This window comes from Bradyrhizobium sp. GW821-FHT12B03, assembly GCF_058807535.1.
In genome coordinates, this window is the sequence record NZ_JBXAQU010000011.1 from 111888 (window position 1) to 166388 (window position 54501).

The 54501-nt window shown below is 65.2% G+C and carries 56 protein-coding genes (1 of these 56 cut by a window edge); 16 read left to right on the plus strand and 40 right to left on the minus strand.

From position 1 onward, the window contains the following. The 4 genes from AC1RUR_RS21565 to AC1RUR_RS21580 form a co-directional block, all read right to left on the minus strand. On the minus strand, nt 1-48 hold the beginning of the coding sequence (locus tag AC1RUR_RS21565; RefSeq protein WP_492847598.1) for a beta-ketoacyl-ACP synthase III. It extends 933 nt beyond the left edge of the window; the window shows 48 of its 981 coding nt (coding positions 1-48); it begins with the start codon at nt 46-48; its stop codon lies off the left edge, out of view. Further along, nucleotides 45-1106, minus strand: a complete 1062-nt coding sequence (gene plsX, locus AC1RUR_RS21570; protein WP_492847600.1) for a phosphate acyltransferase PlsX — start codon at nt 1104-1106, stop codon at nt 45-47. The genes AC1RUR_RS21565 and plsX overlap by 4 nt, the downstream gene beginning before the upstream one ends. A gap of 297 nt (nt 1107-1403) precedes the next feature. Next, a complete protein-coding gene (locus tag AC1RUR_RS21575; RefSeq protein WP_492847601.1) occupies nt 1404-1973 on the minus strand; it encodes a YceD family protein in 570 nt (189 codons plus the stop codon). Beyond that, nucleotides 1970-2521 carry a ubiquinol-cytochrome C chaperone family protein gene (locus AC1RUR_RS21580; RefSeq protein ID WP_492847603.1) on the minus strand — a complete coding sequence of 184 codons (552 nt, stop codon included), beginning with the start codon at nt 2519-2521 and terminating at the stop codon, nt 1970-1972. The genes AC1RUR_RS21575 and AC1RUR_RS21580 overlap by 4 nt, the downstream gene beginning before the upstream one ends. Nucleotides 2522-2619: 98 nt before the next feature. Between AC1RUR_RS21580 and AC1RUR_RS21585 the strand changes: the two genes are divergently transcribed. Further along, nucleotides 2620-3105 carry an outer membrane protein assembly factor BamE gene (locus AC1RUR_RS21585; RefSeq protein ID WP_492847605.1) on the plus strand — a complete coding sequence of 162 codons (486 nt, stop codon included), beginning with the start codon at nt 2620-2622 and terminating at the stop codon, nt 3103-3105. 219 nt (nt 3106-3324) lie between these two features. After that, entirely contained in the window at nt 3325-4326 is a 1002-nt protein-coding gene (locus tag AC1RUR_RS21590) for a Bug family tripartite tricarboxylate transporter substrate binding protein (protein ID WP_492847607.1), read from the plus strand. A gap of 276 nt (nt 4327-4602) precedes the next feature. Here the strand turns inward: AC1RUR_RS21590 and AC1RUR_RS21595 are convergent, their stop codons facing one another. From AC1RUR_RS21595 to AC1RUR_RS21650, 12 genes are all read right to left on the minus strand, one after another. Beyond that, nucleotides 4603-6723 (minus strand): sodium-translocating pyrophosphatase, encoded by a 2121-nt coding sequence (locus AC1RUR_RS21595; protein WP_492847609.1) that lies wholly within the window; start codon nt 6721-6723, stop codon nt 4603-4605. A gap of 236 nt (nt 6724-6959) precedes the next feature. Next, complete coding sequence (thiL, locus tag AC1RUR_RS21600) at nt 6960-7952, minus strand: thiamine-phosphate kinase (RefSeq protein ID WP_492847611.1); 993 nt, start codon at nt 7950-7952, stop codon at nt 6960-6962. Between the two features lie 175 nt (nt 7953-8127). Further along, nucleotides 8128-8622: a transcription antitermination factor NusB gene (nusB, locus tag AC1RUR_RS21605; protein WP_492847613.1), complete on the minus strand. Its 495-nt coding sequence runs from the start codon at nt 8620-8622 to the stop codon at nt 8128-8130. Between the two features lie 3 nt (nt 8623-8625). Next, the gene (gene ribH, locus AC1RUR_RS21610; RefSeq protein ID WP_492847615.1) at nt 8626-9117 is read right to left on the minus strand and encodes a 6,7-dimethyl-8-ribityllumazine synthase; all 492 of its coding nucleotides are present in this window, start codon (nt 9115-9117) and stop codon (nt 8626-8628) included. A gap of 101 nt (nt 9118-9218) precedes the next feature. Beyond that, nucleotides 9219-9830 (minus strand): riboflavin synthase, encoded by a 612-nt coding sequence (locus tag AC1RUR_RS21615; RefSeq protein WP_492847617.1) that lies wholly within the window; start codon nt 9828-9830, stop codon nt 9219-9221. A gap of 1 nt (nt 9831) precedes the next feature. Beyond that, a complete protein-coding gene (ribD, locus tag AC1RUR_RS21620) occupies nt 9832-10980 on the minus strand; it encodes a bifunctional diaminohydroxyphosphoribosylaminopyrimidine deaminase/5-amino-6-(5-phosphoribosylamino)uracil reductase RibD (RefSeq protein WP_492847619.1) in 1149 nt (382 codons plus the stop codon). After that, the gene (gene nrdR, locus AC1RUR_RS21625; protein WP_007603426.1) at nt 10977-11459 is read right to left on the minus strand and encodes a transcriptional regulator NrdR; all 483 of its coding nucleotides are present in this window, start codon (nt 11457-11459) and stop codon (nt 10977-10979) included. Before nrdR ends, ribD begins: the two co-directional genes overlap by 4 nt. 15 nt (nt 11460-11474) lie before the next feature. Next, nucleotides 11475-12773, minus strand: coding sequence for a serine hydroxymethyltransferase (glyA, locus tag AC1RUR_RS21630; protein WP_492847621.1), 1299 nt, complete (start codon nt 12771-12773; stop codon nt 11475-11477). 282 nt (nt 12774-13055) lie between these two features. After that, entirely contained in the window at nt 13056-13277 is a 222-nt protein-coding gene (locus tag AC1RUR_RS21635) for a hypothetical protein (protein WP_091893260.1), read from the minus strand. Between the two features lie 37 nt (nt 13278-13314). Beyond that, nucleotides 13315-13551 (minus strand): hypothetical protein, encoded by a 237-nt coding sequence (locus tag AC1RUR_RS21640; protein WP_492847623.1) that lies wholly within the window; start codon nt 13549-13551, stop codon nt 13315-13317. Between the two features lie 199 nt (nt 13552-13750). Then, a complete protein-coding gene (gene ldtR, locus AC1RUR_RS21645; RefSeq protein ID WP_011087797.1) occupies nt 13751-14269 on the minus strand; it encodes a transcriptional regulator LdtR in 519 nt (172 codons plus the stop codon). Between the two features lie 502 nt (nt 14270-14771). Further along, nucleotides 14772-15275 (minus strand): DUF6163 family protein, encoded by a 504-nt coding sequence (locus AC1RUR_RS21650; RefSeq protein ID WP_492847625.1) that lies wholly within the window; start codon nt 15273-15275, stop codon nt 14772-14774. A gap of 122 nt (nt 15276-15397) precedes the next feature. Here AC1RUR_RS21650 and hemB point away from each other — a divergent pair, with 122 nt between their 5' ends. From hemB to AC1RUR_RS21670, 4 genes are all read left to right on the plus strand, one after another. Then, nucleotides 15398-16459, plus strand: a complete 1062-nt coding sequence (gene hemB / locus AC1RUR_RS21655; RefSeq protein WP_492847627.1) for a porphobilinogen synthase — start codon at nt 15398-15400, stop codon at nt 16457-16459. Nucleotides 16460-16693: 234 nt separating this feature from the next. Next, the gene (locus AC1RUR_RS21660) at nt 16694-17248 is read left to right on the plus strand and encodes an RDD family protein (protein ID WP_492847629.1); all 555 of its coding nucleotides are present in this window, start codon (nt 16694-16696) and stop codon (nt 17246-17248) included. Between the two features lie 119 nt (nt 17249-17367). Beyond that, complete coding sequence (locus AC1RUR_RS21665) at nt 17368-18144, plus strand: arginyltransferase (protein WP_492847631.1); 777 nt, start codon at nt 17368-17370, stop codon at nt 18142-18144. Nucleotides 18145-18150: 6 nt separating this feature from the next. Continuing rightward, nucleotides 18151-18666 carry a hypothetical protein gene (locus AC1RUR_RS21670; protein WP_492847633.1) on the plus strand — a complete coding sequence of 172 codons (516 nt, stop codon included), beginning with the start codon at nt 18151-18153 and terminating at the stop codon, nt 18664-18666. A gap of 21 nt (nt 18667-18687) precedes the next feature. Here AC1RUR_RS21670 and AC1RUR_RS21675 read toward each other — a convergent pair whose 3' ends face one another. Further along, nucleotides 18688-20040, minus strand: coding sequence for an Nramp family divalent metal transporter (locus AC1RUR_RS21675; protein WP_492847635.1), 1353 nt, complete (start codon nt 20038-20040; stop codon nt 18688-18690). Nucleotides 20041-20197: 157 nt separating this feature from the next. On the opposite strand from AC1RUR_RS21675, the gene AC1RUR_RS21680 reads away from it, so the two are divergent. Continuing rightward, nucleotides 20198-21442 (plus strand): MFS transporter, encoded by a 1245-nt coding sequence (locus tag AC1RUR_RS21680; protein WP_492847637.1) that lies wholly within the window; start codon nt 20198-20200, stop codon nt 21440-21442. A gap of 36 nt (nt 21443-21478) precedes the next feature. Here AC1RUR_RS21680 and AC1RUR_RS21685 read toward each other — a convergent pair whose 3' ends face one another. Beyond that, entirely contained in the window at nt 21479-22738 is a 1260-nt protein-coding gene (locus AC1RUR_RS21685; protein WP_492847639.1) for an adenylate/guanylate cyclase domain-containing protein, read from the minus strand. 178 nt (nt 22739-22916) lie between these two features. Between AC1RUR_RS21685 and AC1RUR_RS21690 the strand changes: the two genes are divergently transcribed. Beyond that, entirely contained in the window at nt 22917-24074 is a 1158-nt protein-coding gene (locus AC1RUR_RS21690) for an MFS transporter (RefSeq protein ID WP_492847641.1), read from the plus strand. 31 nt (nt 24075-24105) lie between these two features. After that, the gene (locus AC1RUR_RS21695; protein ID WP_492847643.1) at nt 24106-24297 is read left to right on the plus strand and encodes a hypothetical protein; all 192 of its coding nucleotides are present in this window, start codon (nt 24106-24108) and stop codon (nt 24295-24297) included. 7 nt (nt 24298-24304) lie between these two features. Here the strand turns inward: AC1RUR_RS21695 and AC1RUR_RS21700 are convergent, their stop codons facing one another. Next, nucleotides 24305-25135 carry an N-acyl homoserine lactonase family protein gene (locus AC1RUR_RS21700; RefSeq protein ID WP_492847645.1) on the minus strand — a complete coding sequence of 277 codons (831 nt, stop codon included), beginning with the start codon at nt 25133-25135 and terminating at the stop codon, nt 24305-24307. Nucleotides 25136-25223: 88 nt separating this feature from the next. Continuing rightward, nucleotides 25224-26180 (minus strand): CDF family Co(II)/Ni(II) efflux transporter DmeF, encoded by a 957-nt coding sequence (dmeF, locus tag AC1RUR_RS21705; protein ID WP_492847647.1) that lies wholly within the window; start codon nt 26178-26180, stop codon nt 25224-25226. Between the two features lie 205 nt (nt 26181-26385). Here dmeF and AC1RUR_RS21710 point away from each other — a divergent pair, with 205 nt between their 5' ends. Both AC1RUR_RS21710 and chrA read left to right on the plus strand, forming a co-directional pair. Next, entirely contained in the window at nt 26386-27204 is an 819-nt protein-coding gene (locus AC1RUR_RS21710; RefSeq protein WP_492847649.1) for a chromate resistance protein ChrB domain-containing protein, read from the plus strand. Further along, the gene (chrA, locus tag AC1RUR_RS21715) at nt 27204-28589 is read left to right on the plus strand and encodes a chromate efflux transporter (RefSeq protein ID WP_492847651.1); all 1386 of its coding nucleotides are present in this window, start codon (nt 27204-27206) and stop codon (nt 28587-28589) included. Before AC1RUR_RS21710 ends, chrA begins: the two co-directional genes overlap by 1 nt. Here the strand turns inward: chrA and AC1RUR_RS21720 are convergent. Then, on the minus strand, nt 28586-29275 hold the full coding sequence (locus AC1RUR_RS21720) for an L-2-amino-thiazoline-4-carboxylic acid hydrolase (protein WP_492847653.1): 690 nt from the start codon (nt 29273-29275) through the stop codon (nt 28586-28588). The two genes, chrA and AC1RUR_RS21720, sit on opposite strands and share 4 nt — an antisense overlap. 48 nt (nt 29276-29323) lie before the next feature. Continuing rightward, nucleotides 29324-29716, minus strand: coding sequence for a RidA family protein (locus AC1RUR_RS21725; protein ID WP_492847655.1), 393 nt, complete (start codon nt 29714-29716; stop codon nt 29324-29326). Nucleotides 29717-29844: 128 nt separating this feature from the next. On the opposite strand from AC1RUR_RS21725, the gene AC1RUR_RS21730 reads away from it, so the two are divergent. Next, nucleotides 29845-30471, plus strand: coding sequence for a LysR family transcriptional regulator (locus tag AC1RUR_RS21730; RefSeq protein WP_492847657.1), 627 nt, complete (start codon nt 29845-29847; stop codon nt 30469-30471). 19 nt (nt 30472-30490) lie between these two features. Here AC1RUR_RS21730 and AC1RUR_RS21735 read toward each other — a convergent pair whose 3' ends face one another. The 5 genes from AC1RUR_RS21735 to recO form a co-directional block, all read right to left on the minus strand. Further along, nucleotides 30491-32035 carry a GMC family oxidoreductase gene (locus AC1RUR_RS21735; protein ID WP_492847659.1) on the minus strand — a complete coding sequence of 515 codons (1545 nt, stop codon included), beginning with the start codon at nt 32033-32035 and terminating at the stop codon, nt 30491-30493. Nucleotides 32036-32039: 4 nt separating this feature from the next. Further along, nucleotides 32040-33590, minus strand: a complete 1551-nt coding sequence (locus tag AC1RUR_RS21740) for an ABC transporter substrate-binding protein (protein ID WP_492847661.1) — start codon at nt 33588-33590, stop codon at nt 32040-32042. Nucleotides 33591-33844: 254 nt separating this feature from the next. Continuing rightward, nucleotides 33845-36103, minus strand: a complete 2259-nt coding sequence (gene parC, locus AC1RUR_RS21745) for a DNA topoisomerase IV subunit A (protein ID WP_492847663.1) — start codon at nt 36101-36103, stop codon at nt 33845-33847. A 61-nt stretch (nt 36104-36164) separates the two neighbouring features. Then, entirely contained in the window at nt 36165-36449 is a 285-nt protein-coding gene (locus AC1RUR_RS21750; protein ID WP_492847664.1) for a hypothetical protein, read from the minus strand. Nucleotides 36450-36549: 100 nt separating this feature from the next. Beyond that, nucleotides 36550-37302, minus strand: a complete 753-nt coding sequence (recO, locus tag AC1RUR_RS21755) for a DNA repair protein RecO (RefSeq protein ID WP_492847666.1) — start codon at nt 37300-37302, stop codon at nt 36550-36552. A gap of 70 nt (nt 37303-37372) precedes the next feature. On the opposite strand from recO, the gene AC1RUR_RS21760 reads away from it, so the two are divergent. Then, the gene (locus AC1RUR_RS21760) at nt 37373-37687 is read left to right on the plus strand and encodes a hypothetical protein (RefSeq protein ID WP_492847668.1); all 315 of its coding nucleotides are present in this window, start codon (nt 37373-37375) and stop codon (nt 37685-37687) included. Between the two features lie 42 nt (nt 37688-37729). On the opposite strand, the gene AC1RUR_RS21765 is transcribed toward AC1RUR_RS21760, so the two are convergent. The 8 genes from AC1RUR_RS21765 to rpoZ all read right to left on the minus strand — a co-directional run bounded on the left by AC1RUR_RS21765 (nt 37730) and on the right by rpoZ (nt 44994). Continuing rightward, complete coding sequence (locus AC1RUR_RS21765) at nt 37730-38110, minus strand: hypothetical protein (RefSeq protein ID WP_492847670.1); 381 nt, start codon at nt 38108-38110, stop codon at nt 37730-37732. Between the two features lie 21 nt (nt 38111-38131). Continuing rightward, nucleotides 38132-39058: a GTPase Era gene (gene era, locus AC1RUR_RS21770; RefSeq protein WP_492847672.1), complete on the minus strand. Its 927-nt coding sequence runs from the start codon at nt 39056-39058 to the stop codon at nt 38132-38134. Further along, entirely contained in the window at nt 39048-39869 is an 822-nt protein-coding gene (gene rnc / locus AC1RUR_RS21775; RefSeq protein ID WP_492847674.1) for a ribonuclease III, read from the minus strand. Before rnc ends, era begins: the two co-directional genes overlap by 11 nt. Further along, nucleotides 39866-40630: a signal peptidase I gene (gene lepB, locus AC1RUR_RS21780; RefSeq protein ID WP_492847676.1), complete on the minus strand. Its 765-nt coding sequence runs from the start codon at nt 40628-40630 to the stop codon at nt 39866-39868. Before lepB ends, rnc begins: the two co-directional genes overlap by 4 nt. A gap of 261 nt (nt 40631-40891) precedes the next feature. After that, complete coding sequence (acpS, locus tag AC1RUR_RS21785; protein ID WP_492847678.1) at nt 40892-41311, minus strand: holo-ACP synthase; 420 nt, start codon at nt 41309-41311, stop codon at nt 40892-40894. Continuing rightward, nucleotides 41308-42060 carry a pyridoxine 5'-phosphate synthase gene (locus AC1RUR_RS21790; RefSeq protein WP_492847680.1) on the minus strand — a complete coding sequence of 251 codons (753 nt, stop codon included), beginning with the start codon at nt 42058-42060 and terminating at the stop codon, nt 41308-41310. The genes acpS and AC1RUR_RS21790 overlap by 4 nt, the downstream gene beginning before the upstream one ends. 44 nt (nt 42061-42104) lie before the next feature. Beyond that, nucleotides 42105-44393 carry a RelA/SpoT family protein gene (locus AC1RUR_RS21795; RefSeq protein WP_492847682.1) on the minus strand — a complete coding sequence of 763 codons (2289 nt, stop codon included), beginning with the start codon at nt 44391-44393 and terminating at the stop codon, nt 42105-42107. 208 nt (nt 44394-44601) lie between these two features. Continuing rightward, nucleotides 44602-44994 carry a DNA-directed RNA polymerase subunit omega gene (gene rpoZ / locus AC1RUR_RS21800; protein WP_008133017.1) on the minus strand — a complete coding sequence of 131 codons (393 nt, stop codon included), beginning with the start codon at nt 44992-44994 and terminating at the stop codon, nt 44602-44604. Between the two features lie 326 nt (nt 44995-45320). On the opposite strand from rpoZ, the gene AC1RUR_RS21805 reads away from it, so the two are divergent. Both AC1RUR_RS21805 and AC1RUR_RS21810 read left to right on the plus strand, forming a co-directional pair. Beyond that, the gene (locus tag AC1RUR_RS21805) at nt 45321-45965 is read left to right on the plus strand and encodes a LabA-like NYN domain-containing protein (protein ID WP_092193220.1); all 645 of its coding nucleotides are present in this window, start codon (nt 45321-45323) and stop codon (nt 45963-45965) included. Continuing rightward, nucleotides 45946-46614, plus strand: coding sequence for a uracil-DNA glycosylase (locus AC1RUR_RS21810; protein WP_492847685.1), 669 nt, complete (start codon nt 45946-45948; stop codon nt 46612-46614). The genes AC1RUR_RS21805 and AC1RUR_RS21810 overlap by 20 nt, the downstream gene beginning before the upstream one ends. Here the strand turns inward: AC1RUR_RS21810 and AC1RUR_RS21815 are convergent. The 4 genes from AC1RUR_RS21815 to dapA are packed head-to-tail and all read right to left on the minus strand — an operon-like array spanning nt 46611 to nt 49080. Further along, a complete protein-coding gene (locus tag AC1RUR_RS21815; protein WP_492847687.1) occupies nt 46611-47189 on the minus strand; it encodes a peroxiredoxin in 579 nt (192 codons plus the stop codon). The genes AC1RUR_RS21810 and AC1RUR_RS21815 overlap by 4 nt on opposite strands. A 3-nt stretch (nt 47190-47192) precedes the next feature. Further along, nucleotides 47193-47666, minus strand: a complete 474-nt coding sequence (smpB, locus tag AC1RUR_RS21820; protein WP_492847689.1) for an SsrA-binding protein SmpB — start codon at nt 47664-47666, stop codon at nt 47193-47195. 60 nt (nt 47667-47726) lie between these two features. After that, nucleotides 47727-48140 carry a large conductance mechanosensitive channel protein MscL gene (gene mscL / locus AC1RUR_RS21825; RefSeq protein WP_492847871.1) on the minus strand — a complete coding sequence of 138 codons (414 nt, stop codon included), beginning with the start codon at nt 48138-48140 and terminating at the stop codon, nt 47727-47729. Between the two features lie 49 nt (nt 48141-48189). Continuing rightward, entirely contained in the window at nt 48190-49080 is an 891-nt protein-coding gene (gene dapA / locus AC1RUR_RS21830) for a 4-hydroxy-tetrahydrodipicolinate synthase (RefSeq protein ID WP_492847691.1), read from the minus strand. Between the two features lie 280 nt (nt 49081-49360). Between dapA and AC1RUR_RS21835 the strand changes: the two genes are divergently transcribed. Further along, complete coding sequence (locus tag AC1RUR_RS21835) at nt 49361-51775, plus strand: lytic transglycosylase domain-containing protein (protein WP_492847873.1); 2415 nt, start codon at nt 49361-49363, stop codon at nt 51773-51775. A gap of 566 nt (nt 51776-52341) precedes the next feature. Here AC1RUR_RS21835 and AC1RUR_RS21840 read toward each other — a convergent pair. After that, on the minus strand, nt 52342-53913 hold the full coding sequence (locus AC1RUR_RS21840; RefSeq protein WP_492847693.1) for a porin: 1572 nt from the start codon (nt 53911-53913) through the stop codon (nt 52342-52344). Nucleotides 53914-54501: the final 588 nt, after the last annotated feature.

Here is a 54501-nt window from a genome sequence, read left to right on the forward strand (position 1 = left end):
CGGCAAGTAAGAGCCGCAGCCCAGCACGACCGAACGAATCTTGGTCACGAAACAGCCTCCTGCGCGGTCTGCACGGAATTGAGTGCACCACCCTCGCGGTTGAGTATCTGATTGATCTTGTTCAGGAGATCGTAGTGAGCCATCTCATAGCCAACATCGATCGCATAGGCAAAGCCTTCGGCGCTGGTTCCGCCGTGGCTTTTAACCACCAGTCCGTTGAGTCCCAGGAACACGCCGCCATTGGACTTGTTCGGGTCCATCTTGTCCCGCAGGGCCTGGAAGGCGCTGCGCGCGAAGAGATAGCCGAGCTTGGACAGCCAGCTCCGTTGCATCTCGTTACGGAGTAATTCCGCCATCTGCCGCGCGGTTCCCTCGGCAGCCTTGAGCGCGATGTTGCCGCTGAAACCTTCGGCGACGATGACGTCGGCCAGCCCCTTGCCGATGCCGTCGCCCTCGACGAAGCCGATATAGTCGAGCTCCGGCAGGTTCCGCGCACGCAGGATCTCGCTGGCTTCGCGGATCTCCTCGTGCCCCTTGATCTCCTCGGCCCCGATATTGAGCAGGCCGACCGTGGGGCGCGGCTTGTTGAACAAGACGCTCGCCATCGCCGCGCCCATGACGGCCAGCGACACCAGATGATGCGCATCGCCGCCGATGGTGGCGCCGAGGTCGAGCACGACGGATTCGCCGCGCTTGGTCGGCCAGATCCCCGTGATCGCCGGGCGGTCGATCCCGTTCAGCGTGCGAAGGTGGAAGCGCGACATTGCCATCAGCGCGCCGGTGTTGCCAGCGGAGACCGCGACATCCGCCTCGCCCTTCTTCACCGCATCGATGGCGAGCCACATCGAGGAGGTCTTGCGGCCGCGCCGCAGCGCCTGGCTCGGCTTGTCCTCGCCGCTGACGGCAATTTCGGTATGGATGATCTTCGAAGCGGCCTTGAGCTGGGGATGCCGATCGAGCTCGGGCTCGATCTTCGCGCGGTCGCCGACCAGCAGGAACTCGGTCTGGCGATGCCTCTGAAGCGAGATGGCGGCGCCTGGAATGACCACGGCGGCGCCAGCGTCGCCCCCCATGGCGTCAAGCGCGATGCGAACCTTGCTTGGCATAAAAGTCCTGGAAACCTGGTCTGGTGCGGTCTTGAACGAGCGGGGCCGCAAATGGATCCGCCATGGACATGGCGACCGGTCAGGCGCCACGCCGCGCCCCGACCGGGGCGCGACAATAGCGTTTTGTTATCCCGAAACAACCTCTTGCCCCCAGCCTTTTGCACTCGGAGCGATCCGGCGGCGGGCGCGGAAATTCACAAGAAATATATCGAAATCAAGTAGATAAATCAGGTTTTCAAACCAGGCCCGCAAACACCTCACGCCCGGTAGCAAAGCGGTCTGACGGGGATTCGGGAGCTACTGGCCTTTCTTCTTGTCCTGAAGCGCCTTCAACGCCGCGAAAGGGTGATCCTCGGGGTCGGGGGCGACGACCTCCGCCTCGAACACAGCCCCCGGCTTTCGCGGATAGGGGTCGATCGCCAGGAACAGGGCGTCGGTGGCGAGCCGGCCGAGGTCGATGATACCGCCAGTGATCGGCTCCGGTGCGTCGACCACCTCTGGCGGCTCCTCACCGTCCTCGCCCTCCTCGATCAGGTCGGACAGGCGACGCGCCTCGGCCTCGGGGGCGAACATCAGGTCCACCTCCTCCTCGATCTCGTTCTCGATCGGATCGAGCGTGACCACGCAGGTCTGGCCGATCCGGGCACGGACGTACCCCGTGACCTGGACCCGGCCGCCGCTCTTCGGCTCGACGTCGAAACTGGCGCTGGCGGACAGGATTTCCCGGACGCCCGCGACATCGGCCATGGCCTGCCGCTCGGCGGCCGACGCCTCGAGCTCACGGTGCACGCCGGTGTCGGGAATCTGCGCCACGATGACGGGCGCTCGCCAGGGGTCGGGCCCGGATCCAGTGTTCGGTCGGCTCATGATGTGACATCCTCGGGAATCGCCGGGGGAAAATTGAAGGACGCGCGCAGCAGCGCGGCCTCGCCAGTCCGGCCCAGATCCGCCTCCGTGGCCCGCGCGTAGGCCGCGAGCCGCAGCGCCTGATCCATGCCGGACCCATTCAGGATATTCTTGCAGATCGCCGCCGCCAGCGCTTCACCGCCGCTTTCGATCGCCTGGTCATAGGCCTGGACCCGGCCATAAAAAGCCTCGCCAAACGCCCGCATCCGCTTCGGCACGGTCTGGTCGCCCACCCCCATCTCGCGCAGATTGTCGTCCATGTCCTCGCAGAATCGGTCGAACAGCGCCTGCGACAGCTCGGTGGCACCCTGGACCGTGCGCAGGCGGCGCAGCAGCAGCCAGAGATGCAGCAGCAACAGGTCGAAACGGCCGTTAACCGTATCGGGCACGCCCAAGTCGCGGTAAAATATGGGTTCTCGCGCCTGCGTCACGATCATGCCATAGATGGCTTCAATGGTGCCCGGCGGGGCTAGCCGGGGTTTCCTGAAGTGATTGAACGGCCAAAGCATTGTGGTTTCCGCAAGCGGGCGCGCGCGTGTTGCATTCAGAGCCTCCGCCCGGTACTTCAGCGCCTCGCGCGACGCAAGGGGACGGAATCAGTTCCGCTATGACGATAACGAACCAGACCAGCCCGCGCGCAGACAGGCGGCGCGGCCTTCATGCACGCTGGCGCGGCCTGCGCATGGCCGCCGCTGCGGCCTTGGTCGGCGTGGCGCTCGCGGGCTGCACCGGCGAGCAGTTCCAGAAGGGCTACATCCTGCCGCCCGGTGCGCTCGAGCAGATTCCGATCGGCGCAAGCCAGGACCAGGTGCTGATCGTGATGGGCACGCCCTCCACGGTCGCGACCCTCGACGGCGAGGTCTTCTACTACATCTCGCAGCGCTCCGAGCGCAAAGTCGCGTTCATGAATCAGCAGGTGGTCGATCAGCGCGTGATCGCGATCTACTTCGACAAGAACCGGCGCGTGCGCCGGCTGGCGAATTACGGCCTCCAGGACGGCAAGATCTTCGATTTCATCAGCCGCACCACGCCGACGTCGGGCCAGGAGATGAGCTACCTCACGCCGCTGTTCAAGCTGCTCAGCTTCAACTGAGCCTGCACAGCGTTTTCGAGCGAAGTGGACACCCGGTTCGCGTCAAGAAAACGCGTCAAAACAAGAATCTGGAGCCCCGTTCCGATTCATCGGAACGGAAATGGCTCCAGCCTGCGGCGTCGTGCCGCCCTCCGCGCGGCCCTTACCGTCGCGTGCGACTTGCCGTCGCGCGCCGGGTTCCATACGCTCCTCGCAAAACAAGAAGCAGGGAGTGGATTCGTGCCCAAAACTTTGTTGTCCCGCCGTCGCTTGCTCACCGGTGCTGCCGGCCTGTCGGCCGCGGCGATCCTGCCGCGATCGAGCCTGGCGGACTGGAAGCCCACCGAGAACGTCCGCATCGTCGTGCCGGCCGCGGCCGGCGGCTCGACCGACGTCATGGGCCGGCTCCTGGCCGCCCATCTGCAAACCGCTTGGGGCCAGTCGGCCGTCGTGGAAAACCGCTCGGGCGGCGGCGGCACGATCGGCACCGCCGAGGTGGTTCGCGCCAAGCCTGACGGACACACCATCCTGATCGGCAATCCCGGCCCCAACGCGATCGCCTACAGCATCTTCAAGAACCTCACCTACAAGGCCGAGCAGCTCCAGCCCGTTACCAACATGATCCGGATCCCGAACATCGTCTCGGCGCATCCGAAGACCGGCATCAAGTCGGTCGCCGAGCTGATCGCGTATCTCAAGGCCAATCCGGACAAGCTCAGCTACGCCTCCTCCGGCGTCGGCCAGAGCCCTCACCTCACCGGCGCCTGGTTCCTCCAGCTCACCGGTCTGAAGATGACCCACATCCCGTTCCGCGGCGCAGGTCCCGCGCTCCAGGCCGCGCTCGCCGGCGACATCCAGATCCTGTTCGACAACCTCTATCCGAGCCTGCCGCAGGTCCAGAACGGCACGCTCACCGGCCTGTGCGTGACGACCACCGAACGCAGCGACCTCGCGCCGAACCTGCCGACCATGCGCGAGAGCGCGCCGGAGCTGGCCAATTTCGACGTGTCGTCCTGGTTCTCGGTGTTCCTGCCGAAGGGCGTCCCTGCCCCGGTCCTCGAAGCGCTCAATCTCCAGGTGAAGGCGATGCTGGAGCGCGACGACATCAAGAAGAACATCGCCGCCATGGGCGCCCGCGCCGACTACGGCACACCGCAGCAGTTCGCCGACTTCCTGGACGCCGAGACGAAGAAGTTCGCCGGCATCATCCAGAAGGAAGGATTGCAGATGGATGTGCAGTAGGCGGGCTCGCTTGCTGCGCAGGAGACTTGAACCAGTTGAAGGCGATGAGGACGGCCGCCGCCAGCGCGACCGCCAGCATTGTACGAGCACTGGATTGCCTGGAGCCTCTTTGCGCCTTGCCGCAAGTCGGACAGACGGTGTCGGCCGCCAACATGTCGCAGCCGCACCGCATACATTTGGTCGTCTCGAACGTCATGGCGACGGCCCCCCGTAAAGCGGACAACAAAAAACCCGCGGTTTGCACCGCGGGTTTGTCGTTTGTCGCGCATGACAGGTTCAGTGCGCCAGGATCGCCAGCAGCAGCAAAGCCACGATGTTGGTGATCTTGATCATCGGGTTCACCGCGGGCCCGGCCGTGTCCTTGTAGGGATCGCCGACAGTGTCGCCGGTCACTGCCGACTTGTGGGCATCACTGCCCTTGCCGCCGTAATGACCATCCTCGATGTACTTCTTGGCGTTGTCCCAGGCGCCGCCACCCGAGGTCATGGAGATCGCGACAAACAGGCCCGTCACGATCACGCCGAGCAGCATCGCACCGACCGCCGAGAACGCCGCAGACTTGCCGGCCACGCCGCCTCCGGCGATCGCGTAGATCAGGAAGTAGACGACGATCGGCGACAGCACCGGCAGCAGCGAGGGGATGATCATCTCCTTGATCGCCGCCTTGGTGAGCAGGTCGACCGCCTTGCCGTAGTCAGGCTTGTCGGTGCCCTGCATGATGCCCGGCTTCTCGCGGAACTGACGCCGCACCTCCTCGACGATCGCACTCGCCGCACGGCCCACGGCCGTCATGCCCATCGCGCCGAACAGATACGGCAGCAGACCACCGAACAGGAGGCCCACCACCACATAGGGATTGTTCAGCGAGAAGTCGGGATTGACGCCGGCGAAGTAAGGATGGTGCGCGGAGTCGGCGATGAAGAACTTGAGGTCCTGGTTGTAGGCCGCGAACAGCACGAGCGCGCCGAGACCGGCGGAGCCGATCGCGTAACCCTTGGTCACCGCCTTGGTGGTGTTGCCGACGGCGTCGAGCGCGTCGGTCGATTTGCGCACCTCTTTCGGCAGACCCGCCATCTCGGCGATGCCGCCGGCGTTGTCGGTGACCGGGCCGAAGGCATCGAGCGCGACGACCATGCCGGCCAGCGCCAGCATAGTGGCGGTCGCGATCGCGATGCCGAACAGGCCGGCAAGGCTGTAGGTGACCAGGATGCCGGCGATGATGACGATCGCGGGTAGCGCGGTCGCCTCCATCGAGATCGCCAGGCCCTGGATCACGTTGGTGCCGTGGCCGGTCACCGACGCCGCCGCAATCGACTTCACCGGACGATAGTCCGTGCCGGTGTAGTATTCGGTGATCCAGATGATCAGCGCGGTGACGACGAGGCCGACGATGCCGCATTCGAACAGCGACATACCGGTGTACTCGACGCCATCGAGCTTGCCGAAGCCGATCAGGGCGTAGATCACCCCGGCGATGCCGATCAGCGACAGGACGCCGGTTGCGATCAGGCCCTTGTAGAGCGCACCCATGATCGACTGGCTCGGCCCGAGCTTGACGAAGAAGGTGCCGATGATCGAGGTGATGATGCAGATGCCGCCGATCGCGAGCGGCAGCGTCATCATGCTCATGAGGATCGGCGTCTTCGCAAAGAAGATCGCCGCCAGAACCATGGTGGCGACCGCGGTCACCGCATAGGTCTCGAACAGGTCGGCCGCCATGCCGGCGCAGTCGCCCACGTTGTCGCCGACGTTGTCGGCGATGGTCGCGGGGTTGCGCGGATCATCCTCGGGGATGCCGGCCTCGACCTTGCCGACGAGGTCGCCGCCGACGTCCGCACCCTTGGTGAAGATGCCGCCGCCGAGACGGGCGAAGATCGAGATCAGCGAGGCGCCGAAGCCGAGCGCCACCATGGCGTCGACGACGACACGGCTGTCAGGCGCGAGCTTCAGCGAATAGACCAGGAAGCCGAAGTAGAGGGTGACGCCGAGCAGCGCGAGACCCGCCACCAGCATGCCGGTGATCGCACCCGCCTTGAAGGCGAGCTCGAGGCCGCCGGCGAGCGACGTCGTCGCCGCCTGGGCGGTGCGCACATTGGCGCGGACCGAGACGTTCATGCCGATGAAGCCGGCTGCTCCCGACAGGATGGCGCCGATGGCAAAACCGATCGCGACATAAAACCCGAGGAAATAGACAAGCAGCACGAAGATGACGATACCGACGATACCGATCGTGGTGTACTGGCGCCGGAGATACGCCTGTGCGCCCTCGCGCACCGCTCCTGCGATCTCCTGCATGCGCGGCGACCCCGCATCCGCGCTCAACACCGAAGACGTCGCCCAAATCGCGTAGACGACGGAAAGCACTCCGCAGAGCACTATCAACCATAATGCTGTCATGTGATTTTCTGCCTCAGATCCTTGATGTACCCCCGGCGCCTTTTGTTGTCCGTCGTGCGGTGCGGCGCCTTGATTTCGAACAAGGCCGCCTCAAGGCGGCCTCAATCGGTCGCGAGCTTGCCAAAATCAAATTGATGGTGCAACGCCGGAAGGGCCGAAAAAGCCGATCTCGGCAAGTATTTAGACCAAGTCCTCAGCCCGGACTGCCGAGCGTGGTCGCCGGTTTGGAGCAATTCCTAGAAATGGCTGTAGGACAGCCGCTTCAAAGCCAGTTCCTGGCCCTGCCCGTCCAGGAAGCGCGGCCGCGTGGCGCCCGCGACGATCGTGCCGATCACCGCGACCGCAACGCCGACGGTCCGCCCCGCGGCAATCACCGCATCGCTTTGCGCCGGCGGCACCGTGCACAGCACCTCGTAATCGTCGCCTCCGGCAAGCAGCGTCTCGACACAAACGGCGTTGCGCGCGATCAGGCCCGCCGCGGCGGATGACAGTGGGATGTTCGCCACATGGATCGTGGCCGAGACGCCCGACGCGGCACAGAGTTTTGTCAGGTCGCCGGCGAGCCCGTCGGAGACGTCCATCGCGGCTGTTGCGTGGTCCCGCACCGCCTGCGCCAGCACATTGCGCGGCTGCGGGATGCGGTAGCGCGAGACCAGAGCCTCCCGTGCGACGGGATCGGATGAGAGCGCTCCGGCCACCGCACCGCCGGTGAGCACGTCGAGGCCGAGCGCGGCATCACCGATGGTCCCCGTCACCAGGATGCGGTCGCCCGGCCTGGCGCCGGTGCGGCCGACCATCCGCCCCTTCGGCACGCGGCCGAACGCGGTGATCGAGATCATTTGCGGTCCCGGCGTCGACACCGTGTCGCCGCCAAGCAGCGGGCAGGCGAAGGTTTTCGCGTCCTCGCCCAGGGCGTCCGCAAAGGGCCTGAGCCAGGCATCCTCCCTGCTGCGCAGCGCCAGCGTCAACACGAAGCCCGCCGGCACGGCTCCCTTGGCCGCGAGATCCGACAGGTTCACCCGCAGCGCCTTGCGCGCGATGGTATCGGGAGGATCGCTGGCAAGATAATGCACGCCCTCGACCACGGCATCGGTGGTGACGACGATGTCGTCGCCGGACGAGGACAGGATCGCGGCATCATCGACCAAGCCGAGCGCGCCGGGATCGGTCGCCAGCGGCTTGAAATAGCGCGCGATGAGGGAGTCTTCGGCGGAGGGATTGTTTGCCATCAGCGTCAGCCGCCCCCACCGCTGTCATCGCCCGGCTTGACCGGGCGATCCGGTATTCCAGAGACGGTCGTGTCAAATCGATAGGCCGCGGCGTACTGGATCACCCGCCTTCGCGGGTGATGACAGCGGAGTATGGGGCAGCCGTCTCGCATCACTTTACCGCCCTCGCGGACATCTACCCCCGTCCGAACTCGTCACCGCGAAACTGGCGGCCGATCTGGTCGAGCACCGCGTTCACCATACCGGTCTCCTCGCGATCGACGAAGGCATTGGCAACGTCGACATATTCGGAGACCACGACGCGGCCCGGCACGTCCTTGCGATGCTGGAGCTCATAGGCCCCTGCCCGCAGCACCGCGCGCAGGATCGCCTCGATCCGCTTCAACGGCCAGCCCGTCGACAGCGCCTCGTCGATCAGGGGATCGAGCTTCTTCTGGTCGCGCACGACGCCGGAGACGACGTCGCGGAAGAAGGCGGCCTCAGCCGGCAGGTAGGTATCGCCCTCGACCTCGTTGCCGAGCCAGTGGCTCTCGAACTCCGCGAAGATGTCGTTGATACCGGCGCCGGCGATGTCCATCTGGTACAGCGCCTGGACGGCTGCGAGCCGCGCCGCACCGCGCCGGTTCGCCTTCTTCTCCGGGGCCCCTGCCGGCTTCTTGTGGTCAGCCATGGCTCAGGCCCGCGCCAGACGGCGCTTGATGCGCAGCATCGCGAGCGCCGCGCGCGCGGCATCACCGCCCTTGTCGAGCTCGCTGGCGCGCGCCCGCGCCCAGGCCTGCGCCTCGGTATTGACGGTGAGGATGCCGTTGCCGAGCGGCAGCTTTCGCGCCACGGCAAGGTCCATCAGCGCGCGCGAGGATTCCTGAGAGACGATCTCGAAATGGATGGTGTCGCCGCGGATCACGCAGCCGAGTGCGATCACGGCGTCATAGGGCTTGCCGTTCGCCGCAGCCGCGTCGATCGCGATAGCAACCGCCGCCGGAATCTCCAGCGCACCGGGAACCGTGATGACGTCGTGGGTCAGGCCGGCCGCCTTCAGCTCGGTCACCGCGCCGTCCAGAAGCGCATCCTGGAGATCGTCATAGAACCGCGCCTCGACAATCAGCGCGCGCGCGCCGGAAATGTCGGTCTGGTCCTTCAGGGGTGCGCGCCGCGCGTCTGCCATCGTCTCAATCCGTTTAGTTAAGTCGCCTCTTGGGTCGGCGCGTTATGTAGTCGCCGCAGGCGGGTAAGCCAAGTTTTAAAGCATAATTCCGGCTGCGCCGGTCACTTCATTTCCGCCAGTCGCGCCGCATAGCGCGCCATCAGATCGACCTCGATATTGACCTCGGTGCCCGCCTTCCAGGCGCCGATCGTCGTGACATCAAGCGTGTGCGGGATGATCAGCACCGAAAAGGTCACGTCCGTAACGGTATTGACCGTCAACGAGACGCCGTCGAGCGTAATCGAGCCCTTGGTGGCGATGAACCGCGCCAGCTCGCGCGTCGTGGAGAGCACGAACCGCGCCATGTCGGGCAGGTCCTCGCGGCTGACGATGGTCGCAATTCCGTCGGCATGGCCGGCGACGATATGGCCGCCGAGCTCGTCGCCAATCTTGAGCGCGCGCTCCAGATTGAGCCTGGTGCCCACCTTCCAGTGCTTCGCCGTCGTCAGCGCCAGCGTCTCGGCGGCCGCATCGACGTCGAACCAGGTTTTGCTCCCCGCGACACCTGAAGCGACGACCGTCAGGCAGACGCCGTTGCAGGCAATCGAAGCGCCGTCGGCGATGATGGTGGTCTGGTCGTAACGGCAGGCGATGCGCAGCCGGTGCAACTGGCCCTGCGCCGTTGGCGTGAAGCTGACGATCTCGCCGAGATCGGTGACAATGCCGGTGAACATGTTAGGCGCGCTCGAAGATGGTGAGAGTATCCCTGTCGAATGTTTCGCTAGCATGAACCTTGTAGGCCGGCGACTGCGTGATTTTCGACAGGGGCAATGCATCGAGCGCATCGACGCCGTCAGCGCCGACCGCTTCCGCGCCGCGGAACAGCCAGATCTCGTCGACGAGATCGGCCGCGACGAACGAAGCCGCAACACGGCTGCCGCCTTCGACCATCAGCCGCGTGATGCCTTTCTCGGCCAGCGCATGCAGCACGGACGGAAGATCGAGTCCGGCCCCGCTTCCCGGCGGTATGCGGATGATCTGCGCACCGGCTGCGCCAAGCCGCGTGGCGGCCGCAGCCTCGGCGAGTTCGGAGCCGACCGCCCACAGCGGCGTCTCGCGCGCGGAGCGCACCAGCTGGCTCGATGCGGAAATCCGCAGGCTCTGGTCGAGCACGACGCGCACAGGCGAGCGGCCCGCCATGCCCGGCAGACGGCAGGTGAGAAGCGGATCGTCCGCCAGCACCGTGCCGATGCCGACCAGGATGGCGTCGCTCTGCGCGCGGAGGAGATGCACGCGATCGCGCGCGGCTTCGCCGGTAATCGCAACCGGCTTGCCGCCGGCCGCACCGATCTTGCCGTCGGGCGAGACTGCGAGCTTCAGGATCACATGCGGGCGCTTGTCGCGGATACGGCGGAAATGCCCGGCGTGGTCGAAGGCGGCTTCTGCCGCGCACAGCCCCACGTCCACAGTGATGCCGGCGGCGCGCAAGCGCGCGTGGCCCTGGCCTGCGACTTCAGGATTGGGATCCTCGATCGCAGCCACCACACGTTTGATGCCGGCAGCGATCACCGCGTCGGCGCAAGGCGGCGACTTGCCGAAATGCGAGCACGGCTCCAGCGTGACGTAGAGCGTGGCGCCGCGCGCCGCCTCGCTGGCCCGCCGCAGCGCTTCGGGCTCGCCATGCGGGCGCCCGCCGGGCTGGGTCCAGCCGCGGCCAACGATGACACCGTCTTTCACGATGACCGCGCCGACCGCAGGGTTCGGCCAGGTCCGCCCCTGCCCGCGCTTGCCCAACGCCAGCGCCAGCTGCATGAAGCGGCGATCGGTGTCCTTGGATTCGCGGATCTTCTGCGCGAACTGATCCTCCAGGATGCGGAAGATCATTTGCGGATCGCGGCGAGCCGCGCTTCCTCCTCACCGGAGAGCTCGCCGAGCACGTCGGCGAAATCCTTGGCCTCGCGAAAATTGCGGTAGACCGAGGCGAAGCGCACATAGGCGACGTCGTCGAGCGTGCGCAGATGCTCCATCACGGTCTCGCCGATCACCTCCGAGGAGATCTCGGCCTCGCCGCCGGTCTCGAGCTCGCGCACGATGGTGGAGACCATCTTCTCCACCCTTTCCGGCTCGACCTGCCGCTTGCGCAACGAGATCGACACCGAGCGCATCAGCTTGTCGCGGTCGAACGGCACGCGGCGGCCGTTGCGCTTGATCACCGTGAGCTCGCGCAGCTGCACGCGCTCGAAGGTCGTGAAGCGGAAATTGCAGGCGACGCACACGCGCCGCCTGCGGATCACGGAGGAGTCCTCGGTCGGACGCGAGTCCTTTACCTGCGTATCGAGACTGTTGCAGTTCGGGCAGCGCATCCGCTTGGCCTAGCCTTACTGATAGATCGGGAACCGATCGGTGAGCGCCTTGACCCGTTCCTTGATCGCGGCTTCCACCAGCGGCGCCTTGCCGTCCTCGGACTGCGCGATCGCGTTCAGGACCTCGGCGATCATGCCACCGACCTGCTGGAATTCGGCGACGCCGAAGCCGCGCGTCGTCGCAGCGGGCGTGCCCAGCCGAATCCCGGAGGTGACGAAGGGTGACTCGGGGTCGAACGGAATGCCGTTCTTGTTGCAGGTGATGGCGGCGCGTACCAGCGCCTTCTCCGAGGCGTTGCCCTTCAGCCCCTTCGGACGCAGGTCGACCAGCATCAGATGGTTGTCGGTGCCGCCGGAGACGATATCGAGTCCGTGGCCGCGCAGCGTCTCGGCGAGCGCCTTGGCGTTCTCGACGACGTTCTTGGCGTAGACCTTGAAGTCCGGCCGCAGCGCCTCGCCGAAGGCAACCGCCTTCGCCGCGATCACGTGCATCAGCGGACCGCCCTGAAGGCCCGGGAAGATCGCCGAATTGAGCTTCTTGGTCAGCGTCTCGTCGTTCCACAGCATCAGGCCGCCACGGGGACCACGCAGCGACTTATGCGTCGTGGTGGTGGTGACGTGCGCATAGGGCACCGGGGAGGCATGCACGCCACCGGCGACGAGGCCGGCGAAGTGCGCCATGTCGACCAGCAGATACGCCCCGACCGAGTCCGCGATCTCGCGAAAGCGCTTGAAGTCCCAGGCGCGCGAATAGGCCGAGCCGCCGGCGATGATCAGCTTCGGCTTGATCTGTTCGGCCTGCTTCTGCACCGCATCCATATCGATGATCTGGTCCTCGCGGCGCACGGTGTAGTGCGCGGCCTTGAACCACTTGCCGCTCATGTTGACGGGCGAGCCGTGCGTGAGATGGCCGCCGGCCGCAAGATCGAGACCCATGAAGGTGTCGCCGGGCTGGAGCAGCGCCAGGAACACCGCCTGGTTCATCTGGCTGCCGGAGTTCGGCTGCACGTTGGCAAAGCCAGCGCCGAACAATTTCTTGGCGCGGTCGATCGCGAGGTTCTCGGCGACGTCGACCCACTCACAACCGCCATAGTAGCGCGCGCCCGGATAGCCTTCCGCGTATTTGTTGGTCATCACCGAACCCTGCGCTTCCAGCACGGCACGGCTGACGATGTTCTCGGAGGCGATCAGCTCGACCTCATGGCGCTGCCGGCCGAGCTCGCCCTTGATGGCGGCGGCGATGTCCGGGTCGGCCTGGTCGAGCGGGGCGGTGAAAAACGAATCGGGCGCGGAGGCGGTTTTGGCTGAGGTCATCTTGCGAATATCTCCACCGCCGCAGCCTTTTGGCGGGCTACGGGCGGGTCTGGTGTGGCGATCGGAAGCGGCGTGCGCGATCTACCACATCGCCCGCAACAGGCCAAGTAGTTGCGGGTCGGGCCTGATAATTATGCAAGATATGGTGGGGATTGAAGGATCTGGACGCTGGTGCGGCTCTCTGAAGCCGCCCCGTTCCGTTGATCCGTTGCGATGGTCCCAAAGGGGCCGCTTTGGACCCTAAAGTCCCGGCCGGCCAGCCGATGACGGCCGCCCCTGCCCTTAAAGCCCGGTATACCCCGCCTTCACCGGGTCCACGCTGCCGTCGAGCTGACGCAAATAGGTCAGACCGCAGACCGTCAACCTGTGGGTGTCCTTCTCGCCGGCTTCCATCAACGTGTTAAGGTAGTTCGTGACCTTGGCCCTCGCCTCCTCGCTGGCCGCCGCAGTGCGGTTGGCAAGCAGGTCGTAGGTCTGCATGATGCGGTCGATGGCAGCTTCCATGGCATCCTCTGGTTCTCTGGAATATCGGGGGTCTTGATCAGGCAACCGCGCGGGCCTCGGACTGCGTCTCGAACCGGGCGATTGCCTTGTTGGCGAGCCTGATCTTGTTGAATTCGCCGTGCTGGAGCAGCTTGATGATGATCTCGAGCAGGTGCTCGTCGGTGACGAGCGTGTCGGGCATGGCACCGGAGCGGCGGAGGTAATTCGCGGCGATGGCATAGGCATCACTCACGAGTTCGACGTTCATAGCCTGCAACCCGCGCCCGACCTGCATCGCATCCTCCGATCCAGGGAGCTAACGACGATGCCGGGACCTGGTTCCGCCCGAACGGTGATTTTTTCGCAGTTGCAACAAAACGACAAAACGCACCGGTCCGGGGGCAACTCCGGGCCGATGCGCTTGGGGAAGTCAGGCACGTTTTGGAGGCTCGCCGGTCTTGTTGTGGGCCGGCTTGGCCTTGATCCCTTGGAACTCAGAGCCGATAGAGGATCTGGTCGGTCCAGAACCGCTCGAGGCGGTGCAGCGACTTGTTCAGGGTGGAGAATTCCTCACCCGAGATGCCGCCGACCTGCTCGACCGTCTTGACGTGCTTCTGGTAGAGCGAGTCGACGATGCGGCGGACTTCCTGGCCCTGCGGCGTCAGGCGGATGCGCACCGAGCGGCGATCAACGCGCGAGCGCTGATGATCGAGGAAGCCGAGCTCGACGAGCTTCTTCAGATTGTAGGAGACGTTGGAGCCGAGATAGTAACCGCGCGTGCGCAGCTCGCCCGCGGTCAGCTCCTTGTCGCCGATGTTGTAGAGCAGGAGCGCCTGCACCGAGTTGATGTCGGCGCGACCGCGGCGATCGAACTCGTCCTTGATCACATCGAGGAGCCGGCGATGCAGCCGCTCCACCAGAGTCAAAGCTTCCAGGTAGAGCGACTGCACCGAACCCTGCTGGCCGGAGACGCGCTCAGCGGTATCTGCCGCAGTTGCGACGGCTTTCATCATGACACTTCCCCTGTTGTCGTTTTTATCGACACTTATTCGACGAAACTTGTGTCCCGCCTGATAGGTGCAACTTAAGGGGCTCGTTTGAAGATCGGCTTAAATAAGAGAATAAAGAGATCATGAATTTAAGACAGTGAATTGCGGATTAAGCCTGTGCCACAAGGGCTTTTCGCAACCGTCTGTTGACCCTCGCAAGGTCCTGTTCACCCTCCGTCCGCCCCGGTTGTCGCATTCCAGAACAGCCCCGCCCCGTTTCGAAACGTGCGCGTAACAGCTGTGGCGGAATGCACGGAGTCAACGAAAAGTTACCTCGAATTTTACGCAACCAGCGGTCAACCAAGCGCGCACAACGCCGCCCCCGTGTCCCGGACAAGCGAAGCGCAGAGCCGGGACCCAGAAGCCACAAACGAGATTCTTGGAGAGACAGGCCCCGGCTCTGCAACGCATCACGCCGCAAGAGCGGCGCGCTGCATTGCGTCCGGGGCATGAAAATGCGCGAGCGCTATGGCGGCCGTTCGCGCGCGGCCATCCAGGCGAGCGCCAGATAAGCGGCGAGCATGAAGACCTCGACGCCGACCACGACCAGGCTGCCGCCGTAGATTCCCGGGAACATCAGCTCGATCACCGCCATCGACACCACGGTCGTGAGCCAGACCACCGCGCCCCACGGCGTCGCCAGCCACAGGCCAACCGCGGCGACGAGCTCGATCACGGCGAAGTAGATGGTCGAGGCCTGCCAGGCCATCGACTGGTTCTCGAACGCCTCGTCCTCGCCGCCGACGAAGCCGGTCACCTGCGCCCAGTGATAGAGACCCTTGAGGATCGAGAGCAGCGCCATCACCCGCAGGAACAAGACGAGCCGGCGCGTCCAGACATTGTCGTCGGACTCCGCACGCTCCGACGAGATCGCCGCCACCGACATTGCATTGTCTCTGGCGTTGTCTCGGGCGGCGTCCCTGGCATTGGCGCTGTCACGGGCCGCGTCGCGGGTGGAGATCTCGGACATGCCCCCTTCTGGCTGGTTCGCCCCGCAAAATCAATCGGCTGCTATCCCTTGCGGAAGGTCAAGCCGCGGTGACGGGAACCATGCGAGCTGGTATAAGAATAATTCCAGCCGGAGGAAGAGTGATGGCGATCAAATACGGACGTCCGATCGAATTGCGCGAGGTCTCGCGCCGGGATGGCGCTGCAGCCTCCCCTGCCCTCGATCTGACCATCCGCCCGCGCCGCAACCGCAAGGCCGAATGGGCCCGGCGCATCGTGCGCGAGAACGTCCTCACCACCGACGATCTGATCTGGCCGCTGTTCCTGATCGACGGCAACAACAAGCGCGAGCAGATCGCCTCGATGCCGGGCGTCGACCGCCTCAGCGTCGACCAGGCGGTCCGCGAGGCCGAACGCGCGATGAAGCTGACCATCCCCTGCATCGCATTGTTTCCCTACACCGACCCCTCACTCCGCGACGAAGAAGGCTCGGAAGCGACCAATCCGAACAACCTCGTCTGCCAGGCGGTGCGCGCGATCAAGAAGGAATTTCCTGATATCGGGATCCTCTGCGACGTCGCGCTCGATCCCTTCACCAGCCACGGCCATGACGGCCTGATCGCCGACGGCGCGATTTTGAACGACGAGACGGTTGCCGTGCTGGTACGCCAAGCGCTGGTGCAGGCCGAAGCCGGCTGCGACATCATCGCGCCCTCCGACATGATGGACGGCCGCGTCGCCGCGATCCGCGAGGGACTGGATCACGCGGGGCTCATCGACGTGCAGATCATGGCCTACGCTGCCAAATATGCCTCCGCCTTCTACGGCCCGTTCCGCGACGCCATCGGCTCGGCCAAGACGCTTGTCGGCGACAAGCGCACCTACCAGATGGACAGTGCCAACACCGACGAGGCGCTGCGCGAGGTCGAGCTCGACATTTCCGAGGGCGCCGACATGGTGATGGTGAAGCCCGGCATGCCCTATCTCGACGTGGTCCGCCGCGTGAAGGACACCTTTGCGATGCCGACCTTCGCCTACCAGGTGTCCGGTGAGTACGCGATGATCGCAGCGGCCGCGGGCAACGGCTGGCTCGACGGCGAGCGCGCCATGATGGAAAGCCTGCTCGCCTTCAAGCGTGCCGGCGCCGACGGCGTGCTCAGCTATTTTGCACCGAAGGTGGCGGAGAAGCTGCGCGCCCAAGGATAAGGTGCCGTAAGGTGGGCAAAGCGTAGCGTGCCCACCATTCCGGCTTGCAATCGCGGAACGATGGTGGGCACGGCGCTGACGCGCCTTTGCCCATCCTACGGCAGCTGCGCCATCGGCCTATCACCGCCCCCGAATCGCCGGAATATTTCGGCTTGTTAACGAGCGCGCACCCTTGGCAGGGGAATAGTCTGTTCCCATGTCCTGCCACGGGAGTTTTCCCTGGGAGGACGGACCATGTCGTATGACTCGGGTAGTTCCGGCGCCTGGCGCAGCGACGGCGGCGTGCGGCCGCACGCGTTCGATCCCTATTTGAACCCGGAACTGTTCCGCGGCGTCGCGACGCGGCGGGTGTTCGCCTTCCTGATCGACATGGTCGTGATCTCGGTGCCGGTCATCCTCGGCTATCTCTTCATCGCCTTGTTTGGCGTGGTCACGCTCGGCATCGGCTGGGCGCTGTTCTGGCTGGCGTGGCCGGCCTCGGTGATCTGGGCCATCGTCTATTACGGCGCCTGTATCGGCGGCCCGTCATCGGCGACGATCGGCATGCGGGTGATGGATCTGGAGTTGCGCACCTGGTACGGCGCGCCGGGCTATTTCGTGCTCGGCGCCACCCATGCCGTGCTGTTCTGGGTGACGGTCTCGTTCCTGTCGCCCTTCGTGGTCCTGGTCGGCCTGTTCAACGGCCGCCGGCGCCTCTTGCATGACTTCGTGCTGGGAACGGTCGTGATCAACAACTCGGTCCGCGCACCCGTGCCCCAAGGAGCCACCCAAGACGCCAGAAGCTGGTGATCAAGAACCTATCAACCAGGACCGACTAAGCTGACTGATCTGACCTGCCGAGCAGACCGATTGACCGGGGGCTTCCGTAGCGCGATGCTGATACTCACTTCGGAGGCCCACGACGTCCCTTGACCCAGCACTCGCGCGACACCCCCCAGTTTTACCTGACGGCGCCCTCGCCCTGCCCCTATTTGCCGGGCCGGCATGAGCGCAAGGTGTTTACGCACCTCGTGGGTGACCGCGCCGGCGACCTCAACGACCTCCTGACCCATGGCGGCTTCCGCCGCAGCCAGTCGATCGCCTATCGGCCGGCCTGCGACCAGTGCCGCGCCTGCGTCTCGGTCCGGGTCGTCGCCAACGAGTTCCGCCCCTCCCGAAACTTCCGCAAGGTGATGGCCCGCAACGCCGACATCATCGGCGAGCAGCGCAGCGCGGTGCCGACCTCCGAGCAATATTCAGTGTTCCGCGCCTATCTCGACGCCCGCCACCGCCATGGCGGCATGGCCGACATGACCGTGCTCGACTACGCCATGATGGTCGAGGACAGCCATGTCGAGACCCGCATCATCGAGTACCGCAAGCGCGGCCCCGACAGCGGCATCACCGGCCGCGGCGAGGAGCTGGTCGCGGTGGCGCTCACCGACGTGCTCAGCGACGGCCTGTCGATGGTCTACTCCTTCTTCGAGCCGGGCCAGGTCAGCCGCTCGATGGGCACCTTCATGATCCTCGACCACATCGCCCGCGCCCGCCGCCAAGGGCTGCCTTACGTCTATCTCGGCTACTGGATCGAGGGCTCCAAGAAGATGGACTACAAGGCCCGCTTCCTGCCGCAGCAGCGCCTCGCGCCCTCGGGCTGGCTGCGCATCGACGCGCAGGGCGACGCGGCGTCCGAGCCGCAAGACTAATACACCGTGGTTCGATGTCGCGCGGCAAACAGTGGCACGCGCTCGCCTTCGGCTGCGTCTTTTCTCCTCGCACTCGCGCTGATCATCCCGTCGAGCATCGACGCTCATGCCTGCGACGCCGGCCGCAAAGAGTATTTTGGCCGGTGCATCGCGGTAACGCCCCCGCCCCCGAAGCTCCGCACATTCCTCAGGGAGTACGGCCAGCCGGTCGGCAAGGTCGGCGACATCGCCGATCTCGTTGCGCCGGACGTTCCCTTGTTCGACAAGCCCGAGCCCGGCCGCAAGATCATCCATACCTGGCGACAGCCGAACTTCGACGTCGAATCCGAGGCCCGGATCGACGGCGTGCTTCCCGATTTCTATGCCGTGACGGTGACTGTGTACGAAGGCCCGACATCATGCGGGATCGAGGAGTACAAGCAGAAGGGCCCGAAGGCGACCTTGCGGGGCTTTGTTCCGAAAACCAGCCCGCAAGGGCTGCCGTCACTCTGGAAGTTCAAGCACATGAGCGGGCTCTGCTAGCAGCCACGCTCGCAAGCGGCCTTAGCCGAACAGCGTATCGGCCAGCAGCTTCAGATTCAAAATCACGATCACGCCTGCGACGATCCAGGCGACCGCGGCAACGGAGGTCGGGATCGCGAACTGGCCCATCTTGCGGCGGTCGGAGACGAAGCGGACCAGCGGGATGACGGCGAAGGGAAGCTGCATCGACAGCACGACCTGGCTGAACACCAGCAAATCCGCCGTGCCGCGCTCGCCATAGATCGCGGTGACGATGATCACCGGAACGATGGCGATGCCGCGCGTGAGCAGGCGGCGCGCCCAGTGCGGCAGGCGCAGGTCGAGAAAGCCCTCCATCACGATCTGGCCGGCGAGCGTCGCGGTGACGGTCGAGTTGAGGCCCGAGGCGAGCAGCGCGACAGCGAATAGCGTCGAGGCGATGCCGAGGCCGAGCAGCGGCGACAGGAGCTCGAAAGCCTGGCCGATCTCGGCGACGTCGGAATGGCCGCTCTTGTGGAACGTCGCAGCTGCCACGACGAGGATCGCTGCGTTGATGAACAGTGCCAGCATCAGGGCGATGGTGGAGTCCGTCGTCGCCCATTTGATCGCCTCGCGCCGGCCCTTCTCGTTGCGCTCGTAGGCGCGCGTCTGCACGATCGAGGAATGCAGGTAGAGATTATGCGGCATCACGGTCGCACCGATGATGCCGATCGCGATGTAGAGCATCTCCGGATTGGTGAAGATCTCGGTCTTCGGCAGGAAACCGTGCAGCACCTCCGCGACCGGCGGCGCCGCGGCCACGATCTGGACCGCGAAGCAGACCGCGATCACCGCGAGCAGCGCGATGACGAAGGCTTCCAGGAAACGGAAGCCGCGGTTCATCAGCAGCAGGAGCAGGAAGGCATCGAGCGCCGCCAGCAGCGCGCCGCCGATCAGGGGAATGCCGAACAGGAGCTTGAGCGCGATGGCGGTGCCGATGACCTCGGCGAGGTCGCAGGCGATGATTGCCGCCTCGCAGGCCAGCCAGAGCAGGAAATTCACCGCCGGCGAATAGGTCGCGCGGCAGGCCTGCGCGAGGTCGCGGTCGGTGACGATGCCGAGCCGTGCCGCCAGCGACTGGAGCAGGATCGCCATCAGGTTCGAAAGCAGGATGACCGAGAGCAGCGTGTAGCCGAACTTCGATCCTCCGGCGAGGTCGGTCGCCCAGTTGCCGGGGTCCATGTAGCCGACCGAGACAAGATAGCCTGGACCGACGAAAGCGAGCAGCCGCCGCCACCAGCGGCCTGCCGTTGGAACGGCGACTGTGGAATTAACCTCGGCGAGGCTCTTGGTGGTCGGCGCATCAGCGCGCCAGCCGGCGGCGTCGGGGATCAGATTGGGGGAGCGAGCATCCATGAGGCCAGAATACCGAAGTCGGAGCTTATTGCAACTCATTTGCAACTGCATCTAGCCGCATCGGTTCCCGTCGCCGCCGCCCTGTCGGGAAGCGGGTGGGTTTGGCCGGTCGCGGAGGCCGATACTGGCGCCAACCCGACTTTGCAGGAAATGAGCCATGTCAAATTCGCCGTGCCTCCCCGACACCTTCAGCCGCCTCGCCTGGTCCAACCTCGCCGCGCAATCGGCCGAGCAGATTGCACTGGCCGCTGCCCCCATCGTCGCCGTGCTGACGCTCGGCGTCGCCGAAGGCCAGACCGGGATGTTGCAGACGGCGCTGACGCTTCCCTTCGTCCTCTTCGCCATTCCCGCCGGCCTGCTCGCCGACCGCATCTCCCGCCGCGCGCTGATGGCGGGCGCCGAGGCGCTGCGGGCAGCGGCCCTCGCGGCTATCGTGCTGCTGCTCGCGCTCGGCGCTCTCAATCTGCCGCTGCTGGCATTGCTCGGCTTCGCTGCCGTGTGCGGCACCGTCGTCTACAGCGTGGCCGCACCGGCCCTGGTGCCCTCGCTGGTGAGTTCGGATCTGTTGCCGGCCGCCAACGCCCGGATCGAGCTTGCGCGCACCATCGCCTTTGCCAGCGGGCCTGCGCTCGGCGGCGCGCTGGTGGGATGGTGGGGTGCGAGCCTGGCTTTCGGCTTTGCCGCGGCGCTCTCGGCCGTTGCCGTGGTGCTGCTTTCCGGCATCTACGAACCCGCCCGCGTGCCCGCGCCGCGGCGCCATCCGTTCCAGGACATTCGCGAAGGCGCAGGCTTCGTGTTTCACCATCCGCTGCTGCGACCGGTTTTCATCACCCAGTTCATCTTCAACACCGGCTGGTTCCTGCAGATCGCGGTGTTCGTGCCCTATGCGGTGCGCCATCTCGGCCTGACCGCCGCCGGAATCGGCACGGTGCTGACGATGTACGGCGTCGGCATGGTGATCGGCGCGCTGGTCGCCACACGCGTGATGCAGCGGATCGCCTTCGGCGCCGTCGTCGGCCTCGGTCCGGTCACCGGCTTCGTCGCCTCGCTGGTGATGGCGCTGACGGTGCTGGTTCCCTCGCTCTGGCTTGCAGGCCTCAGCTTCTTCCTGCTCGGCGTCGGCCCGATCCTGTGGGTGATCTCGACCACGACCCTGCGCCAGTCGGTGACGCCGCCGCGCCTGCTCGGGCGCGTCTCCGCCATCAACATCATGAGCTACGGCGCCCGCCCGCTCGGCTCGGCGCTGGGCGCGATCGTCGGCGGGTTCTGGAGTGCGGAGGCCTGCCTCTATCTGGCAGCGGCGGTATTCGGCGCGCAGGCGCTCGTGATCCTGCTGTCGCCGGCGGTGGCGCTGCATCGGCAGCCGGCGATGGTGGAGGACGGCGCGGCAGTGCGGTGCTAGCCGGTCCTCCGCGGTCGTCCTGGCGAGGCGGTCAGCCTAGTTCGCCAGATACCGTTCGTAACTGCCCGTCACCGGCTCGCTGGCGTCGACCTCCGGATCGAGCGTGTAGAGATCCTGCGCGTGGCCGATGCCGCGCAGCGCGTAACGGCCGGTGGAGACGAGGTAGCGACGGCCGGCGGCATCGAGCCCTTTGTAGAACTCCGCTGACGCCAGCAGCTCGCGGTCGACCGAGCGGCTCATCGAGGCGATGCGGCTGACCTCGTTCACCGTCGGGCCCACCACCGTGAAATCGAGCCGGTCCTCGCTGCCGATATTGCCGTAAAAGACCTCGCCGACGTGCAGGCCGATATAGGCCGAGGTGGTGGGACGGCCGTCGGCCGCCCGCCGCTTGTTCAGCGCCGCGACGTTCTGGCGGAACAGGTGTTCGGCGCGTAGCGCCGCACGCCGCGCATGCGCCATGTCCTCGCCGGTGAACATCGCCAGCACGCCGTCGCCGATCAGCTTCAGCACGTCGCCGCCGGCATCGTGGATCGCGTCGATCACGGCCTGCGCATAGTCGTTGAGGAACGGGATGATCTCGTCCGGCCCGATGCTCTCGCTGATCCCGGTCGAACCGCGCAAATCCGAATACCACAGCACGGCATTGATGCGCTCGGTGACGCCGCGTGAGATACGGCCGCCCAGCACCTGTTCGGAGGCGCCGCGGCCGAGATAGACGCGCCCCAGCGTGCGCGCGATGTCGACCTGCTGCGCCGACTTGATCGCGAGCCCCAGCACCGGCACGAGATCGCGCAATGCCACAAGCTCCGGCTCGGAGAAGCCGCTGTCGCGGCGCGTGGTCCAGCAGGAGTACAGGCAATCCATCAGGCCGAGTGCGCCGTTCTCGCCGAAGCGATGCACGAAGGCGAGATAGTGCTTGTGGCCCTTTTCGGCGAGCTCGCCGAGCTGGGAAAAATCCATCGACGGCGCATCCGCAAGATCGATCACCATCTCGTCGTGGCCATGCTCGAGCATGTGGAAAAACACCGAGCGGCGCCAGCTCTGGGCCGCGTCTCCCTCGGCGGTCGAGCCGTATTCGAACGCATCGCTCTCGTTGCTCGCCCGGTCGCTCCAGCGGAAGCCGCGGCCCTCATAGATCGGATGCAGCGTGTCGATGACGACCAGCCCCCGCGAGAGTTCCAGGCCTTCGGCGCGGCAGCGCTCGCAGAAGCCGCGAAGCAGCTCGTTTTCGGGCAGGCCCGTGAGCCCCTGGCCGGTCAGCCAGTTCATCAGCGTGAGGCGCGAGGTCAATTGCATGCGCCATTATGGCGTGCATTCGTGACGAGCGAAAGGCCGCGAGCCTCGCGCGGGCGGTGCGCAAGGCTCCCGCCCCTTGCAGATCGAATATGCCGCGATCGCGGTTGACGCACTCCCGGCGCGGGCGGCAAATGCCGGCGATGATGACTTTGTCGGCCAGAATCGGAGGCACGCGCGGATGAGCCAGCGCCAGCTCCCGATCATCCTGGCGCTCGGTACCACGCAGACCCTGGCCTGGGCTTCCAGTTACTACCTGCCCGCCCTGCTCGCCGATCCCATGGCGCACGACCTCGGCATCTCCTCCAACTGGATCTTTGGCGCGTTCTCGGCCTCGCTGGTGATCTCGGCGATGTTCGGCCCGCGGATCGGACGGCAGATCGATCTCGTCGGCGGACGGCAGGTGCTGTCGGCCTCCAACCTGATCATCGCCGCCGGCCTCGTGCTCCTTGGGTTGTCGCAATCCGTTCTGGTGATGGCGATCGCCTGGCTCGTGCTCGGCATCGGCATGGCGATGGGGCTCTATGACGCCGCCTTCGCCGCGCTCGGCCGAATCTATGGCACTGAGGCGCGCAGCTCGATCACGGGCATCACGCTGATGGCGGGCTTTGCCTCCACCGTCGGCTGGCCGCTCACCGCCTGGGGGCTCGCCCATCTCGGCTGGCGCGAGACCTGCTTTGCATGGGCCGCCGCCAACATCCTGATCGGCCTGCCCCTCAACTTCTTCATGCTGCCGGCGATCAAGGGCGCCAGGCAGGCGGCGGCCACGGCCGAGAAGCCGCATCTGCCGCTCGACCGCACGATGATCCTGCTCGCCTTCGTCTTCGCCGCGGTCTGGACCGTCACCGGCGCGATGGCCGTGCATTTCCCGCGCATCCTGGAGGCGACCGGTGCGACGCATGTCGAGGCGATCGCGGCCGGCGCGCTGATCGGTCCGGCGCAAGTGGTGGCGCGCATCCTCGAAGCGAGCGTCCTCAGCCGCTTTCATCCGCTGTGGTCGACCCGGCTCGCCTGCGTGACCCATCCGATTGGAGCTGCCGTCATCGCCATCTTCGGCGGCGCCGCGGCGAGCGCCTTTGCGTTGCTCCACGGTTCGGGCAACGGCATCCTGACGATCGCCCGCGGCACGCTGCCGCTGTCGATCTTCGGGCCGAAGGATTTTGGCTACCGGCTCGGCATCATCGGCGCGCCGGCGCGGATGGCACAGGCGGTGGCGCCGCTGGCGTTCGGCCTGCTGATCGACGTCATGGGCGCCAAGGTGCTGATGGTCTCCTCCGCGCTCAGCCTCTCGGCGCTGGCGGCGCTGTTCCTGATCCGCGCCGAGCGCCGGCCTGATTGACCGCCCAGCCGCTTTCGCGCACAAGCGGGCCATGACCGAAGACAACAGCCCGCCCCGCACCTTCAAGGGCCTCCTGCGCTGGGCGACCACGCCGCCACAGGCCTGGGGCGTCTATCTGCTCGCCATCATCCTGGTGTGGCTGCTGTCCTTCTATGCCGGCACGCTGAAGCCGAAGAAGACGCCGGAGGGTGCACCGCCAGCCGCGAGCGCGCCGAAAGGCTAGGCCGGCTTCAGTCGTAGAACTCCGGCGCCATCTTCTGGCTGTCGCGCTGGACCTTGTCGTGGTTGATCCAGAGCTGCGCCTTCTCCTTGGCGAGCGTGTCGGCGATCTTCTGCATCGAGGCCGCGCTCTGGTCCTTGTTGACGTTCATGCCGGGCACGCGGCGGTTATCCCAATTATCCCTGAAGTGAACGACGTCGCCGGACAGGATCACCGCGCCGGTCTTCGGCAGTTTCACCAGCAGCGACTGGTGTCCCGGCGTATGGCCTGGAGTCGACAGGATGGTCACGCTGCCGTCGCCGAACACGTCCTTGTCGCCCGCGAGCTGCTCGACGGGATGCGAGGGCTTGAAGCGCGGTTCGTTGTTGGCACCGGGCCAGTCATATTCGGCCTTCTGCACGAACAGGACGGCCTGCGGGAACAGCTCGACATTGCCGGAGTGGTCGGGATGGGTATGGGAGACGGCCATCGCCTTGACGTCGTTGGGCTTGACGCCGAGCTGCTCGAGCTGGGCCGCAAGCGTCTTCGGCCGACGCCAGGTCACGGCCTTGGGATCGGCCGGCGCGAGACCGTTCGGCATGGCGGCGACGGAATCGGCGATGCCGGTGTCCCACAGGAACCAGCCCTTGGTGTGCTTGATGAGGTAGCAGCTGTCGACGAAGTCCATCGTCTTGCCCTCGTTCAGGCCGGGCGTCCAGCGCGAGATGTCGCCGGCGGTGCCCTCCCCGCAATTGAGGACATAGAGCTTTTCGACGCCGGTCTTTTCCGATTGAGCCATCGCCGCATGAGCGGACAAAGCGAGCGCGGCGGCCGCGAGAGCGAGCTTGAGTCTGGACATCATCCTTGGTCCCTCCTTGGCAGCGATTGGGGCAGCTGCAACCGAGGATCAACCCCGGCGACGCCGCAGAATTCCGCCTTCGCGGATCACGTCAGTGCGGGCAGGTCTCGACCTCCACCGTGACGTGGCTGAGGCCCTTCAACCCGGTGAGCCGCTTCTTGTAGACCGCCGGCTGCTTCGGCTTCTCCGACACCACGGACACCAGCACGGCGCAATGGCCGGGACCGACCTGCCAGAGATGCAGGTCGGTGACGCGGTCGTCGCCAACCTCCATGCGTGCCCGGATCACCCGCTCGAGCTTCTCGTCGGCGCGCACGTCGAGCAGAACCGCACCGGAGCTCTTGATCAGGCCGAATGCCCAGCTCGCGATCACCGCGCTCCCGATCAGGCCGACCGCCGGATCGGCCCACACCCAGCCCGAATACATCGCCACCAGCAGCGCGCCGATCGCCAGCACCGAGGTCGCGGCATCCGCCATGACGTGGACATAGGCCGCGCGAAGATTGTTGTCGTGATGATGGTGGTGATGATCATGATCGTCGCGATCATGATGCGCATGGCCGTGATCATGGCCGTGGTGGTGATGATCGTGGCTGCCGCGCAAGAGCCAGGCGCTGGCGAGGTTGACGCACAGCCCGAGGGCCGCCACCGCGATCGCCTCGCCGTAGACGATCGGCACCGGCGTGATCAGCCGCAGCACACTCTCATAGGCGATCTCGACCGCGATCAATCCCAGGATGATGGCGCTGGAGAAGGCGGCGAGATCGCCGAACTTGCCGGTGCCGAAGGTGAAATGCGCATTGCCGAGGTGACGGCGCGCGAAGCGGTAGGCAAACGCCGCGATGCCGAGCGCCGCCGCATGCGTGCCCATGTGCCAGCCGTCAGCGAGCAGCGCCATCGAGCCGAACAGCGAGCCGGCGACGATCTCGCCGACCATCATGACCAGCGTCAGGACCACGACCAGCCAGGTGCGCCGCTCGTTCTCGTCGTGCTTGTCGCCGAGAAAGGCGTGGTCGTGGGTCCATTGTTCGATGGAATGGGAGTGCATCGGCTCAACTCTCCGGAAAACGGATTCCGCGTGGCCCCAATATAGGCCCCGGCGGCCTATCTTTCTAACGCTCATTGGCGCCGAAACCGGCGATTGACAGGCCGCCGCGGTTTCGCTGTAATGCCGTTCATGGGGATTTGAGCGATCTCCCCACGAGGCGACATGCCCAAGTATCGCGTCCCGTTTGTTTTCACGAGGGCGCATCATGTCTTCCTACACGACGATGTCATCTGACAAACTGGCACGGCTGATCGGCACGGCGAACGCCCCTGCCCTGATCGATGTGCGGACAGAAGAAGATTTTGCCGCCGACCGGCGGCTGATCCCAGGCTCGATCAAGCTCAGCCACGACAACGTTTCCGACTGGGGGGCAACCTTCGCCGGCCGCCCCGCCATCGTCTCCTGCCTGCGCGGCGCCAAGCTCGCGCAGGGCACCGCGGCCTGGCTCCGCCAGCTTGGCGTGCAGGCCGAGACGCTCGACGGCGGCTTCGAGGGCTGGAAGGCGGCGAATCTTCCGCTGCTCGACACCCGCAAGCTGCCGCCGCGCGACGCCAAGGGACGCACCGTCTGGGTGACGCGGGCGCGGCCGAAGGTCGACCGCATCGCCTGCCCCTGGCTGATCCGCCGCTTTGTCGATCCGGGCGCAGTGTTCCTCTATGTGGCGCCCTCCGAAGTGGTCGCCGTCGGCGAACGCTTCAACGCGGCGCCGTTCGACATCGAGAACGTGTTCTGGAGCCACCGCGGCGAGCTCTGCACCTTCGACGTCATGATCGAGGAGTTCGGGATCGCCACGCCGGCCCTGCTCCGGCTGGCAACGCTGGTGCGCGGCGCCGACACCGCGCGGCCTGACCTGTCGCCGGAAGCGCCCGGTCTGCTCGCGGCCTCGCTCGGGCTGTCGCGGATGTATGACGACGACCTCGAACAGCTCGAGGCCGGCATGACGCTCTACGACGCCTTCTACCGCTGGTGTCGCGACGCCACGGCCGAGACCCACAACTGGCCGACCAACAAGGCGAAGGCGTAATGGATACCCGTAACGTTCAAGCAGGAGCTGATGCCGGTCACGGCATCAGCTTCAACGAAGCCTTCCGCGTCTGGCTGCGCGTCGCTTGCCTAAGCTTTGGCGGGCCCGCGGGCCAGATCGCGGTGATGCACCGCATCCTGGTCGAGGAGAAGAGATGGATCTCCGAAGGCCGGTTCCTGCATGCGCTGAACTATTGCATGCTGCTGCCGGGACCGGAGGCACAGCAGCTTGCGACCTATATCGGCTGGCTGATGCACCGCACCGCCGGCGGGCTGATGGCGGGCGGGCTGTTCGTCCTGCCCGGCATCATCGCCATCATGGCCTTGAGCTACGTTTACGCCGCCTTCGGCAATGTCAGCTTCATCGAGGCGCTGTTCTTCGGCCTGAAGGCCGCCGTGCTCGCCATCGTCGTCGAGGCAGTGGTGCGCGTCGGCAAGCGTGCGCTGAAGAACCGCATCATGATCGCGCTCGCCGCGATTGCTTTCGTTGCCATCTTCTTCTTTGCGGTCCCCTTCCCGGTCATCATCATCGCCGCCGGCGTGATCGGCTATATCGGCGCCAGACAGGGCCGTCCGGAATTCGCCCCGGCCGGTCACGGCCCTGGCGGCAGCGGCGCCGTGATCGACAGCATGCTCGGCGACGCCGTGCCCGATCACGTCAGGCCCGACACGGGACGCGCGATCCGGGTCGGCGCCCTCTGGCTTGCGCTCTGGCTGGTGCCTGTCATCGCGCTGCTCCTGGCGTTCGGTCAGGCCAACGTGTTCAGCCAGATCGCCCTGTTCTTCTCGAAGATGGCGCTGGTCACCTTCGGCGGCGCCTATGCGGTGCTGGCTTACGTCGCCCAGCAGGCGGTCGAGCATTATCACTGGCTCAAGCCGCACGAGATGCTCGACGGCCTCGGCATGGCCGAGACAACGCCGGGCCCGCTCATCATGGTGCTCCAGTTCGTGGGCTTCATGGCGGCCTATCGCGATCCGAGCGGCCTGTCGCCGATGCTGGCGGCGACGCTCGGCGGATTGCTCGCAACCTGGGTCACCTTCACGCCCTGCTTCCTCTGGATCTTCGTCGGCGCCCCCTATATCGAGCGCCTGCGCGGCAATAAGGGCCTTGCCGGTGCGCTGAGCGCGATCACCGCCGCCGTCGTCGGCGTGATCCTCAACCTCTCGATCTGGTTCGCGCTGCACACGCTGTTCCGCGAGACCGTACCGGTGCACGCGTTCCCGCTGAACTTCGACAGGCCGGTGCTGAGCAGCGTCGATGTGCCGGCGCTCGTGCTGGCGATCGCGGCCGCAACTGCGATCTTCCGGTTCAAGCTGGGGATGCTGACGGTGCTCGCGGGCAGTTGCGCGGCCGGTGTTGGGCTGCAGCTGGCAGGGGTGATCTAGTCCGGCAGTAACCGCGAGAACCGGAAATTGCAGTGGCTGGCGCCGCCGGCCAGCGTTTGCGTCCGCTCCAGGTGGACGCCGCGTGTGGCATAGGCGTCGAAATCAAGCCCGCAGATGTTCGGCAGGATGTCCTTGTCGCCATGGCGGTCGGCGAATTTGCAGAAGCCGCATGCCTTGTAGTTGATGCCGAACTCAAAAGTCTCACCTGGACCTGGCTCGACGAAATCGTAGACGAAGTCTTCCGGAAACGCGTCCCGATGGCTGCTTGTCACGCTTTGCGCGGCTTGCGCGCGCAGCAAGGCCTGGTTCTCGGGCGACATGAACTGACGCCCCGAGGCGAGCCGTTCCGCTTCCGATAAGGTGAGCAATTGCGCCTTGTAGGTTTCCCGCTCGATCTCGCCGACCACGGGCAGCGGCACGCCGTGCCGCCCGAGCACGCGGCTGATCGCCATGAAACCCATCAGACGCATGAAGAAATCGCTCATGCGACTTTCCGCGCCGCCGACATAGGGCATTTGGCTGAGCACGATCTCGAATTCGGCCATCACCTCCTGCCTGATCCCGTCGATATCGGACAGATGCGCGCGCTCGCGCAGCATCGCTTCGGCGAGATCGAGGCGCTGGCGCATGGCGGCCTCCATGGCACCGCGATGCGCCTCGTAAAAGGGGTGAATGATCTCAGCCATTGGACACCTGACACGATTGGCCTGTTGCGAGGTCGGCGAGAGCCGGGGTCATTCCGCGGCAATCGCCTCGATCTCCAGCAACCACTTGCTGTCGACGGTCTCGACGACCACGACCGTCAGCGCAGGCTGATGTTCCCCAAGCATCGCGCGGCGAATGGCGCGGTTGGGCACGACCTGCTTCCGGTCGGTCAGAAAGGTCGTGACCTTGACCAGATTCGCGACGCCAAGACCGGCGGCGGCAAGCACCTCGATGACGTTGCGCCAGGCCTGCTCGCATTGCGCCTCGAAGCCTTCGGGCACGGCGCCGTCGGATGCTTCGGGCACCTGGCCGCTGATGAACAGCAGGCGGCGATGCTGCTTCAATTCAAGTCCCATGCTGTAGCCGCCGGCGGGAGCGTGGACCGTCGCGGGATTGTGGCTGACGAAGTGAGCTGGGGGCATGGCGGTTCTCCGGATTGCGGGCTGACCGTATCCGGCAACATAGCCGCGGCGCAAAGCATCATTCCTGCGGTTCAGCGCAAGAAAATCTATTGCAAGGCCGCAAGTGATCAGTGTCAAAGTGAGGTGCGATGACCTACGCCCTCCCACCACTCAACGCGCTTCGTGCTTTCGAGGCCGCCGCGCGGCATCTCAGCTTCAAGCTCGCCGCGCACGAGCTGCACGTGACGCCCGCCGCGGTCGGGCAGCAGGTGAAAGCGCTGGAGGCGCGCCTCGGCGTGCAGCTGTTCGAGCGGTTGCACAAGCAGCTCATCCTGACTGCGGCTGGCCAAGCCTATCTGCCCGGGGTCTCCGAGGGCTTTCGTCACATTGCGGAGGCGACCTCGCGACTGAAGCCGGCGGGTACGGTGCTGCTCCAGCTGGGTGTCCATGGCAGCCTGGATTTGCGCCGCCTCGCCTTGGCGGAGTTTCGCGGCACACATGCGGATATCGGTTTGCGCGTGCTGCAACCCGCCGGCCTGCACGAGCTGATCGAGGGCAAGGTCGACCTGCTGATCGCCCGCGGTCTCGGCCACCATCCGGGCTATCGCTGCGACCGGATCGATCAGGGATCCGGCCTGGGCGATTGGCTGGTTGCGCCCGAGGGCACCGCGGATTGCCCTGAAATCGTCAGCTTCCGCGAATGGCTGCGCGCGCTGTCGGCCGAGACTTCGCGCGCAAATCGCCGCCCGCGCCTGGTCGGCACCGTCGGACGTTGAGGCAACGCGCGGCGGGCACTTATCGCATCATCATCCGTGCAATCGCTTCCCCGATCACCACCGTCGTGAAGTGAGTATTGGCGCGGCAATCCGAGGGCATGATCGAGGCGTCGGCAACGCGCAGGCCGCTGATGCCTTTCACGGTGCCGTCGGGATTGACCACGCCATCGGGGTCGTTGACGCCGGTCATGCGACAACTGCCGGCGGCATGCTGGATGTCGCCGGTCTCACGGCGCAGCAGCGCATCGAGCTCGTGATCCGGCAGGCTCGCGGCTTGCGGAAGCGTGAGATCGGTGTCGGTCAGCCTGATCCAGTCGGCAATGCCCGAGAGCGCCGGCTGCGAGGTGATCACGGCCAGCCGTTTCACCGCATCCTTCATGCGCAGCATGTCGCGGGGATCGGCCAGCATGTTCTCCTCGACGATGGGATCGATCGCGGGATCGGTCGAGGCCAGCTTGAGCGTGCCGCGCGAATACGCATTGAACAGTCCGGCGCCGATGGCGCCTGATGCGCCGATGCCGCGGTGGTTGAAAGCGATCAGGATCATGTCGCGCTTGCCGCCATTGGCGAGGCCGGAGGAATAGGTCACGCAGCAATTGGTGTGGCGGGTGTCGGGATCGGTGGGCCGGAGGTTCTCGTGAAGCTGGATCGTGGCGCGAAACAGCGGGTGGTCGAAGAAGTGGCGGCCGACCGGCAGGTCGCGCGCGACCGCAATCCCCATCGCCTTCACCTCGTCGGCCGGCCCGATGCCCGAGCGCAGCAGAATCGCCGGACTGTGGATGGCACCCGCGCACAGCACGATCTGGCGCGCGCCGATCTCGCTCGTGCCCTGCCCCTCGAAATGAACACGGACGCCGGTCGCCCTTCCGTCACGGATCAGGACGCGATCGACCAGCGCACGCCCGCGAATCTCCAGATTGGCGCGGCCGCGCGCGGGCTCGAGATAGCCTTCATTGGTGGTGATGCGGCGGCTGTCGCGGCTGTTGATCGGATAGCAGGCGACGCCCTCACCGTCCGGACCGTTGACGTCAGCGCACCAGGGATAGCCGCTCGCCAAGGCCGCGTCGCGCAAGCCGCGATCGATCGGGCCCCATTTTTCGGGCGGCGCGCGATAGACTGGCAGCGGCCCGCCGCGTCCATGTCCATCGGCGTCGCCGAACTCAAAATCGTCCTCGATCACCGAGAACAGCGGCATCACCTCTTTCGCCGACCAGCCGGTGCAGCCATTGGCCGCCCATTCGTCGAACGCGTCGGCGACACCGCGGATCGCGATCTGGCCGTTCATCATCGAGGAGCCGCCGAGCCCCTTGCCGCGCCAGTAGAAGCGCGGCTCCTGCTCCGCCACCCGGCGCGTCAGCAGATCGGGCCACTGCCATTTCTCCTGGTATTCGCGCTTGTGGATGATCGGGATCGGGTTCGGCGTCCTCACCTCCCAGGGCGCCTCGTCGGCGCGCCAGTCCAGACCCGCTTCGAGCAGCAGGACGCGCCTTGCGGGATCCTCGGAGAGCCTCGCGGCCACAGCGGCGCCGGCGGAGCCGCCGCCGACAACAATGACATCGTACATCGCGTTACTTCTCAACGTTCCAGAACACCGGGATGGCGGACGGTATCAGATTGCGAAGCGTCGCGCGATAAAGTGCCGGCTGGGCGAACTGTCCCCACGGTATCGCGGGCGCCTGATCGTACATGATGCTCTGGATCTCGCCCGCGATCTTCTTGCGATCCTCCTCGGCCGGCGCCTTGGCGAAGGCTTCCATCAGCGGCGTGATGCGCGCATCGCACTGCCAGCCGGTGAAGTCGGCGCAGTTGAAGGCGACCATGACGTTGGTCAGGGGCGAGCCGAGGTCGAAGCCACCGGCGTGAACGCCGTAGACGCTCCAGCCCTCTTTCTTGGCGCGGCGCGCCAGCACGCTCGCCCAGTCCATCACCTGGAGATCGACGTTGAAGCCGGCCTGCTTCAATCGCTCGGCCAGCACCTGCGCCGAGACGCGCGGGGCTTCCAGATCGTTGGCCTCCATGACGATGACGGGCTCGCCGGCATAGTTGGTGGCCTTCAGCGCGGCCTTCGCCGCTTCGATCGACGGCTTTGCGGCAGCTTCCGTGCCTGCCTTGCTCTCATAGGTGGTGCCGCATGTGAAGAACGTCGCACAAGGCGTGGCGTATTTGGCATCGAGGCCAAGCGCGTCCAGCACCTCACGCTGGTCGACCAGCTTCCACAGCACGCGCCGGATCGCGGGATCGTCGAACGGTTTCGAAGCGGCGTTGAGGCGATAGGCACCGGCGAACATGTTGCCGCCGGTGAAATTGACGAGCTTGACGCGGGGATTCTTCTCCAACTGCGGCAACAGATCGAACGGCGCATATTGCATGAAATCGACTTCGCCGGCCTGGAGCGCGGAAGCTGCGGTCGCACCATCCGGAATGACGCGGATCTCCAGCGTATCGACATTGACGCGCTTGCCGCCGGCGAGGAAGTCGGCGGGCTCGGGGCGCGGCACGTAGTCGGCGAATTTCTTCAGAATCATGCGATCGCCGGTGCGGTGATCGGCCTTGCTGTAGACGAACGGGCCGGAGCCGATGATCTCGGTGATGCGCTGGTCGCCGGGCGTCTTGGCAATGCGCTCGGGCATCATGAAGGCGACCGGGCTGACGGGATTGCCGAGCGCGTCGATGACGAGACCGGACGGCTCCTTCAGCGTCAGCACGAACGTCTTGGCGTCCGTCGGCTCGAGCGAGGCCGTGATGGCGAAGATGCGGCGGCCGAGCGCGCTGCGGGTGCCCCAGCGGCGCAGCGAGGCCACGCAATCGGCCGCCGTGACCGGCTGGCCGTCGTGCCACTTCAAGCCGTCGCGCAGCGTGAAGCTGTAGGTCAAGCCGTCGGGCGAGACCTTCCAGTCCTGCACCATCTGCGGTTTGATGTCGCCCTTGGAATCCTTCGCGAACAGCGTGTCGAACACCATGTAGCCGAACGTGCGCGAAATGTAGGCCGTGGAGAAATGCGGATCGAGCGTGACGATCTCCGCCTCGAGCACCGCGACGAGATTGCCCGCCGCATGCACCGGCGCCGCAAACAGCGCGAGGGCGAACAGCGCCGGAATGAAAGACTTTGGTTTGAACATTGGTGCCTTTTGCTTTTTCTTGAGCGATCATTTGCAGCCGAAGAAAAAGCAATGTTCGTGCCCGTGCGGCGGGGTCACGTATGCGCTCACAGCTATCTGCCACGCGTTTGCGGGTGCCGCACCCTCGCTGTCATCGCCCGCGAAAGCGGGCGATCCAGTATTCCAGAGACGGCTGAGAGATGCGGAGAAGCTGCGGCGTACTGGATGCCCCGGTCAAGCCGGGGCATGACACCAATGTTGTGGCAGCGGCCGGACTACCCGATCACCCGGCCGAACTTGTTCGACTTCGGGAAACCCTTCGGCGGCAGGCGGCCGGCGTCGGCGCGGGTGCCCTGCCACTCGGCGAGCTCCTTCATGGTCGCGGAGAATTCGCGGCCCGCGGAGTCCTTCCAGGTCAGGCCGGCCTTGGCCTCGAACACGGCGACGTCCGAGAGACCACCGTCCTTGTACTTCTGCAAGCGAACGCCGCGGCCGCGGGCCATCTCCGGCACCTGGTCGAGCGGGAACACCAGCATCTTGCGGTTCTCGCCGATGACCGCGACGGTGTCGCCGATCACCTCGGTGACCGTGCGCGCCTCGTTCGGCATGTCGACGTTGAGGACCTGCTTGCCCTTCTTCGTGGTGCCGACGCAATCGTCCTCGTTGACGACAAAGCCCTGGCCCTCGTGGCTCGCGACCAGGAATTTGCGTCCGCCCTTGTTGACAAACAGCGCGACGGGAGCGGCCTCCTGCTCGAGGTCGATGAACAGGCGAATGGGCTCGCCGTGACCGCGTCCGCCGGGGAGCTTCGCAACGTCGAGCGAGTAGAACTTGCCGTTGGTAGCGAACAGCAGCAGCTTCGAGGTCGTCTCCGCGAAGAACGCGAAGCCGAGCTTGTCGTCCTGCTTGAAGGCAAGCCCCGAGAGGTCCTCCACGTGCCCCTTCATGGTGCGGATCCAGCCCTTGTCGGAGACGACCACCGTGACCGGCTCGCGCTCCACCAGGGCTTCCTCCATCGCGGCGAGATCGTGCTCGGGCGCGTCCGCAAAGGTGGTGCGGCGCTTGCCGAGCGGCGTCTTCGGGCCGAACATGTCGCGGACCTTGCCGACCTGCTCGCCGACCTTCTTCCACTGGTCGGCTTCGGACGCGAGCACCGCGTTGATGCCCTTGAGCTCGGCGCGGAGGTTCTTGTCCTCGGTGCGGATCTCCATCTCTTCGAGCTTGCGCAAGCTGCGCAGCCGCATGTTGAGGATGGCTTCGGCTTGCACCTCGGTGAGCTTGAACGCCTTCATCAGCGCGGGCTTCGGTTCATCCTCGGTGCGGATGATCCTGATGACCTCGTCGATGTTCAAATAGGCGATCAGGAAGCCGCCGAGGACCTCCAACCGGTGCTCGATCTGGGCCTTGCGGTAGTTGCTGCGGCGGATCAGGACGTCGCGCAGATGGTCGAGCCATTCGCGCAAGCACTCCGCGAGCCCCACCACCTTGGGGATGCGGCCCTTGATCAGCACGTTGAGGTTCAGCGGAATCTTGTTTTCGAGCTCGGTCAGCCGGAACAGCGATTCCATCATCAAGGCGGGATCGACGTTCTTCGACTTCGGCTCGATCACGATGCGGACGTCTTCGGCCGACTCGTCCCTGATGTCGCCGACCAGCGGCAGCTTCTTCTGGTCGAGCAGCTCGGCGACCTTCTCGATCAGGCGCGACTTCTGCACCAGATAGGGAATCTCGGTGACGACGACGACCCAGGCGCCACGTGCGCCCTCTTCCTGCTCCCACCGCGCACGCACGCGGAACGAGCCGCGGCCGGTGGTGTAGGCTTCGGCGATGGCCTGCTTGGAATCGACGCAGATGCCGCCGGTCGGGAAATCGGGCCCCTTGACCCACTTCATCAGCGCCTTCGACTTCGCGTCGGGCTTCTCGATCAGATGCAGCGCGGCGTCGCAAAGCTCGGCGGCATTGTGCGGCGGGATCGAGGTCGCCATGCCGACCGCGATGCCCTGCGCGCCGTTGGCGAGCAGATTCGGGAAGCCGCCGGGCAGCACGACCGGCTCTTTCGACTGGCCGTCGTAGTTGGGACGGAATTCGACGCCGTCCTCGTCGATGCCCTCGAGCAGCAGCCGCGCGACGTCGGTCATGCGCGCTTCGGTGTAACGGTAGGCGGCGGGATTATCGCCGTCGATATTGCCGAAATTGCCCTGGCCGTCGACCAGCGGGTAGCGCGAGGAGAAGTCCTGCGCGAGGCGGACCATGGCGTCGTAGATCGCCTGGTCGCCATGCGGATGGAACGAGCCCATCACGTCGCCGACGATCTTGGCGGATTTCTTGAAGGCCGTGCCGGGGTCGAGCCGGAGCAGGCGCATGCCGTAGAGGATGCGCCGGTGCACCGGCTTCAGGCCGTCGCGTGCGTCCGGCAGCGCACGGTGCATGATGGTGGAGAGCGCATAGGCGAGATAGCGCTCTTCCAGCGCCTCACGCAGCGGCACCTCGTGAATTTCGGCCGGGTCTTCCGGCGGAATCAATCGTTTTCCCATGCCGCCCGGTTAAACCGTGGAAGCGAATCGGGCAAGGATGGATTGGTTCCCTGTGGGTGGCTCAGTGCCCCGCCCAGCCGGCGGTCACAGTCTGGTTGGTCTGGGGATTTTGGGCCTGTGTGGTGGTCGGCGCGTTGGTCAAGCAGCGCCTGGCCGTCTCGATTTCTGCTTCCGTCGCACCCTTGGACCGGGCCCATGCCTCTGCGGCTGCTGCCGAATATTTGGCCACATAGAACCTGACGACCGTGCAGGAGGCACGGCGAAACACTCCTGGTTGCTCGCCTGCGAGGGCGTCCGGCGCCAGCGCGACCAGCGCGGCCGAAACAATAAGTCCCTTGATCAGCATTCAGGTTATCCCCGGGTTGGAACCCCACGGGCCAATCCGGGAAACCCGTTTTGGTTCCGGGATATGCCATCCGATCGAGCAATCCAGAGGCGCGCTGACGTCATGGCGCCGGAATTGCCGCCCTCGCCTGCTGCCGCATCAAGGCGTTGATGAAGCCGGCCCGCGCGTCGGAATGGGCCTGCCCGCGCGGCTCCAGCACGTGGCGAAGCAGGAACAGTCCGGTGAGCCGAAAGCCGTCCTGGAGATCCTGGTCGGTGAGTTCGCTCGCGGTTTCGCCCTGGCGCAGGAACGGCGGCAGCCGCAACAGCCGGTCGCGCCACGGCTCGCCCGCGCCGCGCGACACCGCACCGCCGGATTTCGGCGAAACGTAGATCAGGTCCGTGGTCTCCCCGGTCACCGCGCAATTCTCCAGCGCGAGACCGAAGCCGAGTTCGGTGAGCATCGCCAGCTCGAAATGGATGACGTGCACGGCGGCGCTGCCGATGTCGTCGAAATCGTCGAGCGAATGTTCGAGCAGCGCAAAGATCTCCGCGTGCGGATCGCGCTCGGGAAGCAGCCGCGCAATCGCGGCCAGATGGGTGACGCCGTAGACGCCGTGCGACGAGGCCAGCAGCGTGGCCGCGCGCAGTTTCAGGCCCTCGACGGCGTAGGTGCCGAGATGCTCGTCGAGCCGCGCCCGCCACACCGCGCTGACGCTGTTGCCGGGTTGCAGCAAGGGCCGCATCCGCGAGCCGGCACCGCCGCGCACCAGACCGAGATGCCGGCCGTGCTCGCGCGTCAGGAGCTCGACAATGGCGCTACTCTCGCCATGCCGCCGCACCCCCAGCACGATGCCTTCGTCGGTCCATTCCATGTGCTAAGTATAGCCCCATATGCACTGACGCAGAAGTTCGGACACGCCTGGAATCGCAATTGGAATCACAATGGACTTCATTGCCGGTTTGATCGGCCCAATTGTCGAACTGGTCATCTGGATCGTCTGGTGGGCCATCGTCGACGCCTTGCCGACCCTCTTCTATTTCACCGCACTAGCTCTGTTGTTCGCAGTCACGTTCGGCAAAGTCAGGGTCGAATTTCCGGAACGTCTGACACACATTGGATGGACGGGCGCCTTGCGGATCAATCGCCCCGGCGAAGGCCGGGTGATCCTGTCACCGGCGCTCGGCGTGATCGCAGGTTTTGTCATCTGGACCATCATCGTAAGCGCGGTGATCATTGTCCACGCGTATCGATCGTAGGGCGGATCAGAGGATACGTAGGACGGGGCAAGGCGCGAGAGCTTACGCGTTGAACCAGCCCTGCGCGTCGCCGCTGAAGGAGAAATACAGGCCCAGCGTGGTCAGCACGCAGGAGACGATCTCGATGGCGCTGTCGAGCTCCATCCCCTTCTCTGCGATAATCTGGCCGAGCGAGATCACCGACAAGACCAGGGCTGCCGCCAGCACCCAGCGCGGCCAGTTCTTGCGCCAATGCGCAGCCAGCCAGACGAAGTAGACGAGGAGCAGGATCATGCCGCCGGCGAGCAATGTCGCCGTCATGATCATCTGCTCGGTCATGTCGGCATTGGGCGTGCGGTCCTGCACCGCCACTGACAAGGCGTCCAGCATCAACGACGCATAGAGCAGCGCTTCGAAGCGCCGGACGTTCGTGGGCACGCTCATCGGATACCGATCTGTTCTTGCTTATTCTTTGGGAAATTCCAGGCCCATCTCGCGATAGCGATCGGGATCGTCGCCCCAGTTCTCGCGCACCTTGACGAACAGGAACAGATGCACCGGCACGTCCAGGATCTGCATCAGTTCCTTCCGCGCGTCCGCGCCGATCGACTTGATGGTGGCGCCGCCCTTGCCGAGCACGATCTTGCGCTGGCTTTCGCGCTCGACGTAGATCGTCTGCTCGATCCGCACCGACTTGTCCTTGCGCTCCTCCCACTTTTCGGTCTCGACCGTGGACTGGTAGGGCAATTCCTGGTGCAGTTTCTGATAGATCTTTTCCCGCGTGATCTCGGCCGCAAGGTGCCGCATCGGCGCGTCCGACATCTGGTCCTCGGGATAGAGGAACGGGCCCGGCGGCACCATCTCGGCGAGCGTCGTGCGGATGTCATCGACGCCATCGCCCGAGATCGCCGCGATCATGAAGGTCCTCGCGAACTTCATGCGCTCGTTGGCGGCCTGCGCCAGCGCCAGCAGCTTCTCGCGCTGGACCAGGTCGACCTTGTTGATGACAAGGATCTTCTCGTGTTTAACGCTGGCGACCTTGGCGAGGATCGCCTCGGCCTCTTCGTCGATCCCGGCCTTGGCGTCGAGCAGCACGCAGACGAGGTCGGCGTCATGCGCCCCGCTCCAGGCGGTCGAGACCATGGCGCGGTCGAGCCTGCGCTTGGGCAGGAAGATGCCGGGCGTGTCGACCAGGATGATCTGCGCGTTGTTCTCGATGACGATGCCGCGGATCAGCGCGCGCGTGGTCTGCACCTTGCGCGAGACGATCGTGACCTTGGCGCCGACCAGTGCGTTGACCAGCGTGGACTTGCCGACATTCGGTGCGCCAATCAGCGCGACGAAGCCGCAGCGCGTCGCAGTGGGCGCCTCGCCGCTTGCTTCAACCGTCATTGCCGCCGCCAACGCCTTCACGTTCGATCATAACTGACGCTGCTACCTTTTCTGCTGCGCGCTTGCTGCCGCCGATGCCCTCGGCCGGCGCGAGGCCCGGCAGATCCACGGCGACGCGGAATTGCGGATCGTGATGCGGGCCGGTGCGCTCGACCTCGCGGTAAACAGGCGTCGGCAGTCCCTTCCCCTGCGCCCATTCCTGCAGCACGGTCTTGGGATCTCGCAACGGACGCCGCGGCTTGTGCATGCGCTCGGTCCAGTTGCGCCTGACGAATTCGGCCGCCGCCGCATGGCCGCCGTCGAGGAAGATGGCGCCGATCACGGCTTCGCAGATGTCGCCGAGCACGCTCTTGCGCAGGCGCGCGTCGGCGCTGGGGCCGACCGAACCGAGCTTGATGTCGTCGAGCAGGCCGAGCGATTTTGCGACGTCCGCGCAGCTCTCCTTGCGCACGAGTTCGGCAAGACGCTTGGACAGCTCGCCCTCATCGGCATTCGGGAAGGCGTGATAGAGCATGTCGGAGACGACGAGCCCGAGCACGTGGTCGCCGAGGAATTCCAGCCGCTGATAGCTGTCGCCGCGCTTGCGCCCGGACTTCAGCGCCGAGACATGGGTGATGCCCTGCATCAGCAGGTTCGGGTCAGCGAAGCTGTGGCCGATCCGCGCCTCGAGCGCCGCATTCGCGTCCGGGCCCTTGGCCTTGCTGCTCCGCGCCCGCTTCTTCTTCGCGGGCGTCTTGGCAGCGGCTTCGCCGTCGGGGCCCGCTTGCGCCCCGATCGGTTGGCTCGTGATGTCCTTGGCTTCGTCTTTCATCGGACGATTTTGAAGAAGCGATTCCAGCGCACCGCCCACGGCCAGCGCCAGAACATCCAGGCGTGCTCGCCTTCGGCGATGGAGAAGAAGATCATCTGGGCGCGACCGATCAAATTCTCCTGCGGCACATAGCCGACCTGGCCGAGGAAGCGGCTGTCGGTGGAATTGTCGCGGTTGTCGCCCATCATGAAGAAATGGCCCGCCGGCACGGTGTAGACGTTGGTGGTGTCCATGTAGCCGTTGTCGGCGCAATCCAGCGTCTCATAGGACACGCCGTTCGGCAGCGTTTCCTTCCAGCGCTTCACCCGGGAGATGCCGCCGCCCTCGGAGCCGCACGGATCCTCGCCGACATATTCGCTCATGCGCTGCCGCTCGACCGGGGTGTCGTTGATGTAGAGCAGCCCGTCCTTCATCTGGACGCGGTCGCCGGGAAGTCCGATCACGCGCTTGATGTAGTCGGTGGAATCGTCCTTCGGCAGCCGAAACACGACGATGTCGCCGCGGTCCGGGTCCGAGCCCCAGAGCCGCCCCGAGAACAGCGGCGGCGAGAACGGGATCGAGTAGTGGCTATAGCCGTAGGAATATTTCGAGACGAAGAGATAGTCGCCGACGAGCAGCGTCGCCTTCATCGAGCCGGACGGGATGTTGAAGGGCTGGAACAGAAAGGTGCGGATCACCAGCGCGATCAGGAGAGCATGGATCACGACCCGGATCGTCTCGCCGACGCCGCTCTCAGTTTTGGTTCCCGAAGTCGCGCTCATTGCTCTCTCAATTCCGGCCGGCGGTCACAGAGCGCCCTCCTCCCGCGCACAGCCCATCGCTTCGCGGCCCAAGGAGATTGTCCTGATTCTGATAGTGAGGGCCAATTCCGGCGTAAAGCCGAATTCGCCCAGCCTGATTTTGCGTCGGCGGACTTTTAGACGGTTGTCGGAGGCCACGCAATCAAGGATCGCATCAAAACTGCATAAGACATTGATTTTTAACAAGAATTATAAAATCGCCGGGAAACGGTCAGGTCTTGGTCAGGACTTGGCCAGCGGGACGGCGGAAACGATGACGAAGGCCTGTGCGAGCGGCCAGTCGTCGGTGATCGACAGGTCGATCCGTGCCTCGAATCCCTCCGGCGTCAGGGCCTGGAGCCGGGCTAGCGCCCCGCCGGTCAGTTGCATGGTCGGCCGTCCCCCCGGCAGGTTGACCACCCCCATGTCGCGCCACCAGACGCCGCGCCTGATGCCGGTGCCGAGCGCCTTGGAGCAGGCCTCCTTGGCGGCAAAGCGCTTGGCGTAGGTCGCCACCACCATTTTCTCGTTCTTGGCGCGCCGCTCCGCCTTGGCCCGCTCGGCCGCGGTGAAGATGCGGTCGAGGAAGCGCTCGCCGTGCCGCTCGATCACCTTGGCCACGCGGGTGATGTCGATCAGGTCGGAGCCGATGCCGATGATCATGCCCGGCTCCGGCCGCGGTCCATCGCCGCGCGCATGTTGCGCACCGTCTCGGCGAGACCCACGAACAGCGCCTCGCCGATCATGTAGTAGCCGATGTTGAGCTCCATGATGTCGGGCAGAGCCGCGATCGTCTCCGCGGTCGCATAGTCGAGCCCGTGGCCGGCATGAACCTCCAGCCCCGCGTCCTTCGCCAGCCTGGCGCCCGCCACGATCCGCCGCCATTCGGCATCGGCCTTCTCGGCGTGGCCATCGACCACGGCGTCGCACCAGGCGCCGGTGTGAATCTCGATCACGGGCGCGCGCAGCCGCGCCGCCATCTCGATCTGCGCGGGGTCCGCGGCGATGAACAGTGAGACGCGGATGCCGGCATCGTTCAGCCGCGCGATGTAGGGCGCTAGCGCATTGTGCTGGCCGACCACGTCCAGTCCGCCCTCGGTCGTCACCTCCTGCCGGCGCTCCGGCACGAGGCACACCGCGTGCGGCCTGGTGGCGAGCGAGATGCGCATCATGTCGTCGGTCGCCGCCATCTCGAAATTGAGCGGCTTGGAGATTTCGGCCTTCAGCCGCGCCATGTCCTCGTCGCGGATGTGCCGGCGATCCTCGCGCAGATGCGCGGTGATGCCGTCGGCGCCGGCCTCGATCGCGAGCAGCGCGGCGCGCACCGGATCGGGATTGCGGCCGCCGCGCGCGTTACGCAGGGTCGCGACATGATCGACATTGACGCCGAGGCGGAGCGGAGAAGCGGGCATTGCAGGGCTCACAAATTCGAAGGACAGGCGAATACCAAAGAGGCCTATCCATTAACACGTTCGACGCGGGCGACGACCGCCTTCGCGCGCAACTGAGCCAGGATCGCGCTCAGGTGCTTCAGGTCGTAGACTTCGAGATCGATCGTCGTCTCCGTGAAATCCGGCGAGCGGCGCTGCATGCTGATGTTGTCGATATTGCCGTCGTGCTCGGCGATCACGGTCGCGATCTGCGCGAGCGCACCGGGCTCGTTGACGTTCTCGACCTTGATGCGGGCCGGGAAGCGCTGCGGCATCGAGTCCTCGATGTCCCAGCGCACGTCGAGCCAGCGCTCCGGCTCCTCCTCGAAATCCTTCAGGGCCGGCGACTGGATCGGATAGATGGTGATGCCCTCGCCCGGCGTGACGATGCCGACGATGCGGTCGCCGGGCACCGCGCCGCCGTTCGGCGCGAACTTCACCGGCAGGTCGGAATTGATGCCGCGGATCGGGATCGCGACCGGGCTGCGCGGCGGCTCGGAGGCCACCCTCTCCTTGAGCTTGGCGGCCAGCCCCTTCTTGACGCCGTAACGGGCGACACGCTCCTCCTTGTAGTCGGGATACATCGCGCGCGCGACGTGGGAGGCCTTGATCTCGCCGCGTCCCACCGCGGCCATGACGTCCTCGATCGAGGTGCGCGCAAGCCGCGGCAGCGCGCCCTTGAGCTTGTCGTCGGCGTATTCGATCTTGGCGCGCTCGAACAGGCGCTCGACGATGCGCCGGCCGAGACCGACATACTGGTCGCGCACGGCGGTGCGCGTGGCGCGGCGGATCGCGGCGCGCGCCTTGCCGGTGACCGCGAGCGTCTCCCAGGCCGACGGCGGCGCCGATTGCGCCTCCGAGGTCAGCACCTCGACCTCGTCGCCGTTCTGGAGCTCGGAGGACAGCGGCGAGAACTTGCCGTTGATCTTGCAGCCCACTGCGCTGTTGCCGACGTCGGTATGCACCGCGTAGGCGAAGTCGATGACGTTGGCGTGGCGCGGCAGCGCGATCAGCTTGCCCTTCGGGGTGAAGCAGAACACCTGGTCGTGAAACAGCTCGAGCTTGGTATGCTCGAGGAATTCCTCGGGGTTGGCGCTCTCCGAGAGGATTCCGACGGTGTGGCGCAGCCAGGCGAACGCGTTGGATTCGCGCTTGAGGAATTCGGTCGGCGAGCCCGCGCCTTCCTTGTAGAATACGTGCGCGGCGATACCGCGCTCGGCGATCTGGTCCATCGCCTCGGTGCGGATCTGGAGCTCGGCGCGCTGGTTGCCCGGACCGATCACGGTGGTGTGGATCGAGCGGTAGTCATTCTGCTTCGGCGTCGAGATGTAGTCCTTGAAACGCCCCGGCACGACCGGCCAGGTGGTGTGGACGATGCCGAGCGCGCGGTAGCAGGCCTCGACGTCGTTCACGACGACGCGGAAGCCGAAGATGTCGGACAATTGCTCGAAGCCGACCGACTTGCGCTCCATCTTGGTCCAGATCGAGAACGGCTTCTTGCGGCGGCCATAGACCCGCGCCCCTAGGCCCCGGTGGCGCAGATTGTTGGAGAGCTGGGCCTCGATCTCGCCGATCAGGTTGCGGTTGCGCTCGGCGAGCGCGTCGAGCCGCTGCATCACCACCGAATAGGCCTCGGGATCGAGCGTGCGGAAGGACAGATCCTCCAGCTCCTCGCGCATTTCCTGCATGCCCATGCGCCCCGCGAGCGGCGCGTAGATGTCGAGCGTCTCCTCGGCTATGCGCCTGCGCGATTCCGTCGGCACGAATTCCAGCGTGCGCATGTTGTGCAGGCGGTCGGCGAGCTTCACCAGCAACACACGGACATCATCGGCAATGGCCAGCAACAATTTGCGCAGGTTCTCGGCCTGCTTGGCCTCGCGCGACACCAGCTCCAGCCGCTTCAGCTTGGTCAGGCCCTCGACCAGCGCGCCGATCTCGGGTCCGAAGATCTGGTCGATCTCGGCCCGCGTCGCTTCGGTGTCCTCGATCGTGTCGTGCAGCAGCGCAGCCACGATGGTGGCGTCGTCGAGCTTCAGGTCGGTGAGAATCGCCGCCACTTCGAGCGGGTGCGAGAAATACGGATCGCCCGAGGCCCGCGTCTGCGAGCCGTGCGCCTTCATGGCGTAGACATAGGCGCGGTTCAGCAGATCTTCGTTGGTGTTGGGATTGTAGGACCTGACGCGCTCGACGAGGTCATATTGACGCATCATTCGCGCACGCGGCTTCGCCGGGCGCGCCACCGGCGCAGTCGGGGCCACGGCAACCGATTCGGTTGCGGCCTGCATCTGCGTTGGTCTGCGGCGTCGATACACCATGCCGTCCTGCCTTCAAACGGACCTCAAGACGCCCGTTGTATACATCTTAGCTCCGATCGCGTGCGCGTCCGATCAATTCGCTGACAGGTGCGCGGCGCGAACCGGCAACGCTATGGTAACCACGAAAACGCCAACAAAAGCAAAGGCCCGAACACCGGTTCGGGCCTTTGATAAGATCACAAGAATTCGACGATTGCGACGGGACGATTTACTCGTCTTCCTCGGGCTGCTCTTCCGGCGGCGCGAGGCCTTCGAGGCCCTTCAGGAGCTCCTCTTCGGTCATGCGCTCAACGGCAACTTCGGTATCGTCCGCATCGACGCTGGCGCCGGCGGAACCGATCAGCGGCACCGTGTCGGGCTCGGGCTCGTCGACCTCGACGAACTTCTGGAGCGAGTGCACCAGCTCCTCGCGGAGGTCCTCCGGCGAAATGGTCGTGTCAGCAATTTCACGCAAAGACACAACAGGGTTCTTGTCGTTATCGCGGTCAACCGTTAGTTGTGAACCGGACGAAATCATGCGGGCACGGTGGGCGGCCAGCAGGACCAGGTCAAACCGGTTGTCGACCTTGTCGATGCAATCTTCTACGGTGACGCGAGCCATGGACTGTCGCTCCGTTGTGGGTGGGACGAAATATGTGGATGATTGGCGCTAGTTATAGGGGCCAAGGCGATTTCGCAAGGCCAATTTGTGATTTGGCCTCGCCAAATGGCTCTGCTACCCCCACATTGGGGCTGGGATGGGTGGTTTTCCGGGCTGCCATCGAGGGCGGCGCCGGGTGTATGAAAGTCCGCCATAACTATACCTTGATTGCCCCGACTTCTCCGGATTTGCGGTTTCGACGGGTTTCAGCGGCACTTTAGAACTGCGCGGCGCGCTGCCGCGCCAACAATAAACGATCAATCACGAACACTACGCGAGCAAACTGAATGTCACCTTCTCCTACCAACAAGATCGCGCTCTTTATCGATGGGGCCAATCTGTACGCGACGGCGAAAACTCTGGGCTTCGACATCGACTACAAGCGCCTGCTGAAGGAATTTCAGAGCCGCGGGACGCTGTTGCGGGCCTTCTATTACACCGCCATCATCGAGGACCAGGAATACTCCTCGATCCGCCCTCTGATCGACTGGCTGGATTACAACGGCTATACCGTCGTCACCAAGGCGACCAAGGAGTTCATCGACGCCTCCGGCCGCCGCAAGGTCAAGGGCAACATGGACATCGAGCTCGCCGTTGACGCCATGGAGCTCGCCGAGCACATCGACCAGATGGTGCTGTTCTCCGGTGACGGCGACTTCCGCTCCCTGGTCGAGGCCGTCCAGCGCCGCGGCGTGCGGGTCACGGTGGTCTCCACCATCGCCAGCCAGCCGCCGATGATCGCCGACGAGCTGCGCCGCCAGGCCGACGTCTTCACCGACCTCGTCGAGCTGCAATCCAAGCTCGGCCGCGACCCGTCCGAACGCCCCGCCCCACGCGATCGCGGCGATCGCGAGGCCCGCCACCACGCCCCGCAATTCCTCCAGCGCGCGACCACGATGGCGCCGAGGGGCGATGACGACTTCGAGGAGTGAGGCGGCCCGGTCAAGCCGCCAGCCCCTCGTCCCCGACCGTGACTGTCCGCTCTGTCCGCGCTTGGTCGCCTTTCGCGAGGCGAACCGCGCGCGCGAGCCGTTGTGGCACAACGCCCCGGTTCCGCCCTTCGGCGACATCAAGGCGCGCCTCCTGATCGTTGGCCTCGCGCCGGGCATGCAGGGCGCCAACCGCACCGGCCGTCCCTTCACCGGCGATTATGCCGGCGACCTGCTCTACGCCACGCTGCTCGAATACGGCTTTGCCAAGGGCGCCTATCAGGCGCGGCCCGACGACGGCCTGAAGCTGGTCGACTGCCGCATTGCCAATGCCGTGCACTGTGTGCCGCCGCAGAACAAGCCGCTGCCGGCCGAGATCAACACCTGCCGCCAGTTTCTTGCGGCCAATCTGGCGACGATGCCGAACCTGCGCGCGATCGTAGCCCTCGGGCGGATTGCGCACGACACCGCACTCAAGCCGCTGAATCTGAAGGCCTCGCAAGCCCCGTTCGGCCACGGCGCCGTGCATCAGGCCGGCGCGTTCAGGCTGTACGACAGCTATCACTGCTCGCGCTACAACACGAACACCGGCGTGCTGACGACGGACATGTTCCGGTCGGTGTTCGCGAAGATCAAGGCCGACCTCGATTAGCCTTTGGCAGGATGAGCCTTCAGCCAGTCCAGGACATCGCCGGCGTTCCGGTCGGGCGGAAACACCGGATAGAACACATGCGTGATCTTGCCGTCGTCGATGATCAGCGCGAGGCGCTTGATCAGCCTGAGCCCTGCCACCTCCATGGTCGGCAGATTGAGGGCCCGCGTCAGCGTCAGCTTCTCGTCCGAGAGCACCGGAAATGGCAGATGCAGCCGCGAGGCCATCTCGGTCTGGTACGCATTGCTCTGGGTCGAAAGACCGAACACGTGGGCGGCGCCGGCGGCCTTCAGCTCGGCGAACAGATCGCGAAACGCGCAAGTCTGCGGGGTACACCCCCGCGCGCCCGGGATCATGTCCCAATCGTCCACCAACCCGATCTTGCCGGGCTCGCCGGTGCGGGGATAGGCGAACACCACGGTTCGACCGGACAGCGCCGACAGCGTCACTGATGTGTCGTCGGTCGCGAGCAGGCCGATCGCAGGCAGCGTCATGCCCGTCAGATGCGCGGCGCCGCCATCATCGGTCGGCGCCGGAATCCGGCTCCAGTCGACCTCGAGCAGGTTCTTATTCATCCGCTATCCCCTCGCCCGCAGCAGGCGGCCCTTCTCCCGGCTCCAGTCGCGCTTCTTCTCGGTCTCGCGCTTGTCGTGCAGCTTCTTGCCCTTTGCAACCGCCAGCTGCAATTTGGCGCGACCGCGCTCGTTGAAGTAGAGCTTGAGCGGGATCAGCGTCATGCCCTCGCGGTCCACGGCCCCCATCAGCTTGTTGATCTGCTTGCGGTGCAGCAGCAGCTTTCGCGGCCGCTTGGGCTCGTGGTTGAAGCGGTTGCCCTGGAGGTATTCGGGAATGGTGGCGTTGATCAGCCAGATCTCGCCGTCCTTGGAATCGGCATAGGACTCCGCGATCGTGCTCTTGCCGTTGCGGATCGACTTGACCTCGGTGCCGGTCAGCGCGATGCCCGCCTCGATCGTATCCTCGATCGCATAGTTGAAGCGGGCCTTGCGATTTTCCGCCATGACCTTGATAGGACGTTCGTTCTTATCGGCCATGACGGACAAAACCCGGTCGAGATGCGTGCGTAAGCTGACAGTTTGGATGAAGCGCGCGCGTCACTTCTTGAGGAGATCGCGGATCTCGGTCAGCAGCAGGACCTCGGCCGACGGCTTCGGCGGCTCCGCGGGCTTGGCCTCCTCCTTGCGCTTCAGCGTGTTCATGGCGCGGATCACCAGGAACAACACGAAGGCGACGATGATGAAGTTGATCGTCAGCGTCAGGAAGCTACCGTAAGCAAGTACTGCACCTTGCTTTTTCGCATCCGCCAGGTTGGTGGCGGTCACCGCCTTCGACAAGGGAGCGAAGTAGTTCGAGAAGTCGAGGCCGCCGGTCGCGGCGCCGATGAGCGGCATGATGATGTCACCGACCAGAGACGTGACGATCGCGCCGAAGGCCGCGCCGATGATGACGCCGACAGCGAGGTCGACGACGTTGCCCTTCATGGCGAAGTCACGGAACTCCGTGAGCATCTTGCGGCCCTTCTCGTCGACGCTCATGAACGCCTCCCGGTTGGCTAGATCAATTGATCAGGCCAGCATGAACCATGGCGCTGCGGACCGCAACGCGCGTCGGCTCGGTCACCGGCACCATCGGCAGCCGCAGCGTCTCGTCGAGCTTGCCGAGCAGCGACATCGCGTACTTGATCGGCGCCGGATTGCTCTCGATGAAGAGGTTGTTGTGCAGCGGCATCAGCTTGTCGTGGATCGCGAGCGCCGCCTTGGTGTCGCCCTTCGCCCAGGCGGCCTGGAACTCCGAGCACAGGCGCGGCGCGACGTTGGAGGTCACCGAGATGCAGCCGTGGCCGCCATGCGCCATGTAGCCGAGAATGGTCGCGTCCTCGCCCGAGAGCTGGTTGAAGTCCTCGCCCATCGCCGCGCGCTGCTGCGAGACGCGAACCATGCTGGCGGTGGCGTCCTTGACGCCGGCGATGTTCTTCAGCTCCCACAGCCGCTTCATGGTGTCGACCGACATGTCGATCACCGAGCGCGGCGGGATGTTGTAGATGATGATCGGAATCCCGATCGCATCGTTGATCGCCTTGAAGTGCTGGTACATCCCTTCCTGGGTCGGCTTGTTGTAGTAGGGCGTTACCACCAGCACGGCGTTCGCGCCCGCCTTCTCGGCGTGCTGGGAGAGCTCGATCGCCTCCTTGGTCGAGTTGGAGCCGGCACCGGCAACGACGGGCACGCGGCCCTTGGCCTCCTCGATGCACCACTCGACGACCTTCTTGTGCTCGTCATGGCTGAGCGTCGGGCTCTCGCCTGTCGTGCCGACCGGGACCAGGCCGTTGGTGCCCTCGGAAATCTGCCAGTTGACCAGGGAGCGGAACGCCGCCTCGTCCAGCGAGCCGTTCTTGAACGGCGTGACCAAGGCAGTGAACGACCCCCGGAATTTCGTCTTGGCTGCCATGGACTTCCTCCGTACGCGGCAAGTTTTGAGAGCAAGCCCATTCATATCGGGTCTGTCCCGCCCGTAAAAGGGCCGCCTCCCTGCGACACACCGTTTAGGCCGCGATTTTGCCGCTGTGGTGGTGCAAACCCGCCCGCGGTAAGCGGCTGTTGGTATTTTGTCCGCATATTCAATCAAATTCAGCTAGATCTTGAGCCACTTCACTGATTCGGGGCGACGAAACGCCGTGACCTCCTTTCCTCGTGCCGCATGGCGATCCGCAGGTCTGGTCGTGAGCCTGATGGCGGGGCTGTCGGTCGGCTGCGCCGCCCTGGCCAAGTCCAACGAGACACCAGCAGACGGGGCCAAGGAGACCGCGAAGCCCGCGGCCAAGGACGCCACGAAGGGAACGGCCAAAGGAACAGCCAAAGGAACAGCCAAGGGAAGCGGCAAGGGAACCGGCAAGGAAACGGCGAAAGACGCGACCAAGGGAGCGGCGAGCGCGCCCGCCAAGGATGCTGTGAAGAAGCCGGCCAAGGAGACCGGCAAGGATACTAGCAAGAGCGCAGGCAAGGACGCGGCGAAGGACAAGCCAAAGCCTGCGGCCGCGGCCGCCGCGCCAAAATCACAACCGTCCGCCCACGGTTCTCCGCCCAAAGCCGCTCCTGCGCCGGCCGTGACGGCCACCGTCAGACCCGCCGCCCCGGCAGCTGCCGCCAAACCAATTGCGGCGCCCGTGCTGGCCCCTGCAACACGCCAGCACGCGACACCGCGCAAGCCGGTCACGCCCGCGGCCATCGCTGCGACCTCATCGACGTCGCAAGCCGACAAGGACACGCTCGAAACCGTCATCGAGCTCGTGCGCAAGCGCAAGGCGGGCGACGCCAGCAACACCGCCGCCTCGATCTCGGATCCGGTCGCGCGCAAGCTTGCTGAATGGATCATCCTGCGCAGCGAGGACAACGGCGCGACCGTCGAGCGCTACCGCGCCTTCCTCTCCGCCAATCCGAGCTGGCCGTCGCAGACCTTCCTGCGCCGGCGCCTGGAGGCCGCGATGTGGGACGACAGGCGCGACGATTCAGTCGCGTGGTCGTGGTTCGAGAACGAATCCCCCGTGTCCGCCAAGGGCCGCTTCACGCTCGCCAAGGCGATGCTGGCGCGCGGCGATCGCGCCAATGCCGAACGTCTGGTGCGCGAGGCCTGGCGCAGCGATCCGATGTCGGAGGACACCGAGAACAACGCGCTCGACCAGTTCGGCGCCCTGCTCTCGCCGGGCGACCAGAAGGCGCGGATGGATACCCTGCTCTACGGCAGCGAGAGCGAGGCCGCGCTGCGCGCCGCAAAACGTCTCGGCGCCGGCTATGTCGCGCTCGCCAGGGCCCGCATCGCCTCCCTGAAGAAGGCGCCGAACGCGCGTGCCCTGCTCGAGGCGGTGCCGCGCGAGCTGCACAACGATCCCGGATTCGTCTTCAGCAAGATCCAGCTGCTGCGCCGCGAGGAGAAGTTTGCGGAAGCGGCCCAGCTGATGCTGTCGGCGCCGAAGGATCCGAACCGGCTCTACAATCTCGACGAATGGTGGATCGAGCGGCGCCTGCTGGCGCGCAAGATGATCGACACCGAGGAATTCCGCAGCGCCTATCTGATCGCGCGCGACGCGGCCCTGCCCTCGCGCGACATCTACAAGACCGAGCAGGAATTCACCGCCGGCTGGATCGCGTTGCGCTTCCTCAACGACCCCGCCACCGCCACCCAGCACTTTGCCCGCATCGGCGTCGGCAGCGTCAACCCGACCACGCTGGCGCGCGCCGGCTATTGGCAGGGCCGCGCCGCGGAAGCCGCCGGCCGCCAGCAGGAGGCGCGCAACGCCTATGCGCGAGCCGCCGAGCAATCCACCAGCTATTACGGCCAGCTCGCGCGCGCAAAGCTCGGCCTGCCGCAGATCGAGCTCAACAGCCAGCCGCGCGGGCGCGGCGCCGAACGGCTGGAGATCGTGCGCGCCGCGCAACTGCTCTACGAGCTCGACGAGCGCGAGATGGCGGTGCCCATGCTCGCCGACATGGGCGAGAACGGCGATCCTGAGGCGCTGACCGGCCTCGGCGAGCTGACCCAGCGCTACAGCGACGCGCGCGGCATGCTGCTGGTCGGCAAGGCCGCGCTCAACCGCGGCCTGCCGTTCGACTTCTATGCCTATCCCGTCAATGGCATTCCGCAGTTCACGCCGATCGGCCCCGAGGTCGAGCGCAGCATCGTCTATGCGATCGCGCGGCAGGAAAGCGCGTTCAACCCCTCCGTGGTCTCGCCAGCACAGGCCTATGGCCTGATGCAGGTGACGCCGGACGCCGCGCGCTATGTCTGCAAGCGGCACGGCGCGACCTACGATCTGGGGCGGCTGAAGAACGATTCGGTCTACAACGCCACGCTCGGCTCGGCCGAGCTCGGCGGCTTGCTCGAGGATTATCGCGGCTCCTACATCATGACCTTCGCCGCCTACAACGCCGGACGCGGCAGCGTGAAGAAGTGGGTCGACCGCTACGGCGATCCGCGCGACCCCAAGGTCGACGCCGTCGACTGGGTCGAGCTCATTCCATTCTCCGAGACGCGCAACTACGTGCAGCGGATCATGGAGAACCTTCAGGTCTACCGCGCCCGCTTCGGCGGCGGCACGCGGTTGCAGATCGAGGCGGATTTGCGTCGCGGCACCGGCAGCGTGGAATAGCGGCGACTTCTTTCCAGCGAAAGCATGCCTCCTCAATTACCAGATACGCCTGGATTGAGCGTACAGATTCACGCGCGCTCTGGCAGCATCGGTTTCGGGATAGGCATCTGCAGTCCCGAATAAACAAAAATGAAGGAAAGCCATGAAGACATTGGCCATGTCCGTCGTTGCACATGTCGCTATGTCGATTGCGCCAGTGAGTGCCGCCCCCATCAAAGTCGCAGCCCAAACCAGCAATGGCTCAGGGGTCCAATGCTCCCTGTCCAGTGGCGTGGGTCACAACTGCAGAAACGTTCTCAACTTCAAAACTTTCTACGAGTGCCAGACTAACAGGATGGAGAGAGGCTGGACCAGCATTGAGAGCTCCAACTACTGCCGAACCCTGGACCTAAAATAGGGACGGTTGCGGTTCAGAACCTGAGAGGCCGCCTCTGTTTTGGTGGCCTCCTTCGTATCGAGAGCCGGGACCGGGTCCGTCCTTTCGACCGCTGCCCGCCCTTCACGCGCGCAAGAAAAAGCCCCGGCGGTTTCCCGCCGGGGCTTTCTGTCAGGTCGTTAGACCGAACTTACCAGTTGCGCTGAGCGCGGAGGAGCAGGGTGATGGTGTCCTGATCCTTGAGCTCGTACACAGCAGCCGGCTTGGCCGTCGTGCCGGAACCAACGTAAGCCACAGTACCGGAGTACTTCTGGTCCAGATGGGTCCAGTTCAGGTCAGCCGAGAACGTCAGGTTCTTGACCGGGGTCCAGCGGGTGATGATACCGACCTGGCCGATGGCGAAGTCAGGATTACAACCCGTCACACCGGCGAGACCGCCGAACACGCCGCCTGCACCGCCAGCGCCGCAAAGCGTGGTCTTGGCGAGCGAGCCGAACTGCGCCTGAGCGTAGGCACCGTAGAGCGCGGTGTTCCAGTAGGGATCCCAGTTGTGGGTGTAGGCACCACGGAAGCCCCAGGTCTTCACAGTCTCCTGCGAGGAGCCGGTCACGAACACGGTGTCCGGAGCTTGAGCGAAGCCGACGCTCTGGTAGGCAACGCCCGAGTTGCCGAACATCGAGTAGCTGCCGCCCGCCAGGTTCTGGAAGTTGTAGCGGGACGCGCCGTCGGTGTAGACGCCCGAAATGTTGATCACGTCACCCGCACCAGTCGGGATGTTCTTGATCGACAGAGCGAGCTGAACAGCCCAACCCCACTTGTCGTCGGGATGGCCAGTCGTCTCGGTGGCGCCGTAGTAGGCAACGTGGTTGTCATGCGCGGCAACCGACGCCTGGAAGAGACCCCAAGCCTGGTCGACACGGACCATACCAACGAGGTTCGGCGAGCGCGAGCCACCGATGGCGTTGGAACCGTACGCACCGCCGATCATGCCAGCCGCAGTCGCGCCGGTCATGTTCAGGTTGCCGGCCTGGTAGTAGGCCGTCGCGTCTTCAGCCGAGAACGACGCCGTCACGCCCTGACCGAAGTCAGCGGTGTAGGTGAACTGGTTGACACCAGTGACCGTGCCGCTGCCGCCGACGAGGCTGTCGAAGTTGTTGCCGGGATAGTTGGTCCAGGGCGCGTCGAACTGCGACACGGCCTTACCCATCGTGAAGCCAGCGAACTGGATGAAGGCGTAGTACACGCCGAGCGAACCGGCCGAGGTGTTGCCGTCGGTGCCGTTGACCGACGAACCGACGAGAGCCGGGGTCGCACCCGAGGTGTTGAGGCCGAGCGTACCGCTGTAGACGGTCGAACCGGTCGCGCTGCCGGCGCCGGCGTAGTTGCCGGTGGTCCAGGAGAACACGCCGTCGAAGAAGGTACGGACGACGCCGTACTCGGTCGCGGTGCGCGTGTCGATGTTGAGATCTTCACGAGCGCGCATGGTGTAGTAGTTCGTCAGACGGTTGCGCGAACCGTTGTTCGACGTCAACTGACCGCTGAAGCTCGAATTGGTGTTCAGCGCGACTTCAGCGCGCAGATAACCACCCAGCTTGATGCAGGTGTCAGTGCCCGGGATGTAGTAGAATCCGGCACCGTACAGGGAGCAGATCTTCACGTATTCGACCGCTTTGGCCTTCACGGGGAGATCGGCTGCCTGCGCTCCGCCAACGGCGATCAGACCCGCCGCTGAACCGAGCAAAAGGCTCTTAACCAACTTCATGTTAAACCTCCAAGTTTGCTCTATAGGGAAGGTTCCGGATCCGCTGGGTGAAGCACCCTAAGGTTGGTTCCCTTGTCCCTTAACTCACCGCTTAGTCGCTTCGCGCCTTCGGACACACCCGCTGAACGCGAGGGACTTAAGCGAACCACCTAAAACGGGACGACCTCGGGATGCCCCCCTCCGTCGCTCAGTCACAATTACCGAACGTCCTTGCACACACAACAACAGAACGCTCCGAAGCGGGCCAAAGAAGCGTGTTTTCCGACGGGTGTTGCACAAATAACACGCAGATGTGATCAAAGCGGCCTCACAACGCATTGTTTTTACTCGCATTTTTGTGCCGGTTCCTTTTGCCCTCGAAATTCCTCACCTGAGGCGCGCCACGCGGGAAGTGCCGCGATGCTGCGGCTCTCGCGCTACCGAATCGTGGAATCGATCAGGGACATGGCGGGACTCACCGCCCCGCCGAGAATCGATGGACCGGAAAGAACGCGGCCACGACCGCGTCAGCGCGGTGTGATGCTACGGACATCCAATATGGATTGCGGCGGAAGACGCAGGGAATGTCGCGCGGCCGAACGAAAAGGC

What these genes read in the sequence shown, in the direction of transcription:
- AC1RUR_RS21575 (WP_492847601.1), bottom strand. Translation starts at nt 1,973, where the DNA reads ATGAGCCGACCGAACACTGGATCCGGGCCCGACCCCTGGCGAGCGCCC.
- AC1RUR_RS21740 (WP_492847661.1), bottom strand. Translation starts at nt 33,590, where the DNA reads ATGTTCAAACCAAAGTCTTTCATTCCGGCGCTGTTCGCCCTCGCGCTG.
- rpoZ (WP_008133017.1), bottom strand. Translation starts at nt 44,994, where the DNA reads ATGGCTCGCGTCACCGTAGAAGATTGCATCGACAAGGTCGACAACCGG.
- ribD (WP_492847619.1), bottom strand. Translation starts at nt 10,980, where the DNA reads ATGATCTTCCGCATCCTGGAGGATCAGTTCGCGCAGAAGATCCGCGAA.
- chrA (WP_492847651.1), top strand. Translation starts at nt 27,204, where the DNA reads ATGGATACCCGTAACGTTCAAGCAGGAGCTGATGCCGGTCACGGCATC.
- AC1RUR_RS21765 (WP_492847670.1), bottom strand. Translation starts at nt 38,110, where the DNA reads ATGAGCGTGCCCACGAACGTCCGGCGCTTCGAAGCGCTGCTCTATGCG.
- mscL (WP_492847871.1), bottom strand. Translation starts at nt 48,140, where the DNA reads ATGCTCACGGAGTTCCGTGACTTCGCCATGAAGGGCAACGTCGTCGAC.
- AC1RUR_RS21585 (WP_492847605.1), top strand. Translation starts at nt 2,620, where the DNA reads ATGACGATAACGAACCAGACCAGCCCGCGCGCAGACAGGCGGCGCGGC.
- AC1RUR_RS21650 (WP_492847625.1), bottom strand. Translation starts at nt 15,275, where the DNA reads ATGTCCGAGATCTCCACCCGCGACGCGGCCCGTGACAGCGCCAATGCC.
- AC1RUR_RS21760 (WP_492847668.1), top strand. Translation starts at nt 37,373, where the DNA reads ATGGACTTCATTGCCGGTTTGATCGGCCCAATTGTCGAACTGGTCATC.
- era (WP_492847672.1), bottom strand. Translation starts at nt 39,058, where the DNA reads ATGACGGTTGAAGCAAGCGGCGAGGCGCCCACTGCGACGCGCTGCGGC.
- plsX (WP_492847600.1), bottom strand. Translation starts at nt 1,106, where the DNA reads ATGCCAAGCAAGGTTCGCATCGCGCTTGACGCCATGGGGGGCGACGCT.
- hemB (WP_492847627.1), top strand. Translation starts at nt 15,398, where the DNA reads ATGGCGATCAAATACGGACGTCCGATCGAATTGCGCGAGGTCTCGCGC.
- ldtR (WP_011087797.1), bottom strand. Translation starts at nt 14,269, where the DNA reads ATGATGAAAGCCGTCGCAACTGCGGCAGATACCGCTGAGCGCGTCTCC.
- AC1RUR_RS21720 (WP_492847653.1), bottom strand. Translation starts at nt 29,275, where the DNA reads ATGGCTGAGATCATTCACCCCTTTTACGAGGCGCATCGCGGTGCCATG.
- thiL (WP_492847611.1), bottom strand. Translation starts at nt 7,952, where the DNA reads ATGGCAAACAATCCCTCCGCCGAAGACTCCCTCATCGCGCGCTATTTC.
- AC1RUR_RS21750 (WP_492847664.1), bottom strand. Translation starts at nt 36,449, where the DNA reads ATGCTGATCAAGGGACTTATTGTTTCGGCCGCGCTGGTCGCGCTGGCG.
- AC1RUR_RS21615 (WP_492847617.1), bottom strand. Translation starts at nt 9,830, where the DNA reads ATGTTCACCGGCATTGTCACCGATCTCGGCGAGATCGTCAGCTTCACG.
- ribH (WP_492847615.1), bottom strand. Translation starts at nt 9,117, where the DNA reads ATGGCAGACGCGCGGCGCGCACCCCTGAAGGACCAGACCGACATTTCC.
- AC1RUR_RS21835 (WP_492847873.1), top strand. Translation starts at nt 49,361, where the DNA reads ATGGCGGGGCTGTCGGTCGGCTGCGCCGCCCTGGCCAAGTCCAACGAG.
- AC1RUR_RS21595 (WP_492847609.1), bottom strand. Translation starts at nt 6,723, where the DNA reads ATGACAGCATTATGGTTGATAGTGCTCTGCGGAGTGCTTTCCGTCGTC.
- nusB (WP_492847613.1), bottom strand. Translation starts at nt 8,622, where the DNA reads ATGGCTGACCACAAGAAGCCGGCAGGGGCCCCGGAGAAGAAGGCGAAC.
- AC1RUR_RS21690 (WP_492847641.1), top strand. Translation starts at nt 22,917, where the DNA reads ATGAGCCAGCGCCAGCTCCCGATCATCCTGGCGCTCGGTACCACGCAG.
- AC1RUR_RS21735 (WP_492847659.1), bottom strand. Translation starts at nt 32,035, where the DNA reads ATGTACGATGTCATTGTTGTCGGCGGCGGCTCCGCCGGCGCCGCTGTG.
- acpS (WP_492847678.1), bottom strand. Translation starts at nt 41,311, where the DNA reads ATGATCATCGGCATCGGCTCCGACCTGATCGACATCACCCGCGTGGCC.
- dapA (WP_492847691.1), bottom strand. Translation starts at nt 49,080, where the DNA reads ATGGCAGCCAAGACGAAATTCCGGGGGTCGTTCACTGCCTTGGTCACG.
- AC1RUR_RS21730 (WP_492847657.1), top strand. Translation starts at nt 29,845, where the DNA reads ATGACCTACGCCCTCCCACCACTCAACGCGCTTCGTGCTTTCGAGGCC.
- AC1RUR_RS21815 (WP_492847687.1), bottom strand. Translation starts at nt 47,189, where the DNA reads ATGAATAAGAACCTGCTCGAGGTCGACTGGAGCCGGATTCCGGCGCCG.
- AC1RUR_RS21795 (WP_492847682.1), bottom strand. Translation starts at nt 44,393, where the DNA reads ATGGTGTATCGACGCCGCAGACCAACGCAGATGCAGGCCGCAACCGAA.
- AC1RUR_RS21790 (WP_492847680.1), bottom strand. Translation starts at nt 42,060, where the DNA reads ATGCCCGCTTCTCCGCTCCGCCTCGGCGTCAATGTCGATCATGTCGCG.
- AC1RUR_RS21725 (WP_492847655.1), bottom strand. Translation starts at nt 29,716, where the DNA reads ATGCCCCCAGCTCACTTCGTCAGCCACAATCCCGCGACGGTCCACGCT.
- parC (WP_492847663.1), bottom strand. Translation starts at nt 36,103, where the DNA reads ATGGGAAAACGATTGATTCCGCCGGAAGACCCGGCCGAAATTCACGAG.
- rnc (WP_492847674.1), bottom strand. Translation starts at nt 39,869, where the DNA reads ATGAAAGACGAAGCCAAGGACATCACGAGCCAACCGATCGGGGCGCAA.
- AC1RUR_RS21805 (WP_092193220.1), top strand. Translation starts at nt 45,321, where the DNA reads ATGTCACCTTCTCCTACCAACAAGATCGCGCTCTTTATCGATGGGGCC.
- AC1RUR_RS21640 (WP_492847623.1), bottom strand. Translation starts at nt 13,551, where the DNA reads ATGCAGGTCGGGCGCGGGTTGCAGGCTATGAACGTCGAACTCGTGAGT.
- AC1RUR_RS21840 (WP_492847693.1), bottom strand. Translation starts at nt 53,913, where the DNA reads ATGAAGTTGGTTAAGAGCCTTTTGCTCGGTTCAGCGGCGGGTCTGATC.
- AC1RUR_RS21675 (WP_492847635.1), bottom strand. Translation starts at nt 20,040, where the DNA reads ATGGATGCTCGCTCCCCCAATCTGATCCCCGACGCCGCCGGCTGGCGC.
- AC1RUR_RS21710 (WP_492847649.1), top strand. Translation starts at nt 26,386, where the DNA reads ATGTCTTCCTACACGACGATGTCATCTGACAAACTGGCACGGCTGATC.
- AC1RUR_RS21695 (WP_492847643.1), top strand. Translation starts at nt 24,106, where the DNA reads ATGACCGAAGACAACAGCCCGCCCCGCACCTTCAAGGGCCTCCTGCGC.
- glyA (WP_492847621.1), bottom strand. Translation starts at nt 12,773, where the DNA reads ATGACCTCAGCCAAAACCGCCTCCGCGCCCGATTCGTTTTTCACCGCC.
- nrdR (WP_007603426.1), bottom strand. Translation starts at nt 11,459, where the DNA reads ATGCGCTGCCCGAACTGCAACAGTCTCGATACGCAGGTAAAGGACTCG.
- AC1RUR_RS21680 (WP_492847637.1), top strand. Translation starts at nt 20,198, where the DNA reads ATGTCAAATTCGCCGTGCCTCCCCGACACCTTCAGCCGCCTCGCCTGG.
- AC1RUR_RS21635 (WP_091893260.1), bottom strand. Translation starts at nt 13,277, where the DNA reads ATGGAAGCTGCCATCGACCGCATCATGCAGACCTACGACCTGCTTGCC.
- AC1RUR_RS21660 (WP_492847629.1), top strand. Translation starts at nt 16,694, where the DNA reads ATGTCGTATGACTCGGGTAGTTCCGGCGCCTGGCGCAGCGACGGCGGC.
- AC1RUR_RS21810 (WP_492847685.1), top strand. Translation starts at nt 45,946, where the DNA reads ATGACGACTTCGAGGAGTGAGGCGGCCCGGTCAAGCCGCCAGCCCCTC.
- AC1RUR_RS21700 (WP_492847645.1), bottom strand. Translation starts at nt 25,135, where the DNA reads ATGATGTCCAGACTCAAGCTCGCTCTCGCGGCCGCCGCGCTCGCTTTG.
- lepB (WP_492847676.1), bottom strand. Translation starts at nt 40,630, where the DNA reads ATGAGCGCGACTTCGGGAACCAAAACTGAGAGCGGCGTCGGCGAGACG.
- smpB (WP_492847689.1), bottom strand. Translation starts at nt 47,666, where the DNA reads ATGGCCGATAAGAACGAACGTCCTATCAAGGTCATGGCGGAAAATCGC.
- recO (WP_492847666.1), bottom strand. Translation starts at nt 37,302, where the DNA reads ATGGAATGGACCGACGAAGGCATCGTGCTGGGGGTGCGGCGGCATGGC.
- dmeF (WP_492847647.1), bottom strand. Translation starts at nt 26,180, where the DNA reads ATGCACTCCCATTCCATCGAACAATGGACCCACGACCACGCCTTTCTC.
- AC1RUR_RS21580 (WP_492847603.1), bottom strand. Translation starts at nt 2,521, where the DNA reads ATGCTTTGGCCGTTCAATCACTTCAGGAAACCCCGGCTAGCCCCGCCG.
- AC1RUR_RS21685 (WP_492847639.1), bottom strand. Translation starts at nt 22,738, where the DNA reads ATGCAATTGACCTCGCGCCTCACGCTGATGAACTGGCTGACCGGCCAG.